The sequence below is a fragment of the Bradyrhizobium sp. WSM4872 genome, assembly GCF_055811715.1.
In genome coordinates, this window is sequence record NZ_JBVVPT010000026.1 from 1 (window position 1) to 57,671 (window position 57,671).

General features: G+C 64.9%; 45 protein-coding genes (1 of these 45 running past the window's edge). 32 read left to right on the top strand and 13 right to left on the bottom strand.

Features of this window, described 5'->3' with window-relative positions; all coding sequences use genetic code 11:
* Positions 1-370: 370 nt before the first annotated feature.
* Entirely contained in the window at positions 371-3,160 is a 2,790-nt protein-coding gene (gene ppc, locus AC0L3C_RS27325; RefSeq protein WP_473409476.1) for a phosphoenolpyruvate carboxylase, read from the top strand.
* A gap of 121 nt (positions 3,161-3,281) precedes the next feature.
* Here ppc and AC0L3C_RS27330 read toward each other — a convergent pair whose 3' ends face one another.
* The 4 genes from AC0L3C_RS27330 to AC0L3C_RS27345 form a co-directional block, all read right to left on the bottom strand.
* Entirely contained in the window at positions 3,282-4,394 is a 1,113-nt protein-coding gene (locus tag AC0L3C_RS27330) for an SMP-30/gluconolactonase/LRE family protein (protein ID WP_473409477.1), read from the bottom strand.
* A 131-nt stretch (positions 4,395-4,525) separates the two neighbouring features.
* The gene (locus tag AC0L3C_RS27335; RefSeq protein ID WP_007593675.1) at positions 4,526-5,440 is read right to left on the bottom strand and encodes an SDR family oxidoreductase; all 915 of its coding nucleotides are present in this window, start codon (positions 5,438-5,440) and stop codon (positions 4,526-4,528) included.
* 5 nt (positions 5,441-5,445) lie between these two features.
* On the bottom strand, positions 5,446-6,585 hold the full coding sequence (locus AC0L3C_RS27340; RefSeq protein ID WP_473409478.1) for a thiolase C-terminal domain-containing protein: 1,140 nt from the start codon (positions 6,583-6,585) through the stop codon (positions 5,446-5,448).
* A 3-nt stretch (positions 6,586-6,588) separates the two neighbouring features.
* Positions 6,589-7,002, bottom strand: coding sequence for a Zn-ribbon domain-containing OB-fold protein (locus AC0L3C_RS27345; RefSeq protein ID WP_027568974.1), 414 nt, complete (start codon positions 7,000-7,002; stop codon positions 6,589-6,591).
* A 173-nt stretch (positions 7,003-7,175) separates the two neighbouring features.
* Between AC0L3C_RS27345 and AC0L3C_RS27350 the strand changes: the two genes are divergently transcribed.
* From AC0L3C_RS27350 to AC0L3C_RS27370, 5 genes are all read left to right on the top strand, one after another.
* Complete coding sequence (locus AC0L3C_RS27350; RefSeq protein ID WP_473409479.1) at positions 7,176-8,525, top strand: amidase; 1,350 nt, start codon at positions 7,176-7,178, stop codon at positions 8,523-8,525.
* Positions 8,518-9,204, top strand: coding sequence for a DUF2848 domain-containing protein (locus tag AC0L3C_RS27355; RefSeq protein WP_473409480.1), 687 nt, complete (start codon positions 8,518-8,520; stop codon positions 9,202-9,204). Before AC0L3C_RS27350 ends, AC0L3C_RS27355 begins: the two co-directional genes overlap by 8 nt.
* Positions 9,205-9,386: 182 nt before the next feature.
* Entirely contained in the window at positions 9,387-10,133 is a 747-nt protein-coding gene (locus AC0L3C_RS27360) for a 2OG-Fe(II) oxygenase (RefSeq protein WP_473409481.1), read from the top strand.
* Positions 10,134-10,142: 9 nt separating this feature from the next.
* Complete coding sequence (gene alkB, locus AC0L3C_RS27365; RefSeq protein WP_473409515.1) at positions 10,143-10,796, top strand: DNA oxidative demethylase AlkB; 654 nt, start codon at positions 10,143-10,145, stop codon at positions 10,794-10,796.
* A 54-nt stretch (positions 10,797-10,850) separates the two neighbouring features.
* Positions 10,851-12,092 (top strand): MFS transporter, encoded by a 1,242-nt coding sequence (locus AC0L3C_RS27370; protein WP_473409482.1) that lies wholly within the window; start codon positions 10,851-10,853, stop codon positions 12,090-12,092.
* Here AC0L3C_RS27370 and AC0L3C_RS27375 read toward each other — a convergent pair.
* The 6 genes from AC0L3C_RS27375 to hpaH all read right to left on the bottom strand — a co-directional run bounded on the left by AC0L3C_RS27375 (position 12,070) and on the right by hpaH (position 18,450).
* The gene (locus AC0L3C_RS27375) at positions 12,070-13,698 is read right to left on the bottom strand and encodes a thiamine pyrophosphate-dependent enzyme (protein ID WP_473409483.1); all 1,629 of its coding nucleotides are present in this window, start codon (positions 13,696-13,698) and stop codon (positions 12,070-12,072) included. The genes AC0L3C_RS27370 and AC0L3C_RS27375 overlap by 23 nt on opposite strands.
* 25 nt (positions 13,699-13,723) lie before the next feature.
* Positions 13,724-14,593 (bottom strand): fumarylacetoacetate hydrolase family protein, encoded by an 870-nt coding sequence (locus tag AC0L3C_RS27380; protein WP_473264054.1) that lies wholly within the window; start codon positions 14,591-14,593, stop codon positions 13,724-13,726.
* A 3-nt stretch (positions 14,594-14,596) separates the two neighbouring features.
* On the bottom strand, positions 14,597-15,580 hold the full coding sequence (hpaD, locus tag AC0L3C_RS27385; protein ID WP_473409484.1) for a 3,4-dihydroxyphenylacetate 2,3-dioxygenase: 984 nt from the start codon (positions 15,578-15,580) through the stop codon (positions 14,597-14,599).
* A 103-nt stretch (positions 15,581-15,683) separates the two neighbouring features.
* Positions 15,684-17,222, bottom strand: a complete 1,539-nt coding sequence (gene hpaE / locus AC0L3C_RS27390; protein WP_473409485.1) for a 5-carboxymethyl-2-hydroxymuconate semialdehyde dehydrogenase — start codon at positions 17,220-17,222, stop codon at positions 15,684-15,686.
* Entirely contained in the window at positions 17,215-17,613 is a 399-nt protein-coding gene (locus tag AC0L3C_RS27395; RefSeq protein ID WP_473409486.1) for a 5-carboxymethyl-2-hydroxymuconate isomerase, read from the bottom strand. Before AC0L3C_RS27395 ends, hpaE begins: the two co-directional genes overlap by 8 nt.
* 30 nt (positions 17,614-17,643) lie before the next feature.
* The gene (gene hpaH / locus AC0L3C_RS27400) at positions 17,644-18,450 is read right to left on the bottom strand and encodes a 2-oxo-hept-4-ene-1,7-dioate hydratase (RefSeq protein ID WP_473264050.1); all 807 of its coding nucleotides are present in this window, start codon (positions 18,448-18,450) and stop codon (positions 17,644-17,646) included.
* A 110-nt stretch (positions 18,451-18,560) separates the two neighbouring features.
* On the opposite strand from hpaH, the gene hpaR reads away from it, so the two are divergent.
* The 17 genes from hpaR (at position 18,561) to AC0L3C_RS27485 (ending at position 40,422) form a co-directional block, all read left to right on the top strand.
* Entirely contained in the window at positions 18,561-19,079 is a 519-nt protein-coding gene (gene hpaR, locus AC0L3C_RS27405) for a homoprotocatechuate degradation operon regulator HpaR (RefSeq protein WP_247288667.1), read from the top strand.
* Between the two features lie 118 nt (positions 19,080-19,197).
* Positions 19,198-20,283, top strand: a complete 1,086-nt coding sequence (locus AC0L3C_RS27410; RefSeq protein ID WP_473264048.1) for a malate/lactate/ureidoglycolate dehydrogenase — start codon at positions 19,198-19,200, stop codon at positions 20,281-20,283.
* Between the two features lie 139 nt (positions 20,284-20,422).
* A complete protein-coding gene (locus tag AC0L3C_RS27415; RefSeq protein WP_473409487.1) occupies positions 20,423-21,199 on the top strand; it encodes an HpcH/HpaI aldolase family protein in 777 nt (258 codons plus the stop codon).
* Positions 21,200-21,367: 168 nt separating this feature from the next.
* Complete coding sequence (locus AC0L3C_RS27420; RefSeq protein ID WP_473264047.1) at positions 21,368-22,891, top strand: UxaA family hydrolase; 1,524 nt, start codon at positions 21,368-21,370, stop codon at positions 22,889-22,891.
* A 186-nt stretch (positions 22,892-23,077) separates the two neighbouring features.
* Entirely contained in the window at positions 23,078-23,599 is a 522-nt protein-coding gene (locus AC0L3C_RS27425; RefSeq protein ID WP_473409488.1) for a PAS domain-containing protein, read from the top strand.
* Positions 23,577-24,881, top strand: a complete 1,305-nt coding sequence (locus AC0L3C_RS27430; protein ID WP_473279567.1) for a methyl-accepting chemotaxis protein — start codon at positions 23,577-23,579, stop codon at positions 24,879-24,881. Before AC0L3C_RS27425 ends, AC0L3C_RS27430 begins: the two co-directional genes overlap by 23 nt.
* A 248-nt stretch (positions 24,882-25,129) precedes the next feature.
* Positions 25,130-28,399 (top strand): transglutaminase family protein, encoded by a 3,270-nt coding sequence (locus AC0L3C_RS27435; RefSeq protein WP_473409489.1) that lies wholly within the window; start codon positions 25,130-25,132, stop codon positions 28,397-28,399.
* Between the two features lie 27 nt (positions 28,400-28,426).
* Positions 28,427-30,952 carry a circularly permuted type 2 ATP-grasp protein gene (locus AC0L3C_RS27440; RefSeq protein ID WP_473264042.1) on the top strand — a complete coding sequence of 842 codons (2,526 nt, stop codon included), beginning with the start codon at positions 28,427-28,429 and terminating at the stop codon, positions 30,950-30,952.
* Positions 30,949-31,827 (top strand): transglutaminase family protein, encoded by an 879-nt coding sequence (locus AC0L3C_RS27445; protein WP_473264041.1) that lies wholly within the window; start codon positions 30,949-30,951, stop codon positions 31,825-31,827. The genes AC0L3C_RS27440 and AC0L3C_RS27445 overlap by 4 nt, the downstream gene beginning before the upstream one ends.
* A gap of 216 nt (positions 31,828-32,043) precedes the next feature.
* Positions 32,044-32,871, top strand: coding sequence for a metal-dependent phosphohydrolase (locus AC0L3C_RS27450; protein WP_473264040.1), 828 nt, complete (start codon positions 32,044-32,046; stop codon positions 32,869-32,871).
* Positions 32,872-32,883: 12 nt separating this feature from the next.
* Entirely contained in the window at positions 32,884-33,774 is an 891-nt protein-coding gene (locus AC0L3C_RS27455) for an alpha/beta fold hydrolase (protein ID WP_473409490.1), read from the top strand.
* Between the two features lie 137 nt (positions 33,775-33,911).
* Positions 33,912-34,538 carry a GTP cyclohydrolase I FolE gene (gene folE / locus AC0L3C_RS27460; protein WP_018456940.1) on the top strand — a complete coding sequence of 209 codons (627 nt, stop codon included), beginning with the start codon at positions 33,912-33,914 and terminating at the stop codon, positions 34,536-34,538.
* Between the two features lie 29 nt (positions 34,539-34,567).
* A complete protein-coding gene (locus AC0L3C_RS27465) occupies positions 34,568-36,091 on the top strand; it encodes an FAD-dependent oxidoreductase (RefSeq protein WP_473409491.1) in 1,524 nt (507 codons plus the stop codon).
* A 127-nt stretch (positions 36,092-36,218) separates the two neighbouring features.
* Entirely contained in the window at positions 36,219-36,794 is a 576-nt protein-coding gene (locus tag AC0L3C_RS27470; protein ID WP_473279572.1) for an HdeD family acid-resistance protein, read from the top strand.
* A gap of 112 nt (positions 36,795-36,906) precedes the next feature.
* Complete coding sequence (locus AC0L3C_RS27475) at positions 36,907-38,115, top strand: ABC transporter substrate-binding protein (protein ID WP_473409492.1); 1,209 nt, start codon at positions 36,907-36,909, stop codon at positions 38,113-38,115.
* A 231-nt stretch (positions 38,116-38,346) separates the two neighbouring features.
* Positions 38,347-39,576 (top strand): acyl-CoA dehydrogenase family protein, encoded by a 1,230-nt coding sequence (locus tag AC0L3C_RS27480; RefSeq protein ID WP_473409493.1) that lies wholly within the window; start codon positions 38,347-38,349, stop codon positions 39,574-39,576.
* A gap of 354 nt (positions 39,577-39,930) precedes the next feature.
* Positions 39,931-40,422: a septal ring lytic transglycosylase RlpA family protein gene (locus AC0L3C_RS27485; protein ID WP_473264035.1), complete on the top strand. Its 492-nt coding sequence runs from the start codon at positions 39,931-39,933 to the stop codon at positions 40,420-40,422.
* A gap of 111 nt (positions 40,423-40,533) precedes the next feature.
* Here the strand turns inward: AC0L3C_RS27485 and AC0L3C_RS27490 are convergent, their stop codons facing one another.
* Together AC0L3C_RS27490 and AC0L3C_RS27495 are read right to left on the bottom strand one after the other, a co-directional pair.
* On the bottom strand, positions 40,534-42,501 hold the full coding sequence (locus AC0L3C_RS27490) for an AI-2E family transporter (RefSeq protein ID WP_473409494.1): 1,968 nt from the start codon (positions 42,499-42,501) through the stop codon (positions 40,534-40,536).
* A 749-nt stretch (positions 42,502-43,250) separates the two neighbouring features.
* On the bottom strand, positions 43,251-44,990 hold the full coding sequence (locus tag AC0L3C_RS27495) for a methyl-accepting chemotaxis protein (protein WP_473264033.1): 1,740 nt from the start codon (positions 44,988-44,990) through the stop codon (positions 43,251-43,253).
* 220 nt (positions 44,991-45,210) lie between these two features.
* Between AC0L3C_RS27495 and AC0L3C_RS27500 the strand changes: the two genes are divergently transcribed.
* From AC0L3C_RS27500 to AC0L3C_RS27515, 4 genes are all read left to right on the top strand, one after another.
* Positions 45,211-46,593: an ethanolamine ammonia-lyase subunit EutB gene (locus AC0L3C_RS27500; RefSeq protein ID WP_473284619.1), complete on the top strand. Its 1,383-nt coding sequence runs from the start codon at positions 45,211-45,213 to the stop codon at positions 46,591-46,593.
* A 153-nt stretch (positions 46,594-46,746) separates the two neighbouring features.
* Positions 46,747-48,333: a B12-binding domain-containing radical SAM protein gene (locus tag AC0L3C_RS27505; RefSeq protein WP_247816636.1), complete on the top strand. Its 1,587-nt coding sequence runs from the start codon at positions 46,747-46,749 to the stop codon at positions 48,331-48,333.
* Between the two features lie 6 nt (positions 48,334-48,339).
* Positions 48,340-49,125: an ethanolamine ammonia-lyase subunit EutC gene (gene eutC / locus AC0L3C_RS27510; protein WP_473409495.1), complete on the top strand. Its 786-nt coding sequence runs from the start codon at positions 48,340-48,342 to the stop codon at positions 49,123-49,125.
* A 206-nt stretch (positions 49,126-49,331) separates the two neighbouring features.
* Complete coding sequence (locus AC0L3C_RS27515; RefSeq protein WP_473409496.1) at positions 49,332-51,698, top strand: efflux RND transporter permease subunit; 2,367 nt, start codon at positions 49,332-49,334, stop codon at positions 51,696-51,698.
* A 123-nt stretch (positions 51,699-51,821) separates the two neighbouring features.
* On the opposite strand, the gene AC0L3C_RS27520 is transcribed toward AC0L3C_RS27515, so the two are convergent.
* On the bottom strand, positions 51,822-52,319 hold the full coding sequence (locus AC0L3C_RS27520) for a hypothetical protein (RefSeq protein ID WP_027516853.1): 498 nt from the start codon (positions 52,317-52,319) through the stop codon (positions 51,822-51,824).
* A gap of 461 nt (positions 52,320-52,780) precedes the next feature.
* Here AC0L3C_RS27520 and AC0L3C_RS27525 point away from each other — a divergent pair, with 461 nt between their 5' ends.
* From AC0L3C_RS27525 to shc, 5 genes are all read left to right on the top strand, one after another.
* Positions 52,781-53,014 (top strand): hypothetical protein, encoded by a 234-nt coding sequence (locus AC0L3C_RS27525; protein ID WP_007593627.1) that lies wholly within the window; start codon positions 52,781-52,783, stop codon positions 53,012-53,014.
* A 194-nt stretch (positions 53,015-53,208) separates the two neighbouring features.
* Positions 53,209-54,093 carry a squalene synthase HpnC gene (hpnC, locus tag AC0L3C_RS27530; protein WP_473264027.1) on the top strand — a complete coding sequence of 295 codons (885 nt, stop codon included), beginning with the start codon at positions 53,209-53,211 and terminating at the stop codon, positions 54,091-54,093.
* A complete protein-coding gene (hpnD, locus tag AC0L3C_RS27535; RefSeq protein ID WP_473409497.1) occupies positions 54,083-54,922 on the top strand; it encodes a presqualene diphosphate synthase HpnD in 840 nt (279 codons plus the stop codon). The genes hpnC and hpnD overlap by 11 nt, the downstream gene beginning before the upstream one ends.
* Positions 54,922-56,175 carry a hydroxysqualene dehydroxylase HpnE gene (hpnE, locus tag AC0L3C_RS27540; protein ID WP_473409498.1) on the top strand — a complete coding sequence of 418 codons (1,254 nt, stop codon included), beginning with the start codon at positions 54,922-54,924 and terminating at the stop codon, positions 56,173-56,175. The genes hpnD and hpnE overlap by 1 nt, the downstream gene beginning before the upstream one ends.
* A gap of 76 nt (positions 56,176-56,251) precedes the next feature.
* On the top strand, positions 56,252-57,671 hold the 5' portion of the coding sequence (gene shc, locus AC0L3C_RS27545; protein ID WP_473409499.1) for a squalene--hopene cyclase. 548 nt of this gene lie beyond the right edge of the window; only the first 1,420 of its 1,968 coding nucleotides appear in the window; it begins with the start codon at positions 56,252-56,254; its stop codon lies off the right edge, out of view.

The following is a 57,671-nucleotide window of genomic DNA, read 5'->3' on the forward strand; positions in this document are numbered from 1 at the left end:
GGCTCAGATCCAGCGACGGGCGGTTTTGCGAGAACCGCCCGTTTGCACATCTTGTCAGATTTTCTGGACACAAGAGCGCGCCATAAGCCGTAAAACCATTGCGCAGGGAAGGCCGGATGTTCCGGCATCACCTGTGGTCACCCCCGCGTGCGTTTCTCGCGTGCGGACCTTGGGTGCCAGCCGGCGCCCGGCCTTCCCTGCGCCCTTTCTTCTCGACGAGGGCGAAACGGACAGCAAAACTCGGGCGCCCGCGCCGCGAGACCGCGGAGGTGTGCGTCGCCACCAAGTTCACCTTGCACTGCGGTAGAAGAATATCGCACACTCGACCGGGCCGGGGAGCCATAGGGAGCTCTACAAGGGGAGCCGAGCCATGTCCCTCCAGACATTACCATCCGACACTGCCGATCAGCGCCCCAACCGCCCCGAGGATGTCCAGGCGCTGGAAGCAGATGCGCGGCTGCGCGACGACATCCGCCTGCTCGGGCGCATCCTCGGCGACACGGTGCGCGACCAGGAGGGGCCTGAATTGTTCGATCTGGTCGAACGCATCCGGCAGACCTCGATCCGATTCCACCGCGACGAGGACCGGCTCGCCCGCCGCGAGCTCGAGCAGATCCTCGACAGCATGTCGACCTCGGAGACGGTGCGGATCGTCCGCGCCTTCAGCTATTTCTCCCACCTCGCCAACATCGCCGAAGACCAGAACAACATTCGCCAGATGCGCGCCAACAAGGGCGGCGGCTCCGGCGTGCTGGCCGAGACGCTCGCCCATGCGAGAGCTGCGGGCATCGGTGCCGATGCCCTGCGCAACTTCTTCAAGAGCGCGCTGGTCAGCCCGGTGCTGACCGCGCATCCGACCGAGGTCCGCCGCAAGAGCACGATGGACCGCGAGATGGAGGTCGCTAGCCTGCTCGATCGTCGCGAGCGCGTCGCGCTCACGGCGGAGGAGGCCGCCGCCAGCGACGAACAGCTTCGTCGCGAGGTGCTGACGCTGTGGCAGACCAATCTGCTGCGCCGGACCAAGCTCACCGTGCTCGACGAGGTCGCCAACGGCCTGTCCTTCTACGATTACACGTTTCTCCGCGAGGTGCCGCGGCTGGTCAACGGGCTGGAGGACCGGCTGCAGGAGGACGGCGAGCAGGCGGCAGGCGAGCTCGCCTCGTTCCTGCGCATGGGCAGCTGGATCGGCGGCGACCGCGACGGCAATCCCTTCGTCACCGCCGACGTGATGCGCGGCACGCTGCGGCTGCAGTCGAGCCGGGTGATGCAGTTCTATCTCAACGAGCTGCACGTGCTGGGCTCCGAGCTGTCGATCGCGGCGCATCTCGCCGACGTGTCCGAGGAGTTGCGCACGCTGGCGGAGCGCTCGCCCGATACCTCGCCGCACCGGAGCGGCGAGCCCTATCGTCTTGCGGTCTCCGGCATCTATGCGCGCCTCACCGCCACGGCTGAGATGCTTCAGGTCGAGATCACGCGGCGGCCGGTCGGCAAGGGCGCGCCGTACGACAGCGTCGGGGAGTTCAAGGCCGATCTCGATGTGCTGCACCGCTCGCTGATCTCCAACAACGCCGGCGTCATCGCCCGCGGCCGGCTGCGGCTGCTGCGGCGTGCGGTGGACTGCTTCGGCTTCCATCTGGCCCGGCTCGATATCCGCCAGAACTCGGCGGTGCACGAGCGCACCATCGCCGAGCTGATGGACGCCGCCAACCCCGGCATGTCCTATCTCGCCCTCGGCGAGGACGCGCGCATCTCCCTGCTCACCAACGAGCTGCGCTCGACGCGCTCGCTGGTGTCGCCGTTCGTCAAATACAGTGACGAGACCATGGGCGAGTTCAACGTGTTCCATGCCGCAGCAGAGGCGCATGCGAAGTTCGGCTCGGACGCCATTCCCCAATGCATTATCTCAATGTGCAAGGGCATGTCCGACATGCTCGAGGTCGCGGTGCTCTTGAAGGAGGTTGGCCTCGTCCATCCCTCCGGGCGCAGCGCCATCAACATCGTGCCGCTGTTCGAGACCATCGAGGATTTGCAAGCGTCCTCCACCATCATGGACCGCATGCTGTCGCTGCACGATTACCGCCGCCTCGTCGACAGCCGCGGCAGCGTGCAGGAGGTGATGCTGGGCTATTCCGACTCGAACAAGGATGGCGGCTTCGTCACTTCGGGCTGGGAGCTCTACAAGGCCGAGATCGGGCTCGTCGACGTGTTCGAGCGCCATGGCGTGCGGCTGCGCCTGTTCCATGGCCGCGGCGGTTCGGTCGGCCGCGGCGGCGGCCCGAGCTATGACGCCATCATCGCCCAGCCCGGTGGCGCCGTGAATGGCCAGATCCGCATCACCGAGCAGGGTGAGATCATCTCGTCGAAATATTCCAACGCCGAAGTCGGCCGCAACAATCTGGAGATCCTTGCCGCCGCGACGCTGGAGGCGAGCCTGCTGCATCCGCGCCAGAGCGCGCCCCGGCGCGACTATCTGACCGCGATGGACGAGCTTTCGAACCTCGCCTTCAAGGCCTATCGCGGCCTCGTCTACGAGACCGACGGCTTCGTCGATTATTTCTGGGCGTCCACCGTCATCAACGAGATCGCGACGCTGAACATCGGCAGCCGCCCGGCCTCACGCAAGAAGACGCGTGCGATCGAGGATTTGCGCGCGATTCCCTGGGTGTTCTCCTGGGCGCAATGCCGCCTGATGCTGCCGGGCTGGTACGGCTTTGGCAGCGCGGTCGAGCAATGGATCGCGGAGCATCCCGACAAGGGCATGCCGTTCCTCAAAGAGCTCTACAAGGAATGGCCGTTCTTCCGCATGCTGCTGTCGAACATGGACATGGTGCTGGCGAAAAGCTCGATCGCGATAGCCTCGCGCTATGCCGAGCTCGTGCCCGACGAAGCGCTCCGCGAAAAGATCTTCGGTCGCATCCGTCGCGAATGGCATTCCTGCATCGAGACGCTGCTGGACATCATGGGGCAGGACCGGCTGCTGCAAGGCAACCCGCTGCTGGAACGCTCGGTGCGCCACCGCTTCCCCTATCTCGACCCGCTCAACCATGTGCAGGTCGAATTGCTGAAAGAGCACCGCGCGCAGAACCCGGACGAACAGGTGCTGCGGGGGATTCAGTTGACGATCAACGGGATCTCGGCGGGGTTGAGGAATACGGGGTAAGGCGACCCACCCTCAGTCGTCGTGCCCGGGCTCGTCCCGGGCATCCACGTTCTAGGTGCAGCGCGTAAGGTCGTGGATGGCCGGGACAAGCCCGGCCATGACGCGTGGTGAGAGCACGGCCTCAACAGAAGTGCGCGCCCTGCGTTTCCACATACACCGCATAGAGCGACTGGCTCGCGGTCATGAACAGGCGGTTGCGCTTCTTGCCGCCGAAGCAGACATTGGCGCAGGTCTCGGGCAACAGGATCTGCCCGATGCGCGCGCCGTCGTTCGGCGCGAACACCTGCACGCCGTCATAGCCGGGGCCGACCCAGCCGGCGCCCACCCAGATGTTGCCCTCGGTATCGACGCGCAGGCCGTCCGGAAAGCCTGATTTGCCGTCGAGGGTCATGTCGATCAGCTTCTTCGGGTTCGACAGCTTCGTCCCGTCGATGTCGTACGACCACACCACGTTCTTGGCTTCGGGATAATGCGTGATGCCGGTGTCGCAGACATAGAGCTTCTTGTAGTCGTGACTGAAAGCGATGCCGTTCGGCTTGAACGGCTCGTCGGCCACCTTCGCGACCTGGCCGCTCTGCGGATCAATGCGATAGACCGCTTCCTTCTGATACGGCTGCAGCGAGCCGGTATTGGCAAGCTTGCCCTCGTAGATGCTGATCGCGCCATAACCGGGATCGGTGAACCAGATCGCCTTGTCGTTGGGATGCACCACCATGTCGTTGGGGCCGTTGAGCGGCTTGCCGTTGGCCTGTTCGGCCAGCGTCGTGACCGAACCGTCATGCTCGTAGCGGACGAGGCGGGTGCGCTCCGCGCTGATCTGCCGGCCCTCGGTGTCGAACGAGTTGCCGTTGGCCTCGTTCGACGGCTTGTGGAACTGTTCGGAGATGTGGCCATCGTCGTCGAGGTAGCGCAGCTGGCGGTTGGCAGGGATGTCGCTCCAGACCAGATATTGCCCTTGCGCATTCCACGCCGGTCCTTCCGCCCACAGGCAGCCGGTATAGAGCCGCTTGATTGCGGTGTTGCCGACCTTGGCCTTGAAGCGCTTGGGATCGATGGCGATGATGTCGGGATCGGGATAGCGCTGCGGCTCGGCACTGGCGCCGAAGTCGCGGGCGTCCGCGCGTGAGGCGAGCAGGGCGGATGCGGCAACGGTCGCGGCGCCCTTGAGCAGAGTGCGGCGGGCGAGGCCGCTGCTTGCAGTCGTGTCGTCGGAGTCGGTCAGTATTCTTGTCATGGTTTCCTCCCAAAGTTGTGTTGGGAGGAAATGATCCGCCAGCAATCGGGCGTAAAGCGGAGCGATCTCCGGACTAAGATAACCGGAGATCGCAGGGCAGAAATGCCGGAAATACGGTCAGACGAGATTCCTTACACGGGATCCCACGGGAAGATGTCGGCGGAGCGGTCGAGCTTGTAGAACGATCCCTTCAGCGCCGGCATGCCGTGCTCCGCGATCGATTGCGGGGTCCAGCCTTCGCTCCGATGCACCGAGCGCAGCGGGCGGTTCTGGCTGAACAGGAACAGCTCGTTCATGCGGGCGCCAAAGATCTGCCCGGAGACGTCCTTTGCGGCATCGGAGAGCAGATAGGCGCAGACCGGCGCGATCTTCTCCGGGCCCATCTGCTTGATCTTCTCGACGCGCGCCTTCTCGGCTTCGGTCTCGGTCGGGATGGTGCCGATCATGCGGGTCCAGGCGAACGGCGAGACGCAGTTGGAGCGGACGTTGAAGCGGCCCATGTCGAGCGCGATCGATTTCGACAGGCCGACGATGCCGAGCTTGGCGGCGGCGTAATTGGCTTGTCCAAAGTTGCCGATCAGGCCGGAGGTCGAGGTGAAATGCACGAACGAGCCGCTCTCCTGCTCGCGGAAGATTCGCGCTGCGGCGTGGCTGACGTAGAACGAGCCCATCAAATGCACCTTGATGACGGCCTCGAACGCTTCCACGCTCATCTTGTGGAAGATCATGTCGCGCAAAATGCCGGCATTGTTGACGACGCCGTCGAGCCGGCCGAAATGATCGGTCGCGGTCTTCACGATCTTGCTGGCGGGGATGGCTTCGGCCACCGACTCGAAATTGGCGACGGCGGTGCCGCCGCGCTTCTTGATCTCCTCGACCACCTCCTCGGCTGGCGCTGCGCTGGTGCCGGCGCCGTCAGCGGCGACGCCGGGATCGTTGACGACGACCTTGGCGCCCTCGCCAGCGCAGAGCAGCGCGATCTCCCGTCCGATGCCGCGGCCTGCGCCGGTGACGATGATGACCTTGTCTTGGAGTGATTTCGTCATTTGGATTACCTCTCGTTCGTAAACACGATCGTGCCCGACGCGGCGAACATGCCGCCGACGCCGTGGCACACCGAAATCTTCGCGTTGGCGACCTGCGCCGGCGCAATGCCGCGCATCTGCCGGACGCTCTCCTGGAGCGCATACATGCCGTACATGCCCGAATGCATGTAGCTCAAGCCGCCGCCATTGGTGTTGAGCGGAAGCTTACCCCCCGGCCGCGTGTTGCCGTCGGCGATGAACTTGCCGGTCTCCTCGTGCGGCATGAAGCCGAGGTCGCCGAGACCGAACAGCGGCAGATGCGCAAACGCGTCGTAGATCATGAGATGATCGACGTCCTTGTGGGCGATGCCGGCCTCCTTGAAGGCGAGGGGACCGGCGGTCTTGAACGCGCGCGAGGAGTTGAAAGTCTCCATCTGGCTGACCATCGGCGTCTCCACGCTCTCGCCGGTGCCCATGATGTAGACCGGCTTACGCGGAAAATCCTTGGCGCGGTCGGCAGAGGTCAGGATCAGCGCGCCGCCGCCGTCGGTGACGAGGCAGCATTGCAGCAGGCGGAACGGATAGGCGATCATGCGCGAGTTGAGGACGTCTGCGACCGTGATGGGATCCTTCATCATCGCGCGCGGATTCTTCGCCGCCCATTCCCGCTGCACCACCGCCACCGAGGCGATCTGCTCGTGGGTGATGCCGTAGGTCTTCATGAAGCGCAGCACGGGGATCGGAAACATGCTGGGCGGGCCGTAGACGCCGAACGGCGCCTCGAACTGCCCTTGCAGGCTCTCCGGGGGAATAGAGCGCGGCGCCTTGCCGATCATCGACTTGCCGCTCTCGGCATGGGTGATCAGCACGGTCTTGCACAGGCCGGCCTCGATTGCCGCGGCGGCATGGCGGACGTGCAGCATGAAGGAGCAGCCGCCGACCGAGGTGCCGTCCACCCAGGTCGGCTTGATGCCGAGATAGTGGCAGACCTGCTGCGGCGTTTCGACCGCGGTGGCGAAGCCGTCGATGTCCGACAGCTTCAGCCCGGCATCGGCAATGGCATTGAGCGCCGCATCCGCATGAAGCTGGAGCTGCGACACGTTGGGGATGATTCCGAGCTCGGTGGTCTCGGCCGCGCCGACGACGGCAACCTGATTGCTGCGCATGGTCTATCCCTTCGCCGGGCGGAACACGGGGAGGGTGATCTTGTCGTCGAGCGCCTCGAAGGCAACCTCGAGCTTCATATCGAGCTCGAGCGCCTCCGGCGTCTGCGGGCAGTCGATGATGTTGCTCATCATCCGGGGTCCCTCGGCAAGCTCAACCACCGCGATCGCGTAAGGCGGCGTGAATCCGGGCGCGGCGGGACGGTGGTTGATCACGTAGCTGTAGAGGAAGCCCTTGCCGCTCGCCTTGAAGATGCTGACCTTGCGCGAGGCGCAGGACGGGCAGAACGGGCGCGGCGGGAAATAGACATGCGCGCAGGCGTCGCAGCGCTGCAGGCGCAACTCGCCCGCCTTGGTGCCGTCCCAGAAATGCTGGGTCTCAGGCGTCGGTTTCGGTCGCGCGCGCTGCGGTTCGGCCATCTCGGCAGGTCCTCCCAAGGCCAAGCTGAGCCCGGCTGTTGCGATCTTGATGCGACAATCGACCATGGCGCGTCAACGGTCCAGCAATGCGCATGCATGCCATCATGCGCACAATGCTTGTGTCGAAGTGAGGCAGCGCTATACATTGCGCGCAAATATTCCGTGAGACAGACATGCCCGATTTTTCGACACTGACGAAGCTCGCCGAAGACCTCGAAAGCGGTCGCACCACCTCCCGCAAGCTGGTCGAGGCTTGCATCGCCAAAATCGCCGATCCGGCCGGCGAGGGCCAGCGTGCTTTCATCCATGTCGACAAGGATGCCGCGCTTGTGGCGGCGGATGCGATGGACGGGTTGCGCAAGGTGAAGGCGGCGCCGTCGCGCTACGCCGGTATCCCAGTCTCGATCAAGGATCTCTTCGACATCAAGGGGCAGGTGACGCGCGCCGGCTCCCGCGCGCTCGACGATTCCTCGCCGGCCGAGCAGGATGCCCCCACGGTAGCGCGGCTGCGCAAGGCCGGCTTTGTCGTGATCGGGCGCACAAACATGACCGAGTTCGCCTATTCCGGCATCGGCATCAATCCGCATTACGGTACGCCAAAGGGCGCCTGGAACCGGGCCGAGGGCCACGTGCCCGGCGGTTCGTCCTCGGGCGCCGCGGTCTCCGTGCTCGACGGCATGGCGCATGGCGCGCTCGGCACCGACACCGGCGGCTCCTGCCGGATTCCGGCGGCCTATAACGGCATCGTCGGCTACAAGCCGACGCAGCGGCGCGTGCCGCTCGACGGGGCCGTGCCGCTGTCGTTCTCGCTCGACAGCATCGGGCCGCTGGCACGATCGGTCAGTTGCTGTGCCATTCTCGATGCCGTGCTCGCCAACGAGCCGATCGCCCCGCTGAAGCCTCGCCCGGTCAAGGGCATGCGGCTGGCGGTGCCGACCACGATCGTGCTCGACGACCTCGATGCGGCTGTGGCCGCGACATTCGAGCGGGCGCTCAAGAGCCTTGCCGATCACGGTGCGATCATCGAGCGCATCGAGATGGCCGAATTCCACGACATCGGGCCGATGAACGCCAAGGGTGGCTTTGCGGCTTCCGAAAGCTATGCCTGGCATCGCTACCTCCTCACGTCCAAGGGCGACGTCTACGATCCCAGAGTCTCCGTGCGCATCATGCGCGGCGGGGCGCAGAGCGCGGCGGACTACATCGATCTTCTCAACGAGCGCCGCTCGCTGATCGCCCGCGTCAATGCGCGCATCGCGCCCTATGACGCGCTGGTGCTGCCGACCACCGCCAACACGCCGCCGAAAATTTCGGACCTTGCCGACGACAAGGCGTTCACCAGGGAAAACCTGCGGGCGCTCCGGAACTGCACCCTGATCAACATGATCGACGGCTGCGCCATCTCGCTGCCGGCGCATCGCGAGGGCGAGATTCCCGTCGGCCTGATGCTGGCGGGCGCGGGCGGATCGGACCGCCGTATCTTCGAGCTTGCTGCCGGCGTGGAGGCCGTTATTCGTGTTTGACCTGACTTTCACCGTCGATGCCCAGGACACCACCACGCCGCTGACGCTGGCAATCGACCAGATGGTCATCGCCGGCTGGACCGGCCGCGATCCGGTTGCGCGCGATAAGCACATTGCCGAGCTGCAGGAGATGGGTATCGCCCCGCCGGCCTCGACGCCGATCTACTATCGCGCCTCGGCGCGGCGCCTGACGATGGAAGACAGCATCGAGTGCACCGGCGGCGATTCCAGCGGCGAGGTCGAGTTCGTGCTGATCGGCTGGCAGGGCCGCATTTTTGTCGGTTGCGGCTCCGACCACACCGACCGCAAGGTCGAAGCCTACAACGTCACGGTTTCCAAGCAGATGTGCGACAAGCCGGTCGCATCCACGCTGTGGGAGCTCGAGGACGTCATCGGCCATTGGGACAGGATGATCCTGCGCTCCTGGGCCACCATCAAGGGCGAGCGCGTGCTCTACCAGGAGGGCACGCTCGACGCGATGCTCCCGGTCGACGACTTGATCGCGCGCGGTTTCGAGGGTGGGAAATTCCCCGACGGCTGCGCCATGTTCGGCGGTACGTTTGCGGCGAAAGGCGGTATCCGCCCCGCCGACCGCTTCGATTTCGAGCTGGAAGACCCCGTGCTGAAGCGCACGATCAAGCACGGCTACGACGTGGTGACGCTGCCGGTGCGGGGCTGATACGCCCCACGGTCATTGCCAGCGGAACTCTCTCCGCCGTCATTGCGAGGAGCCCATGCGACGAAGCAATCCAGACTGGTTCCGCTGAGGGATTCTGGATTGCTTCGCTCCGCTCGCAATGACGGGGAGAGGGACGGAAATCGGGTGGTAGAGGACAGGGCGGTCCTGCGAAAGTCAGTGCCATGACAGCAACAGCACGCAAATCGGCTCAATCTCCGGCAACTGACCTCGCCGCCCATGTCGATGCCCTCGACTGGCCCCAGATCACCGGCGAACTCGACACCCATGGCTGCGCCGTCCTGAAGGGCCTGATCACGCCGGATCAGTGCCGCGCCATCGCCGCGCTCTATCCCGACGACGCCAACTTCCGCAGCCGCATCGTCATGGGCCGCCACGGCTTTGGCCGCGGCGAGTACAAATATTTCTCCTACCCGCTGCCCAATCTGATCGCGCAGTTGCGCCCGGCGCTCTACGCGCATCTCCAGGGCGTCGCCAATCGCTGGAACGAGGCGATGGGGATCGACATCCGCTACCCCGCCGAACACGCAGCGTTCCTGAAGCGGTGCCACGAGGCGGGCCAAGCGCGGCCGACGCCGCTGCTGCTGCAATACGAGGCCGGCGATTTCAACTGCCTGCATCAGGATCTCTATGGCGAGCACGTGTTCCCATTGCAGGTGGCGATCCTCTTGTCCGAACCGGGCCCCGATTTCACCGGCGGCGAGTTCGTGCTGACCGAGCAGCGTCCGCGCATGCAGTCCCGCGCCGAGGTGGTTCCGCTCGCGCAGGGCGACGCGGTGGCCTTCGCTGTGCATCATCGCCCGGTGCAGGGGACACGTGGCACCTACCGTGTCAATCTCCGCCATGGCGTCAGCCGGATTCGCTCTGGCCAGCGCCACACGCTGGGTGTGATCTTTCACGATGCGAAATAAGCGCTGCCGCTGATGGCGGATTTGTTCGACCATGTCGCCGAAGCCCAGCCGTCGCGCGAGGAGATCGCCGACGGCGCCGTTCTGCTGCGCGGCTTCGTCAAGCCGATCGAGAGCGAGTTGATCGAAGCGGTGCGCGCCATCGTCGCGCAGTCGCCGTTCCGTCGCATGACCACGCCCGGCGGGCATCTGATGTCGGTGGCGATGACCAATTGCGGCGAGCGTGGCTGGATCACCGATCACACTGGCTACCGCTATGATCCCATCGACCCGCGAACCGGTGCGCGATGGCCGGCGATGCCACCCGTGCTCCGCGACCTCGCCCGCCGCGCCGCGGAGCAGGGCGGCTTTGCCGGCTTCGCGCCCGATGCCTGCCTCGTCAATCGCTACGAGCCCGGCACGCGGCTGTCATTGCATCAGGACAAGGACGAGCTGGATTATTCAGCGCCGATCGTCTCGGTCTCGCTCGGCCTGCCCGCGAGCTTCCTGTTCGGCGGCATGGCACGCAGCGACAAGCCGCGCCGCTTCCGCCTCGTCCATGGTGACGTCGTGGTCTGGGGCGGCCCCAGCAGGCTCGCCTATCACGGCGTCGCGCCCCTGGCCGATGGCGAGCATGCGTTGCTCGGCCGCAAGCGGGTCAATTTGACGTTCCGAAAGGTCCGCTGACGCGTTTCCTCGCAGCCCCCGCTCGTCTAAGCTTCCGGCGGGGGAGACGGCGATATGGCGACCACACAGCTCTCGGCCGGCACTGGCGCGGCCAACCGCACCGGCCTGTATCTGGCCGTGCTGCAACTGGCGTTCACGCTTGGCTGGACCACCTACGTCATCTATCTGCCAAAGCTCGCGGCTGAGGTCGGCATCGCGCCATCAGCCGTCATCCTCATCCTGATGCTGGACCAGGCGATCTTCACCATCGCCGACACCGCGATGGGGATAGCCGCCGACAGGATCGCTCCCCATCTCGGCAGGCTTGGCCTGTTCGTCGGGCTCCTGGCCGCGATCTCCTGCGGCGCATTCGTCGCGCTGCCTTTCGTCGCAGGGCGCGGCGTGGCCGCGCAGGGGTGGTTCATTGGCCTGATCGTGGTCTGGTCGATCGCCTCGTCCGCGCTGCGCGCGCCGCCGCTGACCCTGCTCGGCAAATACCGCGCCCGGCCGCAGGTGCCGTTCCTCGCCGCGCTCGCGATGCTCGGCTATGGCGTCGCCGGCGCAGTCTCGCCCTATCTCGGCGTGGTGCTGCGCGAGCACGATGCGCGGCTGCCCTTCGTGATATCGAGCGCAGTGTTGCTGTTGACCGCGCTCGGACTGTCACGGATCGAGCACGAGGTGGCCCGCGACACCGCGCCGCCGACACCGGCCGAAGCGGCAAAGCCGCTTGGCCTCGTGCCGATCGCCTTCATCGTCGCGATGGTGGCGCTCGCGCTCGGCTATCAGTTGCACTTCGCTCTGAACAGCGCGCCGTTCTACCTGCGCTTTGCCAAGCCGGATGAGCTGCAATGGCTGATGCCGGTGTTCTGGATCGGTTTCAACATTGCGATGTTTCCGGCAAGCCTCGTCGTCAAGCACCGTGGCGGCGTGATCGTGATGGGCGCGGCCGGACTGCTTGGAGCGGTCGCGATTGCTGCGGCCGAATTCGCCGGCAGCCTCAACACGCTGATCGTCGCGCAGTTTCTCGCCGGAGCGGCGTGGGGCTGCATGCTGATGAGCGCGATCTCGGCTGCGTTGGCCATCGGCTCGACTGGCGCGGAGGGAAAGGTGACTGGCCTCGTCTTCTCGGCGCTGGCACTCGGGACCTTCGCGCGGATGGCGGCGGTCGCCGGCGGCTTGCAGAAAATGCCTGACTACGCGCCGCTGCTGCACTGGGCCCCGGTAGCCTGCTGGGCGGTCGCAGGCGCGGGCCTGCTGGTGATCGCGGCGGCGCGGCTAGAGGGCGGCGTTCACCTCAAGGCTTCGGCGGGTGGATGAACGCCCACGGGCTGACTTCCGAGTCCCGCGTCACCTCGACCGAGATCAGATAGGGCCCGCCATGCGCCAGGGCCTTCTCCATCGCCGCCTTGAACTGGTCCGGCGCGGTGACGCGCGCGGCGGCGACACCAAAGGATTCCGCGAGCTTCACGAAATCCGGGTTGACCAAGTCCGACGCCACCACCCGGCCGTCAAATCGTTCGCGCTGGTCGCGGCGGACATTGCCGTAGGCGTTGTTGTTGAACACCAGCGTCACCACGCCGATGTTGAACTGCACGGCGGTGGCGAGCTCCTGCACGCCGAACATGAAACCGCCGTCGCCGGTGATCGCCACCACCGGCTTGTCGGGATTGGCGACCTTGGCCCCGAGCGCGGTCGGGAAGCCCGAGCCGAGTGTGCCCTGATAGCCTGATGTGATGAAGGTGCGCGGCTCGTAGATCGGAAAACCGTACCAGGAGGCGAAACCGAACTGCGACAATTCATCGGTCACGATAGCGTTCGCCGGCAGCACCTCGCGCAGGATGTTAAGATACGCCATCTGCGGCTGGATGCGCTGGATCTCGGCTTGCGCCGTTGCAGTCGCCTCGCGGATCTCTCCCCGCCGGCCGCTCGTCCTGGCATAGCCGGCCTTCTTCACGGCGGCGACGAGATCGGCCGCGCCGGCTTTGGCGTCGGCGACGACAGCGACATCGGAGGCGAGCCGGCGCATCTCGGCCGGATCGATATCGACACGAATGGATTTCAGCCCCTTCGGCTGGTACGGCCAGCGGAAGCCCGACGCCGGCAGCTCGGCGCGCGTGCCGATCGCGATCATCAAATCGGTTGTCGGCCACAGCTTGTAGGCTGCCGCCATGGTCAGCCCAAGCTCGTGCGCATTGGAGACAATGCCGCGGCCGCTGCGGAAGGCGACGACAGGAGCGTCGATCATCTCGGCGAGTTCGAGAATCTCCTCGCGCGCCTCGATCGCGCCGCTGCCGACGAAGATCATCGGCGCCTTGCTGTTCCTGATCAGCGCGGCCGCTTGCTTGATCATGTCAGGATCAGGCAGCGGCGCAGGCAAGGGCGCCAGCACCTGTGCTGCGGCTGTATCCGCGCGCTGGGTGAAGACGTCCCAGGGCATCTCGACCGAGGCGGGGCCACGCCGTCCGGACGTCATCTCCTGGAAGGCGCGCGCGACCGTGGTCGGCGCGTTGCCGGGATATTCGATCCGATCCGCCCATTTCACATAGGTGCGCAGGGTCGCGAGCTGGTCCGGCATCTCGTGCAGATGGCCGCGGCCCTTGCCGAGAAATTGCGTCGGCACCTGGCCGGTGACGCACAGCACCGGTTCGTTGCAGCCGAAGGCGGTGAGCAGTGCCGCGCTTGCGTTGAGCACGCCGGGACCCGGCACCACGCTGAACACGCCGGGCTTGCCGCTGGAACGCGCATAGCCGAACGCCATGTAGCCGCAGGCCTGCTCGTGCCGCGCGCCGATCACCTTGAGCTGCGCCTGATGGAAGGCGTCGAACAGGCCGTAGACCTGCGCGCCGGGCAGGCCGAACACGGTGTCGACGCCATGGGCGACAAGGCCGCTTACGATCGCTTCGCCGCCGGTGAGGGTGGTCATGGCATTATTCCATTTCAATCATTGTTCAGGCTTCGTCGACGACGCCGTTTCGCAAGGTTCCGATGCCCTCGGCCGCGACTTCGATAACATCGCCGGGCTTCAGATAACGCGGCGGATCGAATCGGGCGCCGGCGCCCGTCGGCGTGCCTGTGACGATGATATCGCCGGGAACGAGCGTTGCGAAGGTCGAGATATAGCTGATGAGATAGCGGAACGGAAACATCAGCCGGCTGGTGCGGTCGTCCTGTCGCAGCTCGCCGTTGACATGCGTGGTGAGGCGGATGTCGGCGATCTGCGATTCCTGCGTGTAGGGCACCAGCCACGGGCCGAGGCTGCCGCTGGAATCGAAGTTCTTGCCCTGCGTGACGTTGAACTTGGCATGGCGCAGCCAGTCGCGCACCGAGCCCTCGTTGCAGAGCGTGATCGCGGCGATGTGATCGAGCGCCGAACTTTCCGCAATGTGCCGGCCGGCCTTGCCGATCACCAGCACGATCTCGCCCTCATAGTCGAGCTGCGCGGAGGCGCGCGGGCGCACCAGCGGCGTGTCGTGGCCGACGAAGGAGCGTGGGCTCCGCATGAACATGCTCGGATATTTCGGCGCGTCCTGGCCGTCCTTGTACTCGGCATTGCGGTCGGGGTAGTTGACGCCGATGCAGATGATCTTTTCCGGCGCGGGCACCGGCGGCAGCCAGATGATGTCACCGAGCGCGTGATCGGGCGTGCGGCTGGCGGCCTCCTCGGCGAGGCTCGCGAGCTTTCCCGCCGCGATCACCTCGCGCAGCGTCGGATAGTCTTTGGCGTGGCGCGCGGAGAGATCGACGATGCCACCGTCAACGACGGCGCCGTAGCTGACGGCGCCGTTGACGGAATAGGTGGCGAGGCGAGGGAGTGTCATTGCTTAATCCGCCACCAGCACATCGGCCACGAACTTCGGCTCACGCACGGCTTGCCCGGAGAACGGCGAGCCCTGCTCGAACCAGGAGCGCGGGGCAGGCGCGCCCCACAATGTCTGGCGACGCGGATCGCGCAGCGACCAGCGCAGCGGCTCGTGGTCGTGATCGCCGGTGAAATAGTCGCTGGTGTAGAGCTCGAGCCGGTGTCCGTCGGGGTCGCGGACGTAGAGGAAGAACGCATTCGAGATGCCGTGGCGACCCGGGCCGCGCTCGATGTTCTTCACGAAGCCCTGCGAGGCCATGACGTCGCAGAGATGGATGATGTTCATCGCCGTCGGCGTCCAGTAGGCGAAGTGGTGCAGCCGCGGACCCTTGCCGTTGGTGATGGCAAAATCGTGGACATTGCCCTTGCGATGCATCCAGGCAGCGGCGATGCGCCCGTTCGGTCCGTCCTCCTCGGCGTATTCAGTGAGGCGAAAGCCGAGCCGGGCATAGAATTCGACGGTGTCCTGCACCTCGGCGGCGAACACGTTGAAATGGTCGAGCCGCTGCGGATGGCAGCCCCTGTAGAGGTCATAGCGGCGCAGCAGATGCGGCCGCCGGTCCATCGACGCATACAGCTCGATCTGGAAGCCGAAGGGGTCGGTGAACTGCAGCGTGCGGCCCTGGAAGGGCTGATCGACGAAGGCGTAGCCCAGGCCGTTCTCGGACAGAAACTTTGCAGCCTTGTCCAGATCCCCGTCATTGCCGACCTTGAAGCCGAGGCGGTTGCAGGCGGGCACCGCCGCCTTGCGCAACACCAGCGAGTGATGCTGATGCTCCTCGGCGGCGCGCAAATAGACGACCTTGTCGTCGGCGTCCTCGACATGCAGGCCGACAACGCTTTCATAGAACTCGCGGCTGAGCTTCAGATCGGTCACGTCCAGCACGGCGTGGCTGGAGCGAATGATGTTGAACGGCGGCTCGAAGATATGTTGCGGTACGGGCATTGCGTTTCCCCTCTCGGCCTTTGTCATTCCGGGGCGGTCCGTCAGGACCGAACCCGGAATCTCGAGGTTCCGGGTTCGCTTCGCGCCCCGGAACGACGGTGGCTTAAATTCCCAGCTTTTGAATCTTGTGCGTGCCCCGCGCGAGCGAGACGTGCTTGGTTTCCATGTAGAAGTCGAACGAGTAGTCGCCGCCGTCGCGGCCGATGCCGGAGGCCTTCATGCCGCCGAACGGCGTCGGCAGATGGCGGACGTTTTCCGAGTTCAGCCAGATCATGCCGGCCTCCAGCGCATCCGCGACACGCAATGCGCGGCCGACATCGTTGGTCCAGACATAGCCGGTCAGGCCATAGCGGATGTCGTTGGCGATCTCGATCGCGTCTGCTTCGTCCTTGAAGGGCAGCACGGTGAGGAAGGGGCCGAACACCTCTTCCTGCGCCACGCGCATCTTGCCGTGCGCGCCGGTCACCAGCGTCGGCTCGACATAATGTCCGCCGCCCGGGCCGTCATAGGCCTTGCCGCCCACCGCGATCGTCGCGCCGTCCTGGCGTGCGACGTCGAAATACGAGCACACCTTTGCCAGATGCCGCTCGTGGATCAGCGGCCCGATCTCGGTGGCGGGATCGAGGGGATGGCCGACCTTCAGGGCTTTCACCCGCGCGGTCAGCTTCTCGATGAACTTTTCGGCGATGCCGGCCTGGATCAGCAGGCGGCTCGACGACGTGCAGCGCTCGCCGTTGAGTGAGTAGATCATGAACACGACCGCATCGAGCGCGCGGTCGAGATCGGCGTCGTCGAATACGATCACCGGGTTCTTGCCGCCGAGCTCGAAATGCACGCGCTTCAGCGTGGGCGCACCCTGAACCATGATCGCCGACCCCGTCGAGCTTTCGCCGACAAAGCCGATCGCCTTGATGGCGGGATGCTCGGTCAATGCCTTGCCGGCCTCTTCGCCGAAACCGTGGACGGTATTGAGAACGCCGTCGGGGACGCCGGCTTCCTTGACGAGCTTCGCAAGAATAGCCGCCGTGATCGGCGACCACTCCGCCGGCTTGTGCACGACGGTGCAGCCGGCTGCGAGGGCAGGGGCGATCTTCCAGGTCGAAAGCATGAACGGCGTATTCCACGGCGTGATCACGCCGACCGGGCCGATCGGCACGCGGGTCGAGACGTTCCAATGCTCGTCGCTCGGCGTGTTCTGGCCGTCGCGGGCCTCGCCGCATCGATCGGCAAAGAAGCGGAAGTTCTCGGCGGCGCGGATCGCAGCCTTGGCCATGAAGCGATAGGCCTGGCCGGTGTCGATGCATTCGAGCACCGCGATGTCCTCGGCATTGTCCTCGATGGCGTCGGCGACGCGATGCAGCAGCTTCTTCCGCATCGCTGGGCCCATGTCGCGCCAGGATTTGAAGGCGAGTGCGGCAGCGGTGGCGGAGCGATCGACATCCTCGGCGTTGCCGCGGGCGACGCTTGCGAGCGTCGCGCCGTCGACCGGCGACTTGGTCTCGAAAGTTTCGCCTGAGATCGACGGCACGATCTTGCCGTCGATCATGTGGCCGATGCCGTCTGCCCGCAGCGTCTTCAGCAGCGGTGCGATGCGGTCGCGATTGGCCTGGAACACATCGGTTTTCGGCGTGGGCTTATCCATGGGCGGCCTCCGCTTTCAGGGCGTCGTGGATGTTGTTGCGCTTCCAACTCGTGTCCTTGTCGTTGATCTGCATGTCGAACGAGAGGGCGAACTTGCTCGCAGCGAACACGGGATCGAGATGTTTGGAGAGCGCCTGGAAGACGTGCTCGCCGGCTTTCTTGCGGGTGGAGAGGTCTCGGCCTTCGCCGATGCGCAGCACCATGTCGAGAAAGCCGTAGTCTTGCCGCGCGTCCGCGATCGCATAATGCTCGCATCTGACGGCGCGGACGCGGATGCCGCCGAGCGGGAAGGTGCCGGTCTCGACCGCCGCCTTGCGCACGACCTCGCACGCCGCGCCGATGTCGAGGCGGTCGTCGAGATTGGCCGAATATTCGATCGTGAAATGCGGCATCGCGGTTTCACTCCCTGTCTTTTTGTTCGTCTAGGCGAAGTAGCAGCTCACCGAGCCGTAGGCGCCATAATCGGCTTGAATTGTGTCGCCCTTGCGGGTCTCGATCGGACGGATGAAGGAGCCCGCGAGCACGACCTGCCCGGGCTCGAGCGCAAGGCCGAGCGGTGCGATCTTGTTGGCGAGCCAGGCAACGGCCGTTGCGGGATGATTGAGCACGCCGGCGGCAAGGCCGGTCTCTTCGAGCTGGCCGTTCTTGAAACACAACGCACCGATCCAGCGCAGATCAGCGTCGAGTGGGCGGATCGGCCGTCCACCAAGCACGATGCCGGCGTTCGCCGCGTTATCGGCAATGGTGTCGAAGATCTTTCGCGTCGCTTTGGTCCGGGGATCGACGCGCTCGATCCGCGTGTCCAGAATCTCCAGCGCCGGCACCACGAAGTCGGTGGCGTTGAGCACGTCGAACAGCGTGCAGTCGGGGCCCGCGAGGCGCTTGCTCATGACGAAGGCGAGCTCGGCTTCCACGCGCGTGGCTATGAAGCGCTCGGTCGGCACGAGGCCACCATCGGCAAAGAACATGTCGTCGAGCAACACGCCGGAATCCGGCTCGTTGATGCCGAGCGCGCTCTGCATCGCCTTCGAGGTCAGGCCGATCTTGTGTCCCCTGACGATGCGCCCCTCGGCGATCTTGACGTCGACCCAGGCCTTCTGAATCGCGTAGGCGTCAGCGATGCTGATGTCGGGAAAGTCCTGCGAGAGCTGCCGGATCTGTGTACGGGTCTTTTCCGCCTGATGCAGACGGTTCGCGCAAGCTCGGATATCGTCGTTGGAAAGCGCCATGTGTGATCTTACAAACCGTGGTGCGGGAAGATACTTAACATGTTAAGTGAATGCGTCAATCGCAAATTGGCTTGCTGCACTGCAAACGTTTTGCGGCATGAAGGGGCGTCATGGTGAAAAGACCGGCTGATCCTGCGAACGGAAGCGAGCCCGCCGTCCGGCAGGTGCCGATGCGCGACTTCTCGCGCTCGCTGCCGATGTCGCTTCTGCGGGCGCGCGAAGCTGTGATGCGGCAATTCCGTCCTTCGCTGCGCGAGCATGGCCTGACCGAGCAGCAATGGCGCATTCTGCGCGCGCTCGCGGCGATCGACACGGTCGAGGTCACGGAACTGGCGCGCACCGCGTTCCTGCTCGGACCAAGCCTGTCGCGGATCCTGCGTGATCTGGAGGCGCGCAATTTGATCGAGCGCAAGACCGCGAAGGCGGACCAGCGCCGCAGCATGGTTTCGATCTCGGAAAAGGGCGTGAAGCTGATGGCCTCCGTCGCGCCGTCCTCCGAAGCGATTTATGCGGAGATCACGCGACGCTTTGGCGCACGCAAGCTCGTCGAGTTGCAGGAGATGCTCGGCGAACTCGAACAGAGTCTCGCAGGGCTCGGCGCGGGCGAGGAGGCAAGTGCCGAGGAGTGAAAGCAGATATGCGCAAGCGCGCGGCAACAATCATGGACATCGCCGCATTTTTTCGCTCAAGTGCCGCTCAAGCCGATGACTGCAAAATCGGCGCCGAGGTAGAGGCAAACAGACCCTCATGGTCACCATCCAGGTTCAGAAGCTGATCGACTTCGTGACCGAGGTCTTCGCGCATGCGCAGTCGTCGCCCGACGAAGCCCGGCGCATCGCCACTTATCTAACCACGGCGAATCTGACCGGCCATGACAGCCACGGCGTGATCCGCGTCCCCGTCTATATTCGCTGGCAGAAGTCCGGCGCGGTCGTGCCCAACCAGAACGCCGAATTGGTGCTCGACACGCCTTCGCTCGCGGTGATCGACGGCAAGTTCGGCTACGGCCAGACCGTGACGCCGCAAGCGGTCCGGATCGGCATCGAGAAGTGCAGGAAGGCGGGACTTGCCGCAGTCGCGCTGCGCAATGCCGGCCATATCGGCCGGGTCGGCGATTGGGCCGAGATGGCCGCCGCCGAAGGACTGATCTCGGTTCATTTCGTCAATGCCGCAGGCTCGTTGCTGGTGGCGCCGTTCGGCGGCGTGGAGAAACGGCTCTCCACCGCACCCTATTGCGTCGGCATTCCGCGCGAGGGCCAGGATCCGATCGTGCTGGACTTTGCAACCTCGGTCGTGGCTGAGGGCAAGGTGCTGGTCGCAAGCCGCGGCGGCAAGAAGTTGCCGAAGGAGGCGCTGGTCGATGCCGACGGCAGCCTGAGCGAGGAGCCGGCCGTGCTCTACGGCCCCTACACGCCGGATGGGCCGCGCGATCACACCAAGGGAACGGGCGCGATCCGTGCGTTCGGCGAGCACAAGGGCTCGGGCCTTGCCTTCATGTGCGAGCTGCTCGGCGGCGCGTTGACCGGAACCGGGGCCACGTCTGGCGGTCGGCGCTTCGCCAACGGCATGCTGGCCTTCTATGTCGATCCGAAAGTGGTCGATACCTCCCATGTCTTCGACGCAGAGGTGTCGCGCTATGCCGACTTCATTCGTACCACCAAGCCGGTGGCCGGGGTCGATCAGGTGCTGATCCCCGGCGATCCCGAGCGGAAAACCCGGGCTGAGCGGACCCAAAACGGCATCCCCTTGCCGGATGACACCTGGGCGGCAATAGTGAATACCGCCCGCGAGGTCGGCGTCAGCGAAGTCAGCATCCAGAGGGCGACCGCATAGGTCTTGCGTCATTGCGAGCGTAGCGCGACGCGCCAGTTCGCGGTAACAGCGGTTGTGCTGTCGCGACGCTCGTCATGGTGACGATAGTCCAAATCACACGGTCCAAATAACACGGTCCAAAACAAAGAAGGAAGGCAACGTGGCGAACAAGGTCAAGGAAATCTGGAAGTCGGGCAAGGCCGTGGTCAACGCGTGGCTCGCGATTCCCTCCGGCTTCTCGGCCGAGATGATTGCGCAATGCGGCTTCGACAGCGTCACCGTCGACATGCAGCACGGCGTGCAGGATTATCTGTCGATGGTGCAGTGCTTCCAGGCGATGGACAAGCACCCGATCACACCGATGGTCCGCGTGCCCTGGAACGAGCCCGGCATCATTGGCAAGGTGCTCGATGGCGGCGCCTATGGCGTGATCTGCCCGATGGTCAACACGCCGCAGGAAGCCAGGAACCTCGTCTCCTATTCCAAGTACCCGCCGAAGGGCGTGCGCTCCAACGGCCCGATCCGCGCCGGCATGTACGGCACCGCGGGCTCCTACCAAAAGACGGCCAACGACGACATCGTGCTGCTGCCGATGATGGAGACCAGGACCGCGGTCGAGAACATGGAAGCGATCTTCGACGTCGAAGGCATCGACGGCGTCTATATCGGCCCATCCGACCTCGGCTTCTCCTACGGCCTCGAACCGAAGCTCGATCGCACGGAGCCCGAAATCCTCGCGATCTACGAGAGGATCATCAAGGAGTGCGGCAAGCGCGGCCTCAACCCCGGCATCCATTGCAGCGGCGCCGAAGGTGCCGCGCGCGCCATCAACATGGGCTTCAAGCTGGTGACGCTCTCGAACGAGGTCGGCCTGATGACGACCTACGCCAAGATGCAGGTGAATGCCACGCGGAAGGATTCCGGCGGCAAGGCCTGAGCTCTCTCTGTGTCCCGGACGCGATGCGGCGCGTAGCTCCGCTCCGCAGAGCCGGGACCCAGAACCCAGTGAAGCACATTACGTAAACAACTGGGCCCCGGCTCAGCAGCGCACCGTTTCACGCTGCGCTGCGTCCGGGGCCGATAGTTTCGATATAGGAGACCTCCCATGACCATCAGCCCCGTCATTCGCCTGCATCCCGATGATGGCGTGCTGATCGCGCGCGCGAGCTTGCCGCCGGGAACATTGGTGGCCGACGGCGTGACGACGGTCGAGCGCATTCCTTCCGGCCACAAGGTCGCGATCAAGCCGATCGCAGTCGGTGAGCCGGTGATACGCTATGGCCAGATCATCGGCTTTGCGACCACGCCGATCGCGCCGGGCCAGCACGTGCACGTGCAGAACTGCGGCATGGGCGATTTCGCCAAGGACTATGCCTATTGCGCCGACGTCAAGCCGACGCCGAATTTCGATCTGCCGGCGAGCTTCGAAGGCATTCGCCGCCCGGACGGCCGCGTCGCCACGCGCAACTATATCGGCATCCTCACATCGGTGAATTGCAGCGCGCATGTCGCAAGCCTCGTCGCGGACGTCTTCAAGAAGAATCCGTTCACCGGCGACAATCCGCTGGCCGACTTCCCCAATGTCGACGGCGTGGTCGCGCTGACTCACAAGACCGGCTGCGGCATGACGCAGAACGAGCCCTTAGCGCTGCTCCGCCGCACGCTCGGCGGCTATGCGCGGCACGTGAACTTCTCGCACGTCATCGTGCTCGGCCTTGGCTGCGAGGTAAACCAGATCGGCGGCCTGATGGAGGAGCAGAAGCTCGCAGGACGTCTGCGCGCGATGGACATCCAGGAGGTCGGCGGCACCCGCAAGACGGTGGAGGCGGGCATCGCCTTCGTGCGCGAGGCACTCGCGGAGTCGAACAAGGTCAAGCGCGAGTCCGTGCCGGTGAGCGAGCTCACCGTGGCTCTGCAGTGCGGCGGCTCGGATGGCTATTCGGGTGTCTCCGCCAACCCAGCGCTCGGCGCGGCCAGCGATCTCATCGTACGTCACGGCGGCACCGTGATCCTTTCGGAGACGCCGGAGACCTATGGCGCGGAGCATCTGCTCACGCGCCGCGCCGTCAGCCGCGAGGTCGGCGAGAAGCTGGTCGATCTCATGCGCTGGTGGGACGAGTACACGACGCGCGAAGGCGCCGAGATGAACGCCAATCCGAGCCCGGGCAACAAGGCCGGCGGTCTCACCACCATTTTGGAGAAGTCGCTCGGCGCGATGGCGAAGGCCGGCACCACCAACCTCGTCGAGGTGCTGCGCTACGCCGAACCCATCACCAAGAAGGGTTTCGTCTTCATGGACACGCCCGGCTACGATCCGGTTGCCGCGACCGGGCAGGTCGCCGGCGGCGCCAATCTGGTCTGCTTCACCACGGGCCGCGGCAGCGTGTTCGGCTGCAAGCCGGCGCCCTCGATCAAGCTCGCCACCAACACGCCCATGTACAAGCGCATGGAAGAGGACATGGACGTCAATTGCGGCACCATCCTCGAAGGCGAGGAGAGCGTCCAGCAGTGCGGCCAGCGCATTTTCGATCTCATCCTCAAGACCGCGTCCGGACAGCCAACCAAGAGCGAGAGTTTTGATTTCGGCGGCGCCGAGTTCGCGCCGTGGGTGCTGGGCGCGACGATGTAATCCCGTCGTTGCGCGTCGGCGGTAGCACCGCACTGCAAGCGACGCTCCTAAGTAATGATACGGAGCCGTCAAGCGATCGCGGGGGTTCCCGCGGTCACACCTGATTAACATCTTCTGCCGTAATCCCTGGGAGGATGCGAGCTCCACTCATTCGGGGCGTTCGCCCTTCGTGAGGATTCGTCAACGATGACGCGTACGATACGGCCGACCGGCGTGGAAAATCTCCTCGGTGAGGAGGAGCTGATCGTGTCGAAGACCGATCTCAAGGGCCGCATCACCTACGCCAATGATGTCTTCATCCGCATGGCGAAGTACTCCTGGCAGGAGCTGATGGGTGCGCCCCACAGCCTGATCCGCCACCCCGAGATGCCACGCTCCGTCTTCAAGCTGCTGTGGGACACGCTTCAGTCCAGGCAGGAGATCTTCGCCTACGTCGTCAACCTCGCGAAGGACGGCAGCCATTACTGGGTGTTCGCCCACGTCACGCCGACATTCGACGAGCGTGGCAATATCGTCGGCTATCACTCCAACCGTCGCAAGCCCGATCCCGCGCAGATCGAGCGTATCAAGCCGATCTACAAGGCGCTGTGCGCGGAAGAGGCGCGGCATGCCAATGCCAAGGACGGCATGCATGCGAGCTTCGAGGCGATGGTCGGGCTGCTCAACCAACAGGGTGTCGGTTACGATGAATTTGTGCTCTCTCTCTAAGGCGCAGGGAGCGACCGCGCTCGCATCCGTTCTTGCCGTCGTTGCGTTCGTGCTCTCGCTGACTGGGGCAACCGGAATTTCCGGCGCGGCGTTGTTAGGCGTTACGGTCGCGCTGCTCGCCTATGCCGTCTGGTGCCAGCATCGCACGGCGGTGGCCGTCGACGAGGCGGCAGACGTGTGCCGCAAGGCCGCACGTGGCGACCTCGAGGCGCGGATCCTCAGCATCCGCCAGGCCGGACGCATCGGCGCCATTCAGAAGTCGGTCAACGACATGCTCGACATCACCGATGCCTATTTGCGGGAAGCTTCGGCGTCGATGGACTATGCGAGCCGCGGTAAATATTTCCGCAAGATCCTCGCACGCGGACTACCCGGCTCGTTCCGCCGTTCGGCCACGGTCATCAATTCCGGCACCGACAGCCTCGGCCGCCGCGTGGTCGAAATCGCGGACCTCGCAAAGCAGTTCGGCACGCATCTCGACCAGGTCGCGGGCACGCTGATGGGCGCGGCAACTGATCTTGAATCCGACGCCGGCCAGATGGCGGCCGCGGCCGAGAAGACCAGCCGGCAGACCTCCGGCGTGCTCAGTGCGTCCGACCAGGCCTCGCGCAACGTCGCCACCGTCGCGAGCGCCGCGGAGCAGCTCGCGTCATCGATCGCCGAGATCAGCCGCCAGGTCGCGGGCTCGACCGCGAGCACGGGGCGGGCGGTGAACGAAGCCAATCGTGCCGGCAGCGAGATCCGCACGCTCGCGGATGCGGCGATGCGGATCGGCGACGTGGTCAAGCTGATCAGCGAGATCGCCGAGCAGACCAATCTCCTGGCGCTCAACGCCACCATCGAGGCCGCGCGGGCAGGCGAGGCCGGCCGGGGCTTCGCCGTGGTCGCATCCGAGGTCAAGAGCCTCGCCAACCAGACCGCGAAGGCGACCGAGGAGATCAGCGCCAAGGTCGGCGAGATGCAGCAATCGACCACCAATTCGGTCGCCGCCGTCGAGGCGATCGCGCAGACCATCACCGAGATCAACGGCATCACCGCCTCGATCGCGGCCTCGATAGAACAGCAGGGTCTCGCCACCCGGGAGATCGCCCGCAACGTCCAGGAAGCCTCGGCCGGCACCTCGCAAATGTCCTCCAACGTGACAGGCATCAGCGAAGCCGCCGCCGACACCGGCCGTGTGGCGAGCCGCGTCAACAGCGCCTCCGAACGCGTCCATGGCGAGGTCGAGACGCTCCGGCGCGAGGTGACGCAGTTCCTGCAACGGCTGACGTCAGCGGCGTAACGTTGCCCCGCATGAGGTCGTCATGCCCGGGCAGAAGCGCGAAGCGCGTCTTCGCGCTAGACGTCCCGGGCATCCACGTTCTTGGGGACCGTGAAGGTCGTGGATGGCCGGGACGAGCCCGGCAATGACGCTGCGATTGCTCCGTGGACAACGGGGATACTTCGTAGGCACCGTTTGCCCGTTGTTAGTGCTTGATCGAGGTCACCAGCGGTGTTCTGCTCAAAAAAGCTGCTGGAGTACCGCACCCCGTGTCGATCTACGTCGCATTACACCACGTCACGCACTACAAATACGACCGTCCGATCGATCTCGGCCCGCAGACCATCCGTCTGCGGCCGGCGCCGCATACCCGCACGCCGATCCTGAGTTATTCGCTCAAGGTCACTCCAGCCAATCATTTCGTGAACTGGCAGCAGGATCCGCTGGGCAATTGGATCGCGCGCTACGTCTTCCCGGAGAAGACGACCGAGCTCAAGATCGAGGTCGATTTCACGGCGCAGATGACCACGGTCAATCCGTTCGACTTCTTCGTCGAGCCCTATGCCGACAGCTTTCCGTTCGAATATACGCAAGATCTCAAGACGGAGCTCGCGCCTTATCTCGAGACCGTCAAGCCCGATCGGCTGTTCGCGAAATATCTCGACACGATCCCGCCCGAAGCCCCGAACACCGTCGACTTCCTGGTCGATCTCAACAGGGAGCTGCAGAAAAGGATCGGCTACGTCATCCGCATGGAGGCGGGCGTGCAGACGCCGGAGGAGACGCTCTCCTCCGCGGCCGGCTCATGCCGTGACTCTGCCTGGCTTCTGATTCAGACCTTCCGTCACCTCGGTCTCGCCGCCCGTTTCGTCTCCGGCTATTTGATCCAGGTCCGTCCCGACATCGATCCGATCGAGGGGCCGCCGGAGGTCGAGAACGATTTCACCGATCTCCACGCCTGGGCCGAGGTCTACCTGCCGGGCGCGGGCTGGATCGGCTTCGACGCGACCTCGGGCATGCTGGCGGGCGAGGGCCACATCCCGGTCGCGGCGACGCCGCACTACCGCTCGGCCGCGCCCATCTCCGGCGGCGCCGGCTTCGCCGAGGTCGAATTCGCCTTCGACATGAGCGTCAAGCGCATTCGCGAGGCGCCGCGCATCACAAAGCCGTTTTCGGACGAATCCTGGATACGGCTCAACGATCTCGGCGAGCAGGTCGACGGCGATCTTGCAGCGCAGGACGTCCGTCTGACCATGGGCGGCGAGCCGACCTTCGTCTCCGTCGATGATCTCGAAGGCGCCGAGTGGAACACGGACGCGGTCGGTCCGACCAAGCGCGGGCTCGCCGACGATCTGATCCGCCGCCTGCGCGCGCGTTTCGGACCCGGGGGCCTGCTGCACTTCGGGCAAGGCAAATGGTATCCCGGCGAAAGCCTGCCGCGCTGGGCGTTTGGACTGTACTGGCGCAAGGACGGCGTGCCGATCTGGAAGAATGCCGACCTCATTGCCAGCATCGAAAATCCGCGGCCGGCGCAGGCCAAGGACGTCAAGGCGTTCGTGGAGGGCACGGCGCTGCGGCTCGGGCTCGATCCCGGCTACATCATGCCGGCCTTTGAGGACACCGCGTACTGGCTGCAGAAGGAAGCCGAGCTTCCCGTCAACGTCGATCCGTCCGATTCCAAATTGTCCGATCCGGAGGCCCGCGCGCGAATGGCGCGGGTGTTCGAGCAGGGGCTCAACAATCCTCGCGGCTTCGTGCTGCCCGTGCAGCGCTGGAATGCGGCGCCACGCTGGCGCAGCGAGCGCTGGCAGCTCCGGCGCAGTCATCTGTTCCTGATGCCGGGGGATTCGCCGCTCGGCCTGCGCCTGCCGCTGGACTCGCTCGGCTATGTCCCGCCCGATCAATATCCCTACATCGTCGAGCGGGATCCGATGGAGGCCCGCGGCAAGCTGCCCGTGTTCAGCCTTCCGGCGCGTCCGGACTCGCCGGAGCGGCTCGAGCCCGAAGAGCTCAACACCTCCGTGCCGGTTCGCACCGCGATGTCGGTCGAGGTCCGCGACGGCGTGCTCTGCGCCTTCATGCCGCCGGTCGAGCAGATCGAGGATTATCTCGAGATGATCGCGGCGCTCGAAGCGACGGCCGAGGAGATGCAGCTCCAGGTCCATGTCGAGGGTTATCCGCCGCCGTTCGATCCGCGTGTCGACGTCATCAAGGTGACGCCCGATCCCGGCGTGATCGAGGTCAACGTCCAGCCGGCCAAGAACTGGCGCGAGGCGGTCGAGATCACCGCCGGGCTCTATGAGGATGCCGGCAAAACGCGCCTCGGCGCCAATCGCTTCCTGGTCGACGGCCGCCACACCGGCACCGGCGGCGGCAATCACGTCGTGGTCGGCGGATCGAGCCCGCAGGACTCGCCGTTCCTGCGCCGGCCTGATCTGTTGAAGAGCCTGGTCCTGCACTGGCAGCGTCATCCGTCGCTGTCCTATTTCTTCTCCGGCCTGTTCATCGGCCCGACCAGCCAGGCACCGCGCATCGACGAAGCCCGCCACGACAGCATTTACGAGCTCGAGGTGGCGCTCACGCACGTGCCGCCGCCGGGCACTCAGGCGCCGCTGTGGCTGGTGGATCGCTTGTTCCGGCATCTCCTCGTCGACATCACCGGCAACACCCATCGCGCCGAGATTTGCATCGACAAGCTCTATTCACCGGACGGCACGACCGGGCGCCTCGGCCTGGTCGAATTTCGCGCGCTCGAAATGCCGCCGGATCCGCGCATGTCGCTAGCGCAGCAGCTGCTGATCCGCGCGCTGATCGCAAAATTCTGGCGTGAGCCGCAACAAGGCAAGTTCGTGCGCTGGGGCACCGCGCTGCACGACCGCTTCATGCTGCCGCACTTCATCTGGGAAGATTTCCTCGAAGTGCTGACCGAGTTGAAGCAGTCCGGCTATCCGTTCGAGCCTGAATGGTATCTGGCCCAGCTCGAATTCCGCTTCCCCGCCTTCGGCCGCATCCATCATGGCGGCGTCACGCTGGAGCTGCGGCAGGCGCTGGAGCCCTGGCACGTGCTCGGCGAGGAGGGCTCGGCCGGCGGCACCGTGCGCTATGTCGACTCATCGGTCGAGCGGCTCCAGGTCAAGGTGGAAGGCTTCGTCGAGGGCCGCCATATCGTCACCTGCAACGGCCGCCGCCTGCCGATGACCGCCACCGGCCGCTCCGGCGAGGCCGTGGCCGGCGTCCGCTTCAAGGCCTGGCAGCCGGCCTCCGGCCTGCACCCGACCATTCCCGTTCACGCGCCCCTGACATTCGATCTTATTGACACCTGGAACGGCCGCTCGCTCGGCGGCTGCGTCTATCACGTCGCCCATCCCGGCGGCCGCAGCTACGACACCAAGCCGGTCAACACCTACGAGGCCGAGGCGCGGCGGCTGGCGCGATTCCAGGACCACGGCCATACGCCGGGCCCGATGCAGCCGCCGCCCGAGGAACGCACAAATGAGTTTCCGCTGACCCTCGACTTGCGGTCCCCGCTCCTGCAATGAGTATGATGCGGGGGCAGGGAGAGGCGCATGGCCGAGGGCGCAGCCGAAGAGGACGACAAGGCGGGTCAGGCGCAAGGTCAACGTGACGGCCAGCGCCGTTTCGCGCAATGGGTCCGCGACTATAGGCGCCTGCCTGGCATCCCCGACGAGTTTCTCGGCCCGGACGGCAAGCCCCGCGCGGTCTGGAGCCGCTTCTTCGATGCTTTCGGCGCGCTCGCGCCCGACGAGGTCGAGCGGCGGTTTGGCATGGCGGACCGTCATCTCCGCGAGGCCGGCGTCACCTATCGCGCGCCCGGCGAGAGCGCCGACCGGCCCTGGTCGATCAGCCATCTGCCGCTGCTGATCGACGAGGCCGACTGGAAGCAGCTGTCCGACGGCATCACCCAGCGCGCCGAGCTGCTCGAGCTCGTGCTGCGCGACATTTATGGCGAGGGCCGCCTCGTCGCCGAAGGCGCGCTGCCGGCGGCCGCGATCGCCGGCAGCCCCGAATATCTCCGTCCCGTCTGCGGCGTGCCGCCGCCGGGAGGGCGCTATCTCTCGCTCTATGCCGCCGATGTGGGCCGCGGGCCCGACGGCCGCTGGTGGGTACTCGGCGACCGCACGCAGGCACCGTCGGGTGCGGGCTATGCGCTGGAGAACCGCCTGGTGCTCTCGCGCGCCTTCTCCGATCTCTACAAGTCGATGAACGTGCCGCGTGTCGCGCCGTTCTTCGAGGCGTTTCGCGACAGCCTTCGTGCGCGCGCCGACCGCGACGAGCCGCGGATCGGCGTGCTCACGCCGGGCAGCTTCAGCGAGACCTATTTCGAGCACGCGACGCTGGCGCGCTATCTCGGCTTCCTGCTGGTCGAGGGCGACGATCTCGCCGTCAGTGACAACCATATCCACATCCGCACGGTTGCGGGGCTCAAGCGCCTCGACGTGCTGCTGCGCCGTGTCGATTCCAATTCGCTCGATCCGCTCGAGCTCGATGCCTCCTCGCGGCTGGGGGTCCCCGGCCTGATCGACGTGCTGCGCAAGGACGGCGTCGTCGTCGCCAACATGCCGGGCTCGGGCGTGCTGGAGGCGCGGGCGATGCTCGGCTTCCTGCCGGCGCTCAGCCGTCGCCTGCTCGGCGAAGAGCTGAAGATGCCGCACATCGCGACCTGGTGGTGCGGCCAGCGCTCGGCGCGCGACGAGGTGTTGTCGCGGCTCGACGAGGTCGCGATCGAAGGCGCCTATCGGCGCGGCGTTCCCGGTTTCGACAGCAACGGTCCCGTGCTCGCGAGCGAGCTCGACGCCGCCGGGCGCCGGCGCCTGAGCGACGCCATCGCCGCGCGCGGCATGGACTATGTCGGCCAGGAGGTGGTGCGGCTCTCGACCATGCCGGTGTGGGAGCAGGGGCAGATCACGCCGCGTCCCTTCGTGCTGCGCGTGTTCGCAGCCGCGACGCCCGACGGCTGGGCCATCATGCCCGGCGGCTTCTGCCGGATCGCTGAGCAGCCCGATGCGCGTGCGGTGTCGATGGGCGACGGCGCGCGTTCCGCCGACGTCTGGGTGGTCTCGGACAAGCAGGTCTCGACCGCGACGCTGCTGCCCGCCACCGACAAGGTGCGCATCCGCCGTATCGCCGGCGTGCTGCCGAGCCGCGCGGCTGACAATCTGTTCTGGCTCGGCCGCTATCTCGAACGCGCCGAGGCGACGTTGCGGCTGGTGCGGGCGCTGGGCTCGCCGAGCGGGCCCAACAAGGGCACCGCGGCCTCGCTGCAATCGGCGGAGCGTATCCAGCGCCTGCTGGTGACCTGGGGCGCGATTTCACAGACCTCGCGCGCGGCGCCCGGCCGCATCGTCGCCGAAGCACTGCAGAGCCCGGAGCGTTTCGGCTCGGCACTGTCGCTGGTCCGCGCGGCCCAGCGCACGGCGACCTCCTTGCGCGAGCGGCTGTCGCCCGATGCCTGGCAAGTCATCACCGAGATGGCCGAGCGTCTTGCCGTCGAGGTCGAGGACGACGACAGCGTGCTGAGCGCGGCCGAGCTGACTTTGCAGGAGCTCGCGAGCTTTGCCGGCCTTGCGCATGAGAACATGAACCGTGCGGCCGGCTGGCGCTTCCTCGATATCGGTCGGCGCACCGAGCGCGCCATCAACACCACGCGTTTTGCCCGGCAGTTTGCCTATGACGAGGCCGGCGACGAGGATCTCGATATTCTGCTGACGCTGGTGGATTGCCAGATCACGTACCGCTCGCGTTATCTGCTGGCGCCGATCCTGGCGCCGGTGCGCGACCTCGCCGTGCTCGACAGCTACAATCCGCGCTCGGTGGCGTTCCAGGTGACGGCGCTGAACGAGCATATCGCCGCGCTGCCGAGCCTGAAGGAGCACGGCCTGATCGAGAAGCCGCAGCGGCTTGCGGTCGCGATGCAGGCGATGCTCGCGACCGCGGAGGCCGAGAAGCTCGAGGTCAAGACGCTGTTCGCCCTGGAGCAGGATCTGCTCAGCCTCGCCGAGGCGGTCGGGCAGCACTACTTCCCGCACGGTCCCAATGCGAGCCGGCCGGAAAAGCTGACGGGGTTGGCGTGATTTACGATATCCGTCACCTCACCACCTACGAATACGAGAGCCCGGTCAGCTTCGCCCGCTGCACGCTGCGGCTGGAGCCGAGGAGCGGCCATGGCCAGGAGCTGATCTCGCACAAGGTCGAGATTCGTCCGCGCGCCGCGGAGCGTAGCGTCCGGCGCGATTTCTTCGGCACCCTGACCGAGAGTGTCGTGATCGAGGCCGCGCATCGCACTCTGCGCATCGATTCCCGCTCTCGCGTGAAGGTGTCGCGCCAGCCGCCGGCGCGCGCCGCTGCCAGTCCGGGCTGGGAGAGCATTCGCGACATCGCCTTCGAGGCGACGAGCCTCGGGCCGTCCTCGCCGGTCGGCTATGTCTTTGCGAGCCCGCTGGTGCCGGTGCTGGGACCGGTCAGCGCCTATGCGGCGGAAAGCTTCGCGCCCGGCGCGGGCATCCTCGGCGGGGCGGTCGATCTGATGCATCGCATCCGCGCCGAATTTCGCTACGACCCGAAGGCGACGGTGATTTCGACGCCGCTCGACGAGGTCTTCGTCAAGCGCCATGGCGTCTGTCAGGATTTTGCCCATGTGATGATTGCGGGCTTGCGCGGGCTGGGCTTACCCGCCGCGTATGTCAGTGGATATCTTCGCACCATTCCGCCGGCGGGCCAGCCGCGCCTGCAGGGCGCCGATGCCACCCACGCCTGGGTGTCGCTGTGGTGCGGGGAGGAGCTTGGCTGGGTCGATTTCGATCCGACCAACGATCTCATGGTTGCTGGCGACCATATCGTGCTCGCGGTCGGCCGCGACTTTTCCGACGTTTCACCGGTCGACGGCATCATCGTCGGTTCGCCAAAGCAGAAGCTCGACGTCGCCGTCGACGTGCTGCTGGTGGAATGATTGCGGGCCCTGCCGTGCCGGCGACGCCCTGCCAAGGTGTGTCGGGCCCGCAGCGCAACCGTGATATCGCGGGGCACAAACCGCAACATATTTCCGTGTTTACGCTCCCGGGTTTGGCCAGTCGGCCAAGATGGGCTATGCTGGCGCCTGCGTCGAGGACGAGAATGAGACGTCGGGTATTGGCGTGGAAAACCACCGACAGACGGGGCTGCATCCATGATGACGTTACCGAGACTGGCGGCGGAATCCCTGGAGAAAACGCTGGGTTCGTTCATGCGCCGCAGGTACGGCGATTCTCCGGCAAACATCGTCGAGAGCGCGACCCGTACCGCGATGGAATGCATCGGAAACAGCGACGCTCTCTATCATAATGTCGAACATACGATGCTGGTCACGCTGGCGGGCCATTCCATCCTGAGCGGCCGGTATCTTCATATTCATCTCTCGGCCGAGGATTACGTCCACGTCCTGATCGCGTGTCTTGCCCATGACATCGGTTATGTCCGCGGCTTGTTCGAGGAGGATGACGAGGACGGTTTTGTGGTCGATGCGGCAGGCACCAAGGTCTCGCTGCCCCGCGGCTCATCAGATGCCAGCCTGATGATGTATCATGTCGACCGGTCCAAGCTGTACGTCATGCGCCGCCTGCAGCATATCCCAGGGCTTGATCCGGAACGCATCGCCCGCGCCATCGAGGGCACCCGCTTTCCGGCCCGCCAGGGCCAGGACTATGACGACGACGCCTCGATCCTGCGCGCCGCCGACTTCATCGGCCAGCTCGGCGACCCCAATTATCTGCGCAAGGCCAACGCGCTCTACTACGAATTCGAAGAAGTCGGTATGAACCGCCAGCTCGGCTACGATTCGCCCGCCGACATCGTGAACCGCTATCCTCAGTTCTACTGGAACAGCGTCGCGCCGCACATCCAGACCGAGATCGGCTACCTCAACAAGACCGAGATTGGGCGGCAGTGGATCGCCAACCTCTACAGCAACGTCTTCCGCGCCGAGCGTGACATCACGTTGTCGGGGCCGCAAAAATAGCTTCGCCTTTTAATGCAACAAAAAACAATCACCACCGATATCCTCGACATCGCCTATCGCGAATACGGTGCGCCGGACGGTTGGCCCTGCATCATGGGTCATGGCTTTCCCTACGACGTGAACGCCTATGCCGAGACCGCGCCGGTCATTGCGCAAGCGGGCGCGCGGGTGCTGGTGCCCTGGCTCCGCGGCTACGGGCCGACGCGATTCCGTTCCGCTGCGACGTTGCGCTCCGGCGAGCAGGCGGCGCTTGGCGCCGATCTCTTGGCGTTCATGGATGCGCTTGGAATCTCGCGCGCGGTCGTCGGCGGTTACGACTGGGGCGGGCGCGCGGCCTGCGTGGTCTCGGTGCTGCATCCGGAGCGCGTGATCGGCCTCGTCTCGGGCAATTCCTACAACATCCAGAACATCGCGCGTTCGATGGAGCCGGCTTCGCCACCGGAGGAGGCGGCGCTCTGGTATCAATATCTCTTCCACAACGAGCGCGGCCGCCGCGCGCTGGAGCGCAACCGGCGCGGTTTTGCACGCCAGCTCTGGTCGATGTGGTCGCCGACATGGGCCTTCGACGATGCGACATTCGAGACCAGCGCAATCTCGTTCGACAATCCTGATTTCGTCGATGTCGTGATCCACTCCTATCGACATCGTTACGCGCTGGTCGCGGGCGATCCCACCTATGCCGCGATCGAGGCGAAGCTCGCCGCCCAGCCGCCGGTTCGGGTGCCGACCATCGCGATCGACGGCGACAGCGACGGCGTCAATCCCGGCACCGCGCACCATGCACGCAAATTCGAGGGCTTTTTCGAGCGGCGCGTCTTTACAGGGGCCGGCCACAATTTGCCGCAGGAGCGGCCGGCCGAATGGGCGCAGGCCGTGCTCGATGTGCGGAAAGCGGCCGCATAGAGCCGGGTTTCTCGTCCCTCAGTCTTGCCGCTCTCGCAGCTTCCGATTTTTCCTGATCCCGGGAACCTTTTCCAATCGCAGCCGTCCAAGCTGTGGGGCCGCGTTCTGTATGCGGTCCGTTGCAGGGGAGGTTTTCGATGAAGACGCAAACGCGCAGGCTGGAACGTGTCGCGGTCGCGCAGGCGCCGAGCGAGCGGCCCGAGAGGGCGGAGGTCGAGCAGGCGATCCGGACCATGATCCGGTGGGCCGGCGACGATCCCGCGCGCGACGGTCTGCGCGACACGCCGGACCGGGTCGCGCGCGCCTTCGAGGAGTATTTCTCCGGCTATGCGCAGGATCCGACCGAAATCCTGCAAAAGACGTTTGAGGAGATCGAAGGCTATGACGAGATGATCGTCCTGCGCGGCGTTCGCTTCGAAAGCCATTGCGAGCACCACATGGCGCCGATCGTCGGCCGCGCCTGGGTCGCTTATATTCCGCAAGGCCGGGTCGTCGGCATCTCCAAGCTCGCGCGTCTCGTCGACATCTACGCCAAGCGGCTTCAGATTCAGGAGAAGATGACCGCGCAGATCGCCAACACCATCAATGATGTGCTGAGGCCCGAAGGCGTCGGGGTCATCATCAAGGCAACGCATCACTGCATGACCACGCGCGGCGCGCACAAGCCCGGCACCGATCTCGTCACCAGCCGCATGCTCGGTGTGTTCCGCGACAATGCGCTGACACGCCAGGAGCTGCTTGGGCTGGCCAATTCGGACGATTGATCCGCGACGGCTCAAGGAGGCACAACGCCATGACCGAGGACAAGAAGCCAAGCGGGCCCGACCTGAGCCGGGGCGTGACGCTCGCCGCGTTCAAGGACGGCAAATTGCTCGGCCATGTCGGCGAGGAAGACGTCCTGGTGGTGCAGGCCGGCGGCGAGATCTTTGCGATCGAGCCGACCTGCAGCCACTATCACGGTCCGCTCGCTGAAGGACTCGTGGTTGGCGACACCATCCGCTGTCCCTGGCATCACGCCTGTTTCTCATTGCGGTCAGGCGAGGCGACCCGTCCGCCGGCGCTGAATGCGCTGGCGGTGTGGGAGGTCTCGCGCGATCAGGACAAGATCATCGTTCAGCGCAAGCGCGAGGTGCCGAAGCCTCCGGCGTCTCACCGGACAGCGCCAACGCCGGAGAAAATCGTCATCATCGGCGGCGGCGCGGCGGGTTTCGCGGCGGCGCAGACGCTCCGTCGCGAGGGCTTTGCCGGCGCCATCACCATGCTCAGCAATGACAGCGCGATGCCGGTGGACCGGCCCAATCTCTCCAAGGACTACCTCGCGGGCAACGCGCCGGAGGATTGGCTGTCGCTGCGGGGCGAGGACTATTATCAGGACGCCGGCATCGATCTCAGGCTCAACACGAATGTCTCTGCGATCGAAGCGAAGACGCGCAGCGTGACGCTGGGCAACGGCGACAGGCTGCCGTTCGACCGGCTGCTGCTCGCGACAGGCGCCGAGCCGGTCAGATTGCAGATTCCGGGTGCCGACCAGCCTCATGTCCACACGCTGCGCTCTGTCGCCGACAGCCGCGCCATCATCAAGGCGGCCGGCAGCGCCAGGCGTGCGCTGGTGATCGGCGCCAGCTTCATCGGCCTCGAAGTTGCGGCCTCCTTGCGGGCACGCAAGCTCGAGGTGCACGTGGTCGCGCCGGACGAACGGCCGATGCAGAAGGTGCTCGGTCCCGAGATGGGCGACTTCGTGCGCGCGCTGCATGAGGAGAACGGCGTCAACTTCCATCTCGAGGACACGGTGGAAAAGCTGGACGGCACGCGCGCCACGTTGAAGAGCGGCGGCGTGATCGAGGCCGACCTGGTCGTGGTCGGCATCGGCGTCAAGCCGCGCCTCGCGCTCGCCGAGCAGGCAGGGCTTGCGGCCGACCGCGGCGTCAGCGTGAGCGAATATCTGGAGACCAGCATAGCCGGTATCTTCGCGGCCGGCGACATCGCGCGCTGGCCCGATCCGCATTCGCGGCAAACCATCCGCGTCGAGCACTGGGTCGTGGCGGAGCGGCAGGGCCAGACCGCGGCGCGCAACATGCTCGGCAAGCGCGAGCGCTTCGAGGCCGTGCCGTTCTTCTGGTCTCAGCACTATGACGTGCCGATCAACTATGTCGGCCACGCCGAGAGTTTCGACGACATCGCGATCGACGGCAGCATTTCCGGCAAGGACTGCCTGCTGAAGTATCGCAAGGGCGGCCGCGTCCTTGCGGTTGCTTCAATTTATAGGGATCTCGACAATCTCAAGACCGAGCTGGAGATGGAGCGGACACGCGGCTGAGACGCGCATCCGGTCTTGATTTGCGTCAAGGTTGCTGGCCGCGAGGGCTGCTGTGCTGGCTGTTGTCCCGGTGCGGCGCGCGCTAGTCTGGCCTGTGCTCGCGGGCTTCCATGCAGGAGTGGCCGTCATGACAAGTGCCTCGGATATCTCCCATCCTTCCGGCCTGGGCTCCGGGATCTCGGCCCTGCATGCCAAATGGGGCTGGATCGTAGCCTTGGGAGTCGTCTACCTCGTCGCCGGCTTCGTCGCACTTGGCAGTGTTGTAATGGCGACGGTGGCGAGCGTGATCGTGGTTGGCGCCATGATGATCGTCGCAGGCGCGGCCGAAATCATCGGCGCGTTCCAGATGAAAAGCTGGGGCAAGTTCGTGATCTGGGCCTTGCTCGGCGTACTCTATGTTATCGCGGGCTTTCTCACCTTCGAGAACCCGCTGTTTGCTGCAGTGTTGCTGACCCTGTTCCTGGGTGCATCGCTGCTCGCCTCCGGCGCCGTCCGACTCTTTCTCGCTTTCAGCATGAAGCGTGAAAGTCCGTGGGTCTGGGTGGCGCTCTCGGGCGCCATCACGCTGCTGCTGGGGCTGTTGATCCTGGCACGTTGGCCGGTGAACAGCGTCTACATCCTCGGCCTGTTTCTCGGCATCGACCTGATCATGGCGGGCGCGGGGTGGGTGAGCCTGGGCTTCAGCCTGAAGCGGCGCCACTGATCAGCAACTCGACGCAAGACCCTCTCACGGATCTCCGCTGATCTGGCGCGCTGGCAAAAAGCAGCACGCCGCGCCTTCCGACTCGCGCAGCGATCATCACCGGGGAGAAACCATGAAAGCCGCTTTGGTCCTGGCTGCAGCCTTGGCTGCCTGCCTGTCCACGCCTGTCTCCGCACAAAAATCCTACGGTCCCGGCATCAGCGACACCGAGATCAAGATCGGCAACACCATGCCCTATAGCGGCCCCGCATCGCCGCTCGGCATCACCGGCAGGGTGCTCTCGGCCTATTTCGACGAGGTCAACGAGAAGGGCGGGATCAACGGCCGCAAGCTCAATCTCCTGTCGCTCGACGACGCCTTCTCACCGCCGAAAACCATGGAAGCGGCGCGGCGGCTGGTCGAGGGCGACGGCGTCGCCTTCATCTTCGCGACCATGGGCACCGCGCCGAGCTCGGCGATAGCGAAATATCTCAACAGCAACAAGGTGCCGCAGCTGTTTCTGATCAGCTCGGCCTCGAAGTGGAACGATCCCGCCAACATGCCCTGGTCGATGGCGCTGCCATGGGCGCCGAACTACACCAGCGAGGCCGCCATCGACGTCGCCTATGCCCGTGCCAAGAACCCGAACGCGCGCTTCGCGGTGCTCTATCAGAACGACGATGCCGGCAAGGAATATCTGCGCGGCGTCAAGGAAGCGCTTGGCGCCGACGCCGACAAGGCGATCGCGATGGCGTCGAGCTTCGAGGTCGCCGACCCCACCGTCGATTCCCAGGTGCTGACGCTCGCCAACACCAAGGCCGACGTGTTCATGATCTATTCGGTGACGCCGCGTGCCTGCGCCCAGGCGATCCGGAAAGCGCATGAGGTCGGCTGGCAGGCGACGCGTTTCCTCGCCTCAGGCTGCGCCAACAAGGCCACCGTGATGGTTCCGGCCGGCCTCGATGCCGGCAAGGGCGTGCTCTCGCTCGGCTCGCTCAAGCCGTTCGTCGAGGCGCCGAAGGACGATCCGGCGATGACGGCCTATATCGACTTCATGAAGAAGCGCCTGCCCAATGCCGACGTCAACAACGTCGCGGGTCTCTACGGCTACACCGTCGCCGAGGCATTGGTGGTCTTGCTGAAGCAGTGCAAGGACAATCTGACGCGCGAGAACATCATGGCGCAGGCGGCCAATTTGAAGAACGTGCCGCTGTCGCTGCTGATGCCCGGCATCACGCTCAACACCACGCCGCAGGATTTCCGCCCGATCAAGGACGGCTATATGCTCCAGTTCAACGGCAACGACTGGATCGTCGCGAGCGAGCTGCTGCGCGGCACGTGAGGGGACTGCGCAAGCGGCCGCAGAGACAGTGCACCCTCTCCCCTCGCGGGAGAGGGTGGATGCGCGAAGCGCAGCCGAGTGAGGGGTTTCTCTCCGCCACATTTGAACTCGCGGATGCGACCCCTCATCCGGCGCCATAGCCGAAGCTCCGCTTCGGCGTTCTTAGGAACGGCGGCCGAAGGCCGCCTATGCCACCTTCTCCCGCAAGGGGAGAAGGAAAAGGAGAACACCATGGATTTTCACCACTCCGAACGTTCGCTCGAGCTGCAGGAGCGCGTCCGCCGGTTCATGCGGACGCATGTCGAGCCGGTCGAGGAGCTCTATTACGAGCAGGTGAAGCCGGAAGCGACACGCTACCGGACGCCGCAGGTCCTTCAGGACCTGAAGCGGCTGGCGCGGGAGCAGGGGCTCTGGAACCTGTTCCTCTCTGGCGAGCACGGCCAAGACCCTAACAACACCGGCTTGACCAATCTCGAATATGCGCCGGTGAAGGAGATCATGGGCCGCATCCTTTGGGCGCCTGAGATCTTCAATTGCTCGGCGCCCGACGTCGGCAACATGGAGGTGCTGGCCAACTACGGTACGCCGGCACAGCAGGAGCGCTGGCTGAAGCCGCTCTTGGAGGGGCGCATCCGCTCCGGCTTCTCGATGACGGAGCCGCAGGTCGCCTCCAGCGATGCCACCAACATCCAGTGCGAGATCAGGCGCGACGGCGGCGACTACGTCATCAACGGCCGCAAATGGTTCACCTCGGGCGCGATGAACGAGGATTGCGAGATCCTGATCGTGATGGGCAAGACCGCGCCCGACGATCCCGATCGCCACCGCCAGCAATCCATGATCCTGGTGCCGAGAGCGACGCCCGGCGTGCGCATTGTGCGCGACATGCTGACCTACGGCTATGACGACGCGCCGGTCGGCCATCCCGAGATCGTCTACGAGAACGTTCGCGTGCCCGCGGAGAACATCCTGCTCGGCGAGGGCCGCGGCTTCGAGATCGCGCAAGGCAGGCTTGGCCCCGGCCGCATCCATCATTGCATGCGGCTGATCGGCTGCGCCCAGCGCGCGCTGGAGTTGATGTGCCAGCGTGCGGTCTCGCGCACGGCCTTCGGCAAGCCGCTCGCAGAGCAAGGCTCGGTGCGCGAGGACATCGCCAACTCCTTCTGCGAGATCGCGCAGGCGCGGCTCTTGACGCTGCAGGCCGCCGACAGGATGGACCGCGAGGGCAACAAGATCGCGCGCGACCTGATTGCGGCCGCCAAGATCGTGGTGCCCAGCATGGCCGCCCGCGTCATCGACCGCGCCATCCAGATCCACGGCGCTGCCGGCGTCTCGCAGGACACGTTCCTGGCGCGTGCTTACGTCTACGCCCGCTTCATCCGCATCGGCGACGGACCGGATCAGGTGCATCTGGCCGCGGTGGGGAAGGAGCTGATCAAGCGTGGCGGGGTGATGGCTTAGGGACGATCTCTCCTTCCTTCTCTCCCTGTGCAAGAAGTGGCTGCCCCGCCGGAGCGTCGCTGCGATGAGCGCTTCTGCGAAAACCAACGCCGACGAGAATGAAAACACGGTCAGGCAGGCGAGCGCATCGATTATCCTGATTGGTGGCGCCGTGAGAGTCATGTCGTCGCACTTTTTCGCTGTCGCTGTCGTCGTCATGCTGTTGACGCAATGTCTGTCTTAGACGGCAACAACTGAAACACCGTGCTGGAACTGTTGGGGTTCCTACAAACGGTTCCGGAGCCAGGGGTTGGCTCGACCCGCAATACGCTTTGCGGCATCGGAACCGAACAATCGAAAATCACAGGAGATATAATGGTGTTCCGATCGAGCGCCGCAGTTTGCGGCGCCGTGGTTGCGCTTGCCGTTTCCGTTTCTATTGCGCGATGTGAAGCTGGTGGGGTTCACTCAAGCGCTGCCGACAATGCCGCTTCCGGAGAAGCGATCGTTGGCGCGGCATCCATGTACAATCCGTTCAAGCCAGGCAGAGAGGAGGGCGGGCCGAAGACGGCTTCCGGCGAGCGCTATGACCCCTCGGTCTGGTCGGCTGCCATCAAGACGAGCTTGCGAAAGAAATTCGGTGGGGTCCGATTTGGCGTGAAGCCGAAATACGCCCTCGTCGAGGCCATCGGCAAGAAGGTCATCGTCAGGATAAACGACGTGGGACCGCTAAGGCCCGGCCGCATCATCGACTTCAATGAGCGGACGATGCGTCATTTCGATCCGAGCCTGGAGCGCGGGGTCATTCCTGATGTAAAAGTCCGGCCGCTTGCCGGCGGCGATTGGACACCCGGACCGGTTGGTTGAACCGTCGCACCAGCAGGTCGCGCAGCACGACCGAAGGTCCCGGCGTTATCGCCATGATGACATCATGGTTTGCTGCGCGCCTGCGGCAGCCATGTCCATGCGTACAAACTCCTAAGCGGCCGTGATCTTCGAAACCGGGCCTTCAGCTCCTGTGCCAAGGGAGTCCACACCCGTCGCCTCCATGCAGAGTTTAAGAGCCCCGCCCAGAGTTGCAGCAGCCAGATCCGCCTTGGCACCTTCCCGCAGGCTTTCCAGCGCGCCTGGGTCGATGTCCTTCATACAGCAACCGAGAATGATTGTAGCCTTGGGCAATTTACGGCGAAGCCGTCGCACCGAGTAACGCATATGGGCAGGACTACTTGCGTCCATATAGACAAGACAGACAATGGCGACCCCGGCGGTCTCCAGCCGGAAGATATTCGCCGTTGATAACGCTTCCGCCGCTTCAACTCGCGCCGGCAAGCCATGCGCACCGGTCAATTGAGCCAGCATGATCGCAGCGGCTTCGTCGATCGGATTTCGTCCAGCCAGGCAGAGCACGGGATGATCGCCTTGCCATTCAGAAGGCAAGTCCTCCTTGCGCAGAACCCGCAGACTCTCATAAGGCGCGTCCTCAGCCACGCCCTCTATGGCAGATGTAGCTTCGATATCTGTGGTCGGGTTGACCTTAGGCGGACGCTCATCCTGCTCTGAAATGTTGTTGGCGAATTCCTGGACCGCATCCCTGATTTTGGTGAGCCGGTCGGGATCCAGAGCGCCGCGCTCGGCATCCGCTTGAGCCAATTGCAGTCCTCGCAGCGCGACTTCGTCGTAATAGGAGCTGAGAGATCGCTCCTTCAAGAACTCCTCGGCTTTTGCCGATGCTTCGGTCGGATCGCCGGCGAGCATCCGCTGATAGAATATCTCAGGCGGAGAGAGCGCTGGTCGGTCTCCAAACATGACGTCCAGGAACTCCAGGCGCTCGACATGGCGGCCCAGTACGACCAGACACACCGTAAGGGGTGTCGCCAGAACGAGGCCGATCGGACCCCAGAGCGCCGTCCAGAACGTCGCAGAAGCGACAACGGCCACCGGCGACAGTCCCGTGCTGTGTCCATAGACCATCGGCTCCAGCACATGGCCGACGACGGGCTCCACCACCACGAACAGCGCGATCGTCCAAAGCAGCATCGTCCAGGTTGGATCGACGGCGACCGCGAGAGCGAGAGGAAAGGCGGCGGCGATGACTGCCCCAATGTAAGGCACGAAGCGCAGCACTGCCGCCAGAATGCCCCACAGGATCGCGCTTGGAACGCCGATCAGCCAGAGACCCATTCCGATGACGATGCCGAAGCTCCCGTTCACGAGAAGCTGGATCAGGAAGAGCCGGCTGAGGCGGCTCGCCGCGTCATCAAGGGCAGCCGTGGTGCGCTGCAGGTCATCCGAACCGGCCAGCCTGATCAGACGATTACGAAGATCCTCGCGCTGAAGCAAAATGAAGATCACGAATATGACGATGATCCCGGTCGTTGCGAGCGGATGAAGCAAGGGTGAAATCAGCGTTTGCAAGCTCTCCAGCGCGCCGGGATCGGGCTGAAGCACTTCCACAGGAACGGGCTTCGGCGAGGCCGCTTTCGGAGCTGCTATGGTTCCCAACGAATTCGCGGCGTCCTTGGGCTTGTCGAGCTCCTTGCTGAGGTCTTTCAACATGCTCGAAGCCCGCTCGAGCGTGCCTCGACCGGCGGTGGTCTCACGGAAGGATTGGATCTTCTCGCTGATTGTGGATTGATATCGCGGCAAATCGCCGGCCAGCTCCGCGAGTTGGGTGGCTAGCAGGCTGCCCATCGCAAATATGAACGCGAAGGCGATTACGACCACGCTCACCACAGCCAAACTGCGTGGAACGCGCAGACGCTGAACCAGTCGAACCAGGGGTGCCAGCACGAAGCTGAGCAAGACGGCAAGCGCTATAGGTATGATGATCTCGCGACCGTAATAGAGCACCATGACAATGATCGCGGCGAGAATAGCCATCGCCACGGCGCTCAACAGCGAAATCAGTTCTTCCGGTGTTCGTGCTTTGAATGGCTGCCTGATCACAGCTCCTCGCTAGGCCGGGAAAGACGGCGAGTTTGTTGAGGGTCCAGTGAGTTCGGACGGCACATCTTTGGGAAGGTCGTCCAGTCCTGACATGATGCAAGCTGTCGAAGTCGGTGCATGAGCTTCAGGCCGGTTTGCGAGGCCGGTCACAACTGACCAGGCCCGATCGGCTGGGGCTACGATCCCGACGGGTACGCATTGTTGCCATGAGCATCTGAAGCGAACGATGTTGCGCTAACGGCGGCATTGAATCGGGAGCGCCAAGCCACGTTGGGAATGAACATGCCACGCCGGGTTTAGTTCCGCGCGCTGCTCCAAGAGCGCGGTATGGCGCCCCGCTTCAGCTCGCGATAGCGTCTCGGCGCGTGATCTTTCCGGCCTGCTCCCGCCGAAAAGCCTGAGCATTTAGGCCGCTTCCAAGGATCACTGCCTCCTGCATCGCTTCCGATAACGCCTGATGGTGGCGATCGCAAAAAGCCGCGGACTGCTCCGCGGCTTTGGTTCACAGGGAGGCGGCTTCAGCCAGCCTTCGGCTTCTCACGATCTGCCGGCCCAGTGCGGAAAGCTCCAACACTGACATCATGCCAGTGTTTTGCCCGACGAGTCAAATATCATTTCGTAAAATACGAATAGTTTTAGACTAGAGCCAAGCCGTTGATATCGCTATCCCCGGCTACTGTGCATGGGGTTGTTTTCGCGTTTTTTGATGGAGCGACCCACCGCCGGCTCTGCTGGCGATGGACGTGCTGCTACCCCGCCTTGGCGACGCGGCCGTCCGCTGCACCCGAGCGCAGGTTCTGGAAGAACTTCTCCACCTCGCGCGACAGCGTCTCCGCCGTCTCGGTCACGCTGCTCGCAGCCGTCAGCACCGAGGAGGCCGCAGTGTCGGTCTCGCCGATGGCGTCGCGGAGCGAGCTGATGTTGGCGACGAGGGTCTCGTTGCCTTGGGCCGCCGATTGTGCGTTGGACGAGATCTCGCGCGTGGCGGCGTCCTGCTGACCGATGGCGCCGGCGATCGCCGAGGTGACGTCGTTGATCTCGCGCACCGCGCCGCCGATCTCACGGACGGCGTCGACTGCGTTGCGGGTGGACGACTGGATCATCGAGACGTTCTCGCTGATGTCGGCGGTTGCCTTTGCGGTCTGCCCCGCGAGTGCCTTCACTTCGTGCGCGACGACGGCAAAGCCGCGGCCGGCATCGCCCGCGCGCGCGGCCTCGATGGTGGCATTGAGCGCGAGCAGATTGGTCTGCTCGGCGATCGCCTGGATCAGGCTGAGCACGCCGTCGATACGTTGCGTGGCGGCCGCCAGGCTCTCGATCTCGGCGATCGATTTCTCGGTGCGCTGGCCGGTCTGCTCGACCGCGCTGGCGGATTGCCGCACCTGCCGGCCGATCTCCACCACCGACGCAGACAGCTCCTCGGCCGCGCCTGCTACCGCCGTGACGTTGTGCGAGGCCTGCTCGGTGGCGTTCGCCGCCGTGCCGGCGCGGCTGCTCGCGTCCGCGGTGACGCGGGTGATGGTCTGCGCCGTCTCGCGCATGACGGAGGCGTTGTCGCTGAGGCCGCGCATGATCGCGCCGATCGCCTCGCGAAACGCGTCGACGGATTGCTCGATGTGGCGGGCGCGCTCCTCGCGCGCGGCGGAGTCCTGCGAGACCTGGGAGGCGAGGTTGCGGTTGCGCCCCATCGCGTCCTGGAAGATCTGGATCGCGCGTGCCAGTGCGCCGATCTCGTCGGCGCGGTGACTGTGGGGCACCACGACGTTCTCGGCGCCGTCAGCGACCTGCTTGATGGTCGCGGTTATCGCGGAGAGGGGGCGTGCGATCGAGCGGGCGATGATGACGATGCCGATCACGACGAGTGCGAGCGCCACGCCGGCGAGGCAGGTCAGGACGAAGGACAGAGTGCGATTGGTCTCGGTCTCGTGCGCGATTTGCCTCGCGCGCTCGGCATAGACCTTGGACAGCGCCTCGAGATCCTTGTTCAGCGCCGAGCGCACGGCGCGGTTGGCGTCGTTGTCGCCCCATTCGCGGCCCGCGGCCGCATTGATCTCGACGCCGCGGCGCACCAGCTCCTTGCGAAACTCGACGAACTGCTCGATGCGCTTCTTGAAGGTGGCGAACTGCTCGGCATCGTCAGCCTTGACGATGGTCTCCCAGCGCTTCACGACATCGAGGATCTGGGCGTTGAACTTGAGCAGGCCCTCGCCGTATTTCTTCACCACGGCCGGTTCAGTCGACATGTAGACGCCGCGCGATTCCATCACGACCGCATAGACCAGCGAGTTGACCCGCTCGACGTTCAGCGCGGCGGCGTTGGCGGTCTCGATCGCGGTGGTCAGCTCGGCGCCGCGGCGGCTGTTGTAGTCAGACAGCATCGCGATCGCCGCCGTGAGCAGCGCGAACAGCGCGAAGATGGCGTAGAGCTTGTTGGCAAGCGTGAAGCGGCCGGCGAGGCCGGCGGCATTCCCAGATTGGTCGGTTGTCATGGTTTCCAGAGGCCCGAATGGCCGGGAGCGGCCGGAGAGCGCGGTCGTGCAAATTATTGCAAAACTATGCAGAATGAAGATGGACACAGCGTTAACGCCGGGTTTGGCGCCCTTCGCCCTCGGTCGCAGGAAAGGTAGATATTTCAGCGTCTTGATCTGAAGGTATAGTCTTGGGATTGCCCAGGAGTCGGCCTTTGGCCGACGAAGCCCGGAGAGACCCTTGGTCTACCGCCACACCATCGACGCCACGACCTACACGTTCCCGGATCTGCGCGACCTGCTCGCCAAGGCGACGCCGCCGCGCTCCGGCGACCGGCTGGCCGGGATCGCCGCCGCAAGTGCCGAACAGATGATCGCCGCGCGGATGGCGCTGGCCGACGTCCCGCTCGGGCAGTTCTTGCAGGAAGCCGTCATCCCCTATGAGACCGACGAGGTCACCCGCCTCGTCATCGACAGGCACGACGCCAAGGCCTTCGCGCCCGTGGCCTCGCTGACGGTCGGCGCCTTTCGCGACTGGCTGCTGTCGGATGCCGCGACGCCCGAAATCTTGCGCAAGCTGGCAGGCGGCATCACCCCGGAGATGGCGGCTGCGGTCTCGAAGCTGATGCGCAACCAGGATCTGATCCTGGCGGCGCGGAAATGCGAGATCACCACCGCTTTCCGCAACACCATCGGTCTGAAGGGCCGGATGAGCACCCGGCTCCAGCCCAACCATCCCTTCGACGACGCCAAGGGCATCACCGCCTCCATCCTCGACGGCATCCTGCTCGGCGCCGGCGATGCCTGCATCGGCATCAACCCGGCGAGCGACGACCCGGCCGTGATCGGACAATTGCTGCGGCTGCTCGACGAGATCATCGCGCGGCTGAAGATCCCGACGCAGGGCTGCGTGCTGACCCATGTCACCACGACGCTGTCGCTGATCGGGCAGGGGGCGCCGGTCGACCTCGTGTTCCAGTCGGTCGCCGGCACTGAGGCTGCCAACCGCAGTTTTGGCATCGACCTCGCGCTTCTCAAGGAGGCGCAGGAGGCCGGGCTGTCGCAGAAGCGCGGCTTGGTCGGGCAGAACGTGATGTATTTCGAGACCGGGCAAGGCTCGGCGCTATCGGCGAACGCCCATCACGGCGTCGACCAGCAGACCTGCGAGGCGCGCGCCTATGCGGTGGCCCGCGCTTTTGCTCCCCTTCTGGTTAACAGCGTGGTCGGCTTCATCGGCCCGGAATATCTCTATGACGGCAAGGAAATCATCCGGGCCGGGCTGGAGGATCACTTTTGCGGCAAGCTGCTCGGCCTGCCGCTCGGGATCGACATCTGCTACACCAACCACGCCGAGGCGGACCAGGATGACATGGACAATCTGCTGACGCTGCTTGCTGCCGCCGGCGTCACCTTCATCATGGGTGTCCCCGGCGCCGACGACGTCATGCTGAACTATCAGTCCACGTCTTTTCACGACGCGCTGTATGTCCGCGACGTCTTCGGACTGCGCCGCGCGCCGGAGTTCGACGACTGGCTGGTGCGGTCCGGCATTGCGGGCCCCGATTTCCGTCTTGCCGGCGATGCAGGCCTGCTGCCCGATTTTGCCTCCCGGCTGATCGCATGACGCGGCCGAAGCCACCCGGCGGCCTGAAGCAACCATTGGTGCTTCCGGGAATTATGCTCGTGCCACAATATTGAGAAATTCCGGCGGCAGCATTACGCTATGTGTCTGTCTGGCAATTTCCGCAGCTAAGTCGAGCGTGGCGGGGGAGCTTTGATGCGAGCTGAAAGTAACGGGACGTCCCGGCGGATTCTCTGCGTGTTTCCGCGATACACATCGTCGTTCGGGACGTTCGAGCATTCCTATCCCCTGACCGACGGCGTCCGCGCCTTCATGCCGCCGCAGGGACTCTTGCTGCTCGCGGCCTATCTGCCCGAGGAGTGGCAGGTCAAATTCGTCGACGAGAACCTTCGCCGTACGACGAGGGAAGAGTTCGAATGGGCGGAGGCGGTCTTCGTCAGCGGCATGCACATCCAGCGCCAGCAGATGAACGACATCTGCCGCCGCGCCCACGAGTTCGATCTGCCGGTGGCGCTCGGCGGTCCCTCTGTCAGCGCCTGCCCGGATTACTATCCGTCGTTCGACTATCTCCATGTCGGTGAGCTCGGAGACGCCACCAATCAGCTGCTCGAAATCTTGTCCCGCGACACCTCGCGTCCGGAAGCGCAGGTGGTGCTGACCACCAAAGACCGCGTGCCGATGACGGAGTTTCCGATCCCGGCCTACGAGCTCGCCGACGTCAAGAAATACTTCCTCGGCAGCATCCAGTATTCCAGCGGCTGTCCGTATCAGTGCGAGTTCTGCGACATCCCCGGCCTCTATGGCCGCAATCCGCGCCTCAAGTCGCCCGAGCAGATCATCGCCGAACTCGACCGCCTGCGCGAATGCGGCATGACCGACACGGTCTATTTCGTCGACGACAATTTCATCGGCAACCGCAAGGCGGCGCTGGACCTCCTGCCGCATCTGATCGAATGGCAGAAGAGGACCGGCTACATGGTGCGGCTCGCCTGCGAGGCGACGCTCAACATCGCCAAGCGGCCGGAAATCCTCGAGAAGATGCGCGAAGCCTATTTCGTCACCATCTTCTGCGGCATTGAGACGCCCGACCCCGATGCGCTGAAGGCGATGCACAAGGACCATAACATGATGGTCCCGATCCTCGAGGGCGTGCAAACCATCAACTCCTACGGCATGGAGGTCGTGTCCGGCATCATCATGGGGCTCGATACCGACAAGCCGAATACTTCGGAGGCGCTGCTCGCCTTTGTTGAGGACTCCCGGATTCCGCTGCTCACGATCAACCTGCTTCAGGCGCTGCCGAAGACGCCGCTGTGGGACCGTCTGGAGCGCGAGGGACGCCTGGTCGAGGACGACGGGCGCGATTCCAATGTCAACTTCCTGCTGCCCTACGACGACGTCGTCGCGTCCTGGAAGCACGCCATGGCCGTCGCCTACGAGCCCGAGAAGGTCTACGCGCGCTTCCAGTATCAATGCGACCACGTTTACGTGCACCGGCTGAAGATGCCGACGCCGGACGAGATGAAGACCTGGCCCAACATCAGGCGCGGCCTCGTCATGCTGCGAAACATCTTCTGGAAGGTCGGCGTGCTCGGCGACTACAAGCGCGTGTTCTGGAAGTTCGCGCTGGGCCGCATCAAGCGCGGCGATCTCGAAGGCCTGATCGGCTGCACCCTGATCGCGCACCATCTCATCACTTTTGCGCGGGCGGCCTCGACCGGCCAGCAGAACGCCTCGAACTATTCGATCCGGCTACGCGAGGCGTCCGTCCCCGCCGAATGATGCGACATGTCTGATCCGGCCATCCCGCGTCGTCCGACCCTCGATCTGCGGTCGCTTACGCCCGCGCGCGTCGCGCTCGGGCGCAGCGGCGCGAGCCTGCCGACGCGGGCGCTGCTCGATTTCACGCTGGACCATGCCCGCGCCCGCGATGCCGTGCATGCCGTCTTCGATGCGCGGCGGCTGGTCGCAGATCTCCGCGCGCTTGGCCTCGTCGTCACCGAGGCGAACAGCCGGGCGGTCGACCGCGGGGACTATCTGCGGCGGCCCGATCTGGGCAGACGGCTCGATGCCGGATCAGTCGATGCCCTGACGCAGAGCGCCTCGGAGCCGTGCCAACTCGTGGTCGTGATTGGCGATGGGCTGTCGGCGGCGGCGGTCCACGCCCATGCGGCCGCGCTGGTGATGCGCCTGCTGCCGTTGCTTGCAGCCGACGATGGTGTCGCGATCGGCCATGTCGTCGTCGCCTCAGGCGCGCGCGTCGCGCTCGGCGACGAGATCGGCGCCATTCTCGGCGCGCGCATGGTCGTGATGCTGATCGGCGAGCGGCCGGGCCTGTCGGCGCCCGACAGTCTCGGCGCCTATCTGACTTTCGCCCCGAAGCCTGATCGCACCGATGCCGAGCGCAATTGCGTGTCGAACATCCACAAGGCCGGGTTGAGCTATGACGAGGCTGCCTTCAAGATCGCCTGGCTGGTCCGCGAGGGGCTCGCGCGGGAAGTGACCGGTGTGGCGCTGAAGGACGAGAGCGCGGACCGCGCGCCGCGTCGAATTGGCACGGCTTTGCCCGAATGAAGGGCATTGAGGCAAAATCGCCACATCTTGATCGATTCGGCCACACTCCGCCTGCTTGCGAGAAGGGTGATTGACCTGCTAAACCCCTCGCGGCGATTTTCTGCGCATTTTCAAAGGGCAAGCCTCCCATTGGTATGGCATTTTCAAGCCGTTCGCGGGGCGCGACAAGCTCACAGACCCGAGCCGATTTAGGAACTGGACAAGGCATGCTCGAAAAGCACAGCGAGAGTGAGGTTCATGTCGACAAGGTCGAGCAGGGGCCTGCGTCCTCGATCGCCTTCGGGCTGGAGCGCATCGGGCTGATCGCAGTCCGGGCGCCCATCGTCTCCTGCATCGTCCTGCTCGTCCTGATCGTCGGCGCCGTGTTCGGCATCCACCGGATCAAGATCGACGATTCGCTGTCGCAGCTGTTCCGGTCCAACACGCCGGAATTCCGCCAGTACGAAGCGGTGACCAAGAAGTTCCCGGCCGAGGAATTCGACGTCCTCGTCGTGGTCGAGGGCAAGACCCTGCTGGCGCGGAACAACCTCGAGAAGCTGCGCGACTTCGTCACCGACATGCAGCTGATCGACGGCACGCGCGGACTGGTCTCGCTGTTCTCCGCGCGTCAGGCGCCGGCGCCGGGCAAGCTTCCCGCCGCGCTGTTCCCGCCCGAGCTGCCCGAGGGCGCGGCTTATGACAAGTTCATCGAGGGTGTCAAAACCAACGAGATCATCCGCGGCAAGCTGTTGTCCGAGGACGGCACGCTGGCGCTGATCGTGCTGTCGCTCGATCCGGAGGTGGTCGCCTCCAACAAGCTGACCAAGACCGTCGCCGACATCCGGGCGCTGATGAAGGAAGACCTCGGCGACACCGGCCTCAACGTGCAGCTTTCCGGCGTGCCGGTGATGCAGCTCGAAATCCGCAACGCGGTCGAGCGCGACGGGCTCACCTACAACATCCTCGGCATTCTCGCCGGCTGTGTCATCGCCATCATCTTCTTCCGCAAGATCTCGTTCATGGTGGCGGCGGCGTTCCCGCCGATGATCGCGATCCTGCTGGCGCTCGGCGCGCTCGGCTGGGCCAATTTCAATCTCAACATGTTCCTGAACGTGATGACGCCGCTCATCATGGTGATCAGTTTCTCGGACTCGATGCAGCTCACCTTCGCCGCGCGCGACCGGCTGATCGCGGGCCAGGACAAGTTCACCGCATTCAAGAACGCGGTGCTGGTGGTGGGACCGGCCTGCGTGCTGACGCACGGCACCGCCGGTATTTCCTTCATCGCGCTCCAGTTCTCCGACTCCGATCTGATCCGCAAGTTTGGCGAGGCGGGTCTCGCCGCCACCATCATCGCGCTGGTCGCGGTGTTGTCGCTGGTGCCGGTGTTCGGCGTGCTGCTCGTGCGCAACGAGAAGGTCTTTGCGACCAAGTTCCAGAGCGCGGACGCCGGCGTGCAGGCGCTGCGTAATTTCTGCTACTGGATCGCGGTGCGCATGGTGGGCCGCCCCGGCCTGTTCAGCCTGATCGCCGTGGTGTTCGTGGCAGGCCTCGGTGTCATTTACGCCAATCTGGAGCCGCGCTACCGGCTCGCCGACCAGGTGCCGGACAAGCGCCAGGCGGTCGCCGCCAGCGACCGGCTCGACGCCAAGCTCACCGGCGCCAACCCGGTCAACGTTCTGGTCCAGTTCCCCAAGGGGGAATCGCTCTATTCGCCGGAGACGCTGCAGACCATCGCGGACGTGCACGCGACGGTGGAGAAGGCAGCCGGTGTCGGCAATGTCTGGTCGGTCGAGACCCTGCGCCGCTGGCTCGCGGAAAAGGCAGGCAGCGCCGACGTCGCGACGCTGAAGGAATATGTCAGCGTCATTCCGGAGCATCTGGTGCGCCGGTTCATCGATGCCGAGCAGGACGCCGTCGTGGTCGCAGGTCGCGTGCCGGACAAGGATTCCAGCCAGCTCCTGCCGATCGTCGACAAGCTCGATACCGAGCTCGACGCCGTCCGCAAGAAGCATCCCGGCTATGAAGTGGCGGTCACGGGTCTTGCCGCGATTGCCGCGCGCAACTCGGCCGGCATGATCGAGAAACTCAACCGCGGGCTCACCGTCGAATTCGCGCTGGTCGCGATTTTCATCGGCTTGGCCTTCCGTTCCTGGGTCGTGATGTTCGCCTGCATCCTGCCGGGTATCTTCCCCGTCGTGATGTCGGGAACGGTGCTGTGGGCGATGGGCGAGGGACTGCAATTCGCCAGCGTCGTGGCGCTCACCGTCTCGTTCGGCCTGGGCTTGAGCGCCACCATCCACTTCCTCAACCGCCTCAGGCTCGAGAGCAAGCCGGGCGTCGGCTCGGCGCTGGCGGTGGAGCGCGCCACCGTGCTGGTCGGCCCAGCATTGATCCTGACCACGCTGGTGCTGGCCTGCGGCCTCGTCGTCACGGTGTTCTCCGACCTGCCCTCGCTGCGGCTGTTCGGCTGGCTCAGCGCCTTCTCGATGGTGATGGCGCTCGTCGCCGATCTCTTCATCCTGCGGCCGACGGCGATGTGGCTGATCAATCTGCACGCCAAGCTTCAGGGCACCGACAAGCCCGCGATCTGAGCGGCTTCATTCATCGGGCACTCGAATCGGCGCGGTCCGGGCGACTGCGCCGCGCCTCCGAAAAACAACAAAGCCCCGGTTCGCGAGATCCGGGGCTTGCTGCTTTCGAAGCGGTAAGAGCTGTCAGCCCTTCGTCATCGTGATGTTGACGCCGCGAATCTCGCCCTTGGATGAGATCTGCACCGTTTGCTTGGTGCCGTTGGTGCGCAGCGACAAATTGGCGGCAAAGCCGTTGGCCTCGACGAACACTTCGATCTGGCCGCCGCCGGCGGTGCCCTGCAGATTGCCGAAGATGTTGCGGTTGGTCTCGCTCCAATTGCCGGAGATCCGCTCCCCCTGGCTGGTCACGTCGCTGGTGAGGTCGAATTTGTAGCTGTCGGACGCGCAGTGCAGCGCCTGCTTGAGGCTGAGACCGGTGCCGGCAACTTTGTAGTCGGCCTTGCAACGGATGCGCTCGGTGGAGCCGTCGGACAGCGACACCGTACCCGTGCCGGTCCATGCGCCCTCGAAACCTGCAAACGGTCCGGACGACTGAGCCTGACTTGTCGAAACCGAGAAGAGCAGCACAGCGCCGATGCCGGCTGCCTTGATTGCCAGTTCAGATCGTCCAAAGAATTTCATCTCAAAATATCCCGTTTTGGAACGACGTCCGCTTGTCACCAAGGACGTCTCGCCACATCGAAGGTTTAGTGTTCCGAGCCTGTGTCAGGTTCAATGGCCGGCCGCCCACACGTCGGCATCGCGAAGCGCGCTTGCCATGGTTGGCCTCGGGATTCTCTGCGTTTCGGCATGTTTCTGACGCCCAAGGCGGGAGGAAGAGATGCAGCTCTGCAACAGGTGCGCAGCAAAACGCGGCGTGCCTGAATTATGACGTAGTATCAATCTCTTACATTTGCCAGAGAAGGCGCAGGGAAGACCTGATTTGGTGGACGTGGCGCCAATTTGGCCGCATTTGCCAGTGCTTGTGCCTTCTCCGAGGCCGCTACTCCCGCGGCGACTTGCCCATCAGAACAATCCGCTCCGGTCGTCGCGCTGTGCTGTCCGGGATTGGTGCGATTCTGCCGTCAGAATGAAGGAATACAATGCGTAAGCTTCTCGTCGCTCTCACCTTGCTGTCGGCCTCCCTCTCGACCGCAGCGTTCGCCCAGCAAGGGCGCGGCACGGACGCCGAGCAGAAGGCCTGCTCGCGCGATGTGCAGAAGCTCTGCCGTCCGGTCATCGATCAGGGCGATTTCACCATCCTGGCCTGCCTCAAGGAAAACCGGGCCAAGATTTCGCAGGCCTGTGACCAGGTCCTGAAGAACCACAACCAGTAAGCTCGGCCACTGGCCCACAAAAGGCGGCCCCCAGGGCCGCCTTTTCGGACCTGATCCGCAAAGGGCAGCCATCGAGAGACAGGATTGGTTTTGCGGCCGTATTCCCCTATATGGGGGCCGCGGCGGCATCGCCGGCACGGGCTAGCGCGAGCGAAAAAGCCCTTCCTGTCCAAACGATTGTAGACCAGCCCTCGATGACCTCTGCGAGCGAATTGCGATCCGGAAAGGGTGAGCGCGACGAGAACTTTCCCGTCGCGTCCTGGATCATTCATCCGCGTCATCGCGCGCTGATCCTGGCGTATTACAATTTCGTCCGCACCGCCGACGACATCGCCGACCACGCCACGCTGCCGCCGGACGAGAAGCTCGCTTATCTCGACCTGCTCGAGGCGGAATTGGTCGGCAAAGGCGACACCCAGGCCGAGGCCGTCAGCCTGCGGCACGCACTGGCCGAACGCGGCATGGCGCCGCGCCACGCGCTCGACGTGCTCATCGCGTTCCGCATGGACGTGACCAAGTTGCGCTACGAGAATTGGGACGAGGTCATCCATTATTGCCGCTATTCGGCGATGCCGGTCGGCCGCTTCATGCTCGACGTCCATGGTGAGAGCACCGCGACCTGGGCCGCGTCGGATGCGCTCTGCGCAGCGCTGCAGATCAACAACCATCTTCAGGATTGCGGCAAGGATTTCCGCGAGCTCAACCGCGTCTATCTGCCGCGCGATGCGCTGGCCGCGAGTGGCGCCTCGGTCGAGCAGCTCGGACTGGCGCAGTCGCCACCGCCGATGCTGGCCTGCCTTCAGGCTCTCGCCGTGCGCAACGAAGCGCTGCTCGACGAGGGCAGGTCGCTAGCTGCGGAGATCCGGGATTTCCGCCTCGGCGTCGAGGTCTCGGTGATCCAGGCCTATGCCGACCGCATCGTGCGCCTGTTGAAGGTGCGCGATCCCCTGCGCGAGCGCGTGCACCTGAACAAGCTCGAGCTCCTCACCTTCAGCCTCGCAGGCATGATCGGCGAAGTCGGCCGCCGCGCGGTCGGACGCAAGGCCATTTCCAGACCGGGGACTGCACATGACGCTTGAGGCGACCTCGCCCGGCGCCAATTATGGCTCGACCGCATCCGGCAGTTCGTTCTACGCCGCGATGCGCATCCTGCCGCACGACCAGCGCGAAGCGATGTTCCAGATCTACAGCTTCTGCCGCCAGGTCGACGACATCGCCGATTCCGACGGACCGCGCGACGAGCGGCTCGCCGCCCTTCAGGCGTGGCGCAACGACATCGATGCGCTCTACCAGGGCAATCCGCCGCCGCGGCTGAAGGACTACCTCGCCTCGGTGAAGACCTTCGGCCTCAAGCGCGAGGATTTCCTTGCGATCGTCGACGGCATGGAGATGGACGTGCCGCAGGACATCCGCGCGCCTGACATGGCGACGCTGGATCTCTATTGTGATCGCGTCGCGAGTGCGGTGGGGCGGCTGTCGGTCCGGGTCTTCGGCCTGCCGGAAGAAGACGGCATCGAGCTTGCCCATCATCTCGGCCGCGCGCTCCAGCTCACCAACATCCTGCGCGACATCGACGAGGACGCGGGCCTCGGCCGGCTCTATCTGCCGCGCGAAGCGCTGCTGCATGCCGGCATCACCTCCAACGATCCGGACCGCGTGATCGTCGAGCGCGCGCTGCCGAAGGTCTGCCTGCCGCTGGCGCAGCGCGCAAAGTTGTATTTCGAGAAGTCGGACGAGATCATGAACCGCAACCGGCGCCGCGCGGTGCGCGCGCCCCGGATGATGTCGAAATACTATCATGCCATTCTGGATCTCCTGATCGCGCGCGGGTTCAACGCGCCGCGCGAGCCGGTGCGTGTGTCGAAGGTCACACGCATCGCCATCCTGCTCCGTTACGCTCTCATCTGATGCAAAAAACAGCTCACATCATTGGCGCTGGAATTTCCGGCCTCTCCGCCGCCGTGCGGCTTGCCAGTGCCGGCTTCAAGATCGCCGTGCACGAGGCGACGCAGCAGGCCGGCGGCCGCTGCCGTTCCTATTTCGACGGCGCCACCAATCTCACCATCGACAACGGCAACCATTTGCTGCTGTCCGGCAACAGCCATGCGCGCGCCTATGCGCGCTCGATCGGCACCGAGGCGGGCCTCGTCGGACCGGAGCGCGCGCAGTTTCCCTTCGTCGATATCAAGACCGGGCAGCGCTGGCAGATCGACCTCGGCGACGGCCGGCTCCCGACCTGGGTGCTCGACGAGAGCCGCCGCGTCCCCGACACCGGCTTGACCGATTATCTGAAGCTGGCGCCGCTGATCTGGGCCTCGGAAGAGACGCTGGTCGGCAAGTCCATTCCCTGCGAGGGCGTCCTTTATCAGCGCCTGGTGCAGCCGCTGCTGCTCGCGGCGCTCAACGTCGATCCACCCGAAGGCTCGGCGGGGCTTGCCGGCGCGATCGTGCGCGAGACGCTGCTCGCCGGCGGGCAGGCCTGCCGCCCGCTGATCGCGCGCGACGGCCTCAGCGCGGTGCTGATCGAACCCGCCGTCAAATTCTTGAGCGAGCGCGGCCACACCGTTCAGCTCGGCCATGAGCTGCGCTCGTTTGCGACTCAGGACGGCAAGGTTGGCGCGCTGAATTTCGGCGGCGAGGATGTGATCCAGATCGGCGAGGGTGATGTCGTCGTGATGGCGGTGCCGCCGCGTGCTGCCTCCAACCTGCTGCCGGGCCTGAAGACGCCGACCGAATTCCGCGCCATCGTGAATGCGCATTTCCGCGTCGAGCCGCCGGCGGGATCGGCTCCGATCCTTGGCGTGATCGGCGGCGTCGTTGAATGGCTGTTCGCGTTCCCGAACCGGCTGTCCGTCACCATCAGCAACGGCGACCGCCTGGTCGACATGCCGCGGGAGGAACTCGCGCAGGCGATCTGGAACGACGTCTGCAAGGCGGGCGGTGTGTCCGGCGAGCTTCCCCCTTGGCAGATCGTGCGCGAGCGCCGTGCCACATTTGCGGCGACGCCGGCGCAGAATGCCCTGCGTCCAGGGCCGGTCACTGCGCTGAAAAACCTGTTTCTTGCAGGCGATTGGACTGCTACGGGATTGCCTGCAACCATCGAGGGATCGGTCCGATCCGGTGATCGCGCCGCCGATCTGGTTCTGGCCGCCAAGGGATAGTGACAGGCGGCCCTGACGGGCATTTGTCCCGGTCAATTTCGGCTAATTCAATCGACTATCGGAGCAATCGAGCGAGATGGATTCCGTGAACGCGACCAGCCGCGAAGCCCAAGAATTCAGGAACTTGGAATCGAGCATTGCGTCGGCCACCGAAGGCGTCCTCGGCTTCCAGCAACCCGACGGCCATTGGGTGTTCGAGCTCGAGGCCGATTGCACGATTCCGGCCGAATACGTCCTGCTGCGCCACTATCTCGCCGAGCCGGTCGATGCCGTGCTCGAAGCCAAGATCGCCAATTATCTTCGCCGCGTTCAGGGCGCCCATGGCGGCTGGCCGCTGGTGCACGACGGCGAGTTCGACATGAGCGCCAGCGTGAAGGCGTATTTCGCGCTGAAGATGATCGGTGATTCCATCGACGCGCCGCACATGGCGCGTGCGCGCGAGGCGATCCATTCCCGCGGCGGCGCCATTCACAGCAACGTCTTCACGCGCTTCATGCTTGCGATGTTTGGCGTCGTGACCTGGCGCGCGGTACCGGTGCTGCCGATCGAGATCGTGCTGCTGCCGTTCTGGTCGCCGTTCCACATCAACAAGATCTCCTACTGGGCGCGCACCACCATGGTGCCGCTGATGGTCATCGCCGCGCTGAAGCCAAGGGCGAAGAATCCCAAGGGCGTCGGCATCGACGAGCTGTTCCTGCAGGATCCGCGCTCGATCGGCATGACCGCCAAGGCGCCGCACCAGAGCATGGCCTGGTTCGTGCTGTTCCGTGCGCTCGACGGCATTTTGCGCGTGATCGAGCCGATGTTTCCCAAGAGTCTGCGCAAGCGCGCCATCGATGCCGCGCTCGCCTTCACCGAGGAGCGGTTGAACGGCGAGGACGGCATGGGCGCGATCTACCCGCCGATGGCCAACATCGTCATGATGTACGAGGCGCTCGGCAAGGATGAGAGTTATCCGCCGCGCGCGATCACGCGCCGGGGTATCGACAAGCTGCTCGTGATCAAGGACGACGAGGCCTATTGCCAGCCCTGCGTCTCGCCGGTGTGGGACACGACGCTGACCGCGCACGCACTGCTCGAAGCCGGCGGTGACAGAGCGGTGCCTGCGGCGAAGCAGGGTCTCGACTGGCTGATCCCGAAGCAGGAGCTCGAGGTGAAGGGCGACTGGGCGGTGAAGCGGCCCGACGTGCGCCCGGGCGGCTGGGCCTTCCAGTACAACAATGCCCATTATCCCGATCTCGACGACACCGCGGTTGTCGTGATGTCGATGGACCGCATGCGCCGGGAGCATGGCGCGGCCGGCTATGACGCCGCGATCGATCGCGGCCGGGAATGGATCGAGGGCATGCAGAGCGACGACGGCGGCTGGGCTGCCTTCGACGTCAACAATCTCGAATATTATCTAAACAACATCCCGTTCTCGGACCATGGCGCGCTGCTCGATCCACCGACCGAAGACGTCACCGCGCGCTGCATCTCGATGCTGGCCCAGCTCG

Coding starts and splice junctions, on each gene's coding strand:
- ppc (WP_473409476.1), top strand. CDS start 371: ATGTCCCTCCAGACATTACCATCCGACACTGCCGATCAGCGCCCCAAC.
- AC0L3C_RS27330 (WP_473409477.1), bottom strand. CDS start 4,394: ATGACAAGAATACTGACCGACTCCGACGACACGACTGCAAGCAGCGGC.
- AC0L3C_RS27335 (WP_007593675.1), bottom strand. CDS start 5,440: ATGACGAAATCACTCCAAGACAAGGTCATCATCGTCACCGGCGCAGGC.
- AC0L3C_RS27340 (WP_473409478.1), bottom strand. CDS start 6,585: ATGCGCAGCAATCAGGTTGCCGTCGTCGGCGCGGCCGAGACCACCGAG.
- AC0L3C_RS27345 (WP_027568974.1), bottom strand. CDS start 7,002: ATGGCCGAACCGCAGCGCGCGCGACCGAAACCGACGCCTGAGACCCAG.
- AC0L3C_RS27350 (WP_473409479.1), top strand. CDS start 7,176: ATGCCCGATTTTTCGACACTGACGAAGCTCGCCGAAGACCTCGAAAGC.
- AC0L3C_RS27360 (WP_473409481.1), top strand. CDS start 9,387: ATGACAGCAACAGCACGCAAATCGGCTCAATCTCCGGCAACTGACCTC.
- AC0L3C_RS27370 (WP_473409482.1), top strand. CDS start 10,851: ATGGCGACCACACAGCTCTCGGCCGGCACTGGCGCGGCCAACCGCACC.
- AC0L3C_RS27375 (WP_473409483.1), bottom strand. CDS start 13,698: ATGACCACCCTCACCGGCGGCGAAGCGATCGTAAGCGGCCTTGTCGCC.
- AC0L3C_RS27380 (WP_473264054.1), bottom strand. CDS start 14,593: ATGACACTCCCTCGCCTCGCCACCTATTCCGTCAACGGCGCCGTCAGC.
- hpaD (WP_473409484.1), bottom strand. CDS start 15,580: ATGCCCGTACCGCAACATATCTTCGAGCCGCCGTTCAACATCATTCGC.
- hpaE (WP_473409485.1), bottom strand. CDS start 17,222: ATGGATAAGCCCACGCCGAAAACCGATGTGTTCCAGGCCAATCGCGAC.
- AC0L3C_RS27395 (WP_473409486.1), bottom strand. CDS start 17,613: ATGCCGCATTTCACGATCGAATATTCGGCCAATCTCGACGACCGCCTC.
- hpaH (WP_473264050.1), bottom strand. CDS start 18,450: ATGGCGCTTTCCAACGACGATATCCGAGCTTGCGCGAACCGTCTGCAT.
- hpaR (WP_247288667.1), top strand. CDS start 18,561: ATGGTGAAAAGACCGGCTGATCCTGCGAACGGAAGCGAGCCCGCCGTC.
- AC0L3C_RS27410 (WP_473264048.1), top strand. CDS start 19,198: ATGGTCACCATCCAGGTTCAGAAGCTGATCGACTTCGTGACCGAGGTC.
- AC0L3C_RS27420 (WP_473264047.1), top strand. CDS start 21,368: ATGACCATCAGCCCCGTCATTCGCCTGCATCCCGATGATGGCGTGCTG.
- AC0L3C_RS27425 (WP_473409488.1), top strand. CDS start 23,078: ATGACGCGTACGATACGGCCGACCGGCGTGGAAAATCTCCTCGGTGAG.
- AC0L3C_RS27430 (WP_473279567.1), top strand. CDS start 23,577: ATGAATTTGTGCTCTCTCTCTAAGGCGCAGGGAGCGACCGCGCTCGCA.
- AC0L3C_RS27440 (WP_473264042.1), top strand. CDS start 28,427: ATGGCCGAGGGCGCAGCCGAAGAGGACGACAAGGCGGGTCAGGCGCAA.
- AC0L3C_RS27450 (WP_473264040.1), top strand. CDS start 32,044: ATGATGACGTTACCGAGACTGGCGGCGGAATCCCTGGAGAAAACGCTG.
- AC0L3C_RS27455 (WP_473409490.1), top strand. CDS start 32,884: ATGCAACAAAAAACAATCACCACCGATATCCTCGACATCGCCTATCGC.
- folE (WP_018456940.1), top strand. CDS start 33,912: ATGAAGACGCAAACGCGCAGGCTGGAACGTGTCGCGGTCGCGCAGGCG.
- AC0L3C_RS27465 (WP_473409491.1), top strand. CDS start 34,568: ATGACCGAGGACAAGAAGCCAAGCGGGCCCGACCTGAGCCGGGGCGTG.
- AC0L3C_RS27470 (WP_473279572.1), top strand. CDS start 36,219: ATGACAAGTGCCTCGGATATCTCCCATCCTTCCGGCCTGGGCTCCGGG.
- AC0L3C_RS27475 (WP_473409492.1), top strand. CDS start 36,907: ATGAAAGCCGCTTTGGTCCTGGCTGCAGCCTTGGCTGCCTGCCTGTCC.
- AC0L3C_RS27480 (WP_473409493.1), top strand. CDS start 38,347: ATGGATTTTCACCACTCCGAACGTTCGCTCGAGCTGCAGGAGCGCGTC.
- AC0L3C_RS27485 (WP_473264035.1), top strand. CDS start 39,931: ATGGTGTTCCGATCGAGCGCCGCAGTTTGCGGCGCCGTGGTTGCGCTT.
- AC0L3C_RS27495 (WP_473264033.1), bottom strand. CDS start 44,990: ATGACAACCGACCAATCTGGGAATGCCGCCGGCCTCGCCGGCCGCTTC.
- AC0L3C_RS27505 (WP_247816636.1), top strand. CDS start 46,747: ATGCGAGCTGAAAGTAACGGGACGTCCCGGCGGATTCTCTGCGTGTTT.
- eutC (WP_473409495.1), top strand. CDS start 48,340: ATGTCTGATCCGGCCATCCCGCGTCGTCCGACCCTCGATCTGCGGTCG.
- AC0L3C_RS27515 (WP_473409496.1), top strand. CDS start 49,332: ATGCTCGAAAAGCACAGCGAGAGTGAGGTTCATGTCGACAAGGTCGAG.
- AC0L3C_RS27520 (WP_027516853.1), bottom strand. CDS start 52,319: ATGAAATTCTTTGGACGATCTGAACTGGCAATCAAGGCAGCCGGCATC.
- AC0L3C_RS27525 (WP_007593627.1), top strand. CDS start 52,781: ATGCGTAAGCTTCTCGTCGCTCTCACCTTGCTGTCGGCCTCCCTCTCG.
- hpnC (WP_473264027.1), top strand. CDS start 53,209: ATGACCTCTGCGAGCGAATTGCGATCCGGAAAGGGTGAGCGCGACGAG.
- hpnD (WP_473409497.1), top strand. CDS start 54,083: ATGACGCTTGAGGCGACCTCGCCCGGCGCCAATTATGGCTCGACCGCA.
- hpnE (WP_473409498.1), top strand. CDS start 54,922: ATGCAAAAAACAGCTCACATCATTGGCGCTGGAATTTCCGGCCTCTCC.